This is a genomic window from Micromonospora sp. NPDC047738, from assembly GCF_040642675.1.
Taxonomy (GTDB): Bacteria; Actinomycetota; Actinomycetes; order Mycobacteriales; family Micromonosporaceae; genus Micromonospora.
On sequence record NZ_JBEYSO010000002.1, the window covers coordinates 338,961 to 394,196 of the forward strand.

The window sequence follows — 55,236 nt, forward strand, 5'->3', positions numbered from 1 at the left end:
CCGGACCAGCCGGCGCAGCACGGCGCGCAACTGCCCGTCACTGGCCGTGGCGACCACCAGGCGGGTCTTGCCGTCCGGATCGGGCCAGGTGAGGCCGTCCGCCCGCGGCGGTCCGTCGAGCCGGGCCAGCACCTGGTCGATGTCGGCGTCCGAGCGGGCGGTGACCGTCTCCACCCGGGCACCCCGGGCGGTCAGCGCGTCCGCGCAGGCCAGCACCGGTACGCGCGGGGTCTCGCAGCGCTCCTCGGGCGTCGCGCCGCCGGCTTCGTCGGCGCCACCGCAGCAGGCCCCGCCGCTGCCGCAGCCGCCGCCGGGCGCGTCCCGCTCCGAGCCGAGGCTGAGCAGCACCACGTCGTACACGAAGGAGCCTCCTGCTTCTCGACGAACCCCTGCTGGTCCCGCCGTTACCTCTTGTTAGCCTGACACCCCGGGCTCGCTGACCGGTCGCCGCCTGGCACCCGAGCCTTCTGGAGGCGGAGAAGATGCCAGCGATCGTGCTCCTCGGCGCCCAGTGGGGCGACGAGGGTAAGGGCAAGGTTACCGACCTGCTGGGTGGGCGGGTTGACTACGTGGTGCGCTACTCCGGCGGCAACAACGCCGGGCACACGGTGATCACCCCGGACGGCCAGAAGTACGCGCTGCACCTCATGCCGTCCGGCGCGCTCTCGCCGAGCGCGATGATCGTGATCGGCAACGGCGTGGTGGTCGACCCGAAGGTGCTGCTGGAGGAGATCGACGGTCTCGCCGAGCGGGGCGTGGACGTCTCCCGGCTGCGCATCTCCGGCGACGCGCACCTGATCATGCCGCACCACCGGGCGCTGGACCGGGTGGTCGAGCGTTACCTCGGCTCGTCCCGGATCGGCACCACCGGCCGCGGCATCGGCCCCGCGTACGGGGACAAGGTCGCCCGGATGGGCATCCGGCTCCAGGACCTGCTCGACCCCGGCATCCTGCGCAAGAAGCTGGAGCTGGCGCTCCGCGAGAAGAACCAGGTGCTGTTCAAGGTCTACAACCGCAAGGCGATCGACGTCGACGCGACGATCGAGGAGTACCTCGGGTACGCCGAGCGGCTCAAGCCGTACATCGCCGAGACCCGGGCGATGCTCTGGGACGCGCTGGACCGGGGCGAGACGGTCCTGCTGGAGGGTGCCCAGGCCACCATGCTCGACATGGATCACGGCACGTACCCCTTCGTGACCTCGTCGAACCCGACGGCCGGTGGGGCGTGCGTGGGCGCGGGCATCCCGCCCACCGCGATCACCAAGGTCATCGCGGTCAGCAAGGCGTACACCACCCGGGTGGGCGCGGGACCCTTCCCGACCGAGCTCTTCGACGACAACGGCCGGCACCTTGTCAAGATCGGCCACGAGTACGGCACCACCACCGGCCGGGAGCGCCGGGCCGGCTGGTTCGACGCGGTCGTGGCCCGGTACGCGTGCCGCCTCAACGGGGTCACCGATCTGGTCGTCACCAAGCTGGACGTGCTCACCGGCCTGCCCAAGGTGCCGATCTGCGTCGGCTACCAGATCAACGGCGAGCGGGTCGACGACATGCCGATGACGCAGACCGACTTCCACCACGCGACGCCGATCTACGAAGAGCTCGACGGCTGGTGGGAGGACATCACCAAGGCCCGCACCGAGGACGAACTCCCCGAGAACGCGCGCCGCTACATCGCGCGCATCGAGGAACTAACCGGCACCCGGGTCAGCGTCGTCGGCGTAGGCCCCGGCCGCGACGAAAACGTCCTCCGCCACCCCCTCCTCTAACCCACCCCCCATCCCGGATCGCTTCGTTGATCATGAGATTAGCGGCACGGTCAGAGATCCATCTCGCCGCTAACCTCATGATCAACGGGGTGGGGAGGCGGGGTCAGTAGGATGCGGGGTTGTGCGGGTTTTGCTTGTGGGTGGTGGGGGGCGGGAGCACGCGCTCGCGCTCGGGTTGGCCGGTGATCCGTCCGTCACGGCGCTGATCGCGGCGCCGGGGAATCCTGGGATCGCGGCGGTGGCTGAGCTGCGGGAGGTTGCTCCGACCGATCCGGCGGCGGTGGCGGCGCTCGCCGTCGAGGTGGGTGCCGACCTGGTGGTGATCGGGCCGGAGGCGCCGCTGGTGGCCGGCGTCGCCGACGCGGTACGCGCCAAGGGCATCGCCGTGTTCGGTCCGTCGGCGGAGGCGGCCCGGCTGGAGGGTTCCAAGACGTTCGCCAAGGACGTGATGACCGCCGCCAAGGTGCCGACCGCGCGGGCGTACACCTGCACGGAGCAGGAGAGCACCGGCAGGGCGCTGGACGAGTTCGGGCCGCCGTACGTGGTGAAGAACGACGGGCTGGCCGCCGGCAAGGGTGTCGTGGTGACCAGCGACCGGGCGGTCGCCGAAGAGCACGCACGGGACTGCGGCCGGGTGGTGGTCGAGGAGTACCTGGCCGGCCCCGAGGTCTCCCTCTTCGTGGTCACCGACGGGGAGGCGGCCCTGCCGCTGCTGCCCGCGCAGGACTTCAAGCGGGTCGGCGACGGCGACACCGGCCCGAACACCGGTGGCATGGGCGCGTACGCGCCGCTGCCCTGGGCGCCGCCCGGCCTGGTGGATGAGGTGATGCGCGACGTCGTGCACCCGACGCTGGCCGAGATGCGGCGCCGGGGCACCCCGTTCGCGGGCCTGCTCTACGTGGGTCTGGCGATCACCGCCGCCGGCCCTCGTGTGATCGAGTTCAACGCCCGTTTCGGCGACCCGGAGACCCAGGTCGTCCTCGCCCTGCTGGAGACGCCGCTCGCCGGGCTGCTGCACGCCGCCGCCACCGGCACGCTGGCCGCGCACCCGCCGCTGCGCTGGCGGGACGGGGCGGCGGTCACCGTCGTGGTGGCGGCCGAGGGATACCCGGCGGCGCCGCGTACCGGCGACGTGATCACCGGCGCGGACCGCCCCGGGGTCATCCACGCCGGCACCCGCCGGGACGCCGACGGCAAGCTGCGTTCCGCCGGGGGCCGGGTCGTCTGCGGTACGGCCACCGGCCCGGACCTGGCCGCCGCGCGGGATGCCGCCTACGCCCTGGTACGGGACATCGAGCTGGCCGGCTCGCACCACCGCACCGACATCGCTGCCGCGGCGGTGGCCGGCCAGGTGACCGTCCCCGCCTGACCCGGCGACCCGCGGAGCGGCCGAGGCGCCAGAAGGTGGTGCGCGGCCGACCGTATGCCCTCGGGCGACGGGACGGGCGGCGACGTCGACTGCCGGCTCGATGAGATCCGACCTGCACGATGATCAACCGCGGCGCCGATTGCGGCACGAACGGCCCGGCCCGGCGAGCCGGGCGGTCGGTCTCGCTATCCCGCAGCGGGCTCGGACGCCCGGGCCTCGGCCGCGGTTCGGGCGCGGCCGACGATCCGGTCGAGCAGGTTGGCGGTGGCCCGTTCGATCCGCTCGTCGCGGTGCCCGGGGCGGTTCAGCGCCATGGTCCAGCAGAGCGTGCCGGTGGCGAAGACGAGACCGCCCTGCGGCGTCTCGTACAGGTGCGTGTTCTGCACCCGCCGCCCGCCCTCCCGGGTCCGGTACGGCGACCGGCTCAGCACGGTGGCGGTGACGGCGGCCGGGCGGGGCGTCCTGGGGTTGAGGCCGTCGGCCTCGCCGCCGACCACCCCGGGGATCCGGTCGCCGTCGGCCACCCCCGTGCCGGCCCAGAACCAGTGGCTCGCCGAGTTGACGATCAGCGGTTGCGGCGCGCCGACGATGCCGTTGTATTGCACGCCGATCAGCGCCTGTTCGGGCTGGCGGATGCTGCGCCACCGGAGAGTGGGGCCGGCGCCGTCCTGACCAGGATCGGGCATGGTCTTGGCGCAGGCGACCACGCGCTCGGCGCGCCCGTCGGCGGCCGGCCGGACCCGGACGTGCCAGTAGACGCTGTTGGCGCCGAGGAAGGCCAGGCTCCGGCCGGCCGCGACCGCCCGTTCCGCGGCCCGCCGCATCTCCGCCGACCAGTACTCGTCGTGCCCGGCGAACACGATGCCCTGGTGCCGCGTCGGGTCGAGCCGACCGGAGTGCAGGTCGAAGCTGGTCGCGTAGCTGACGTCGTACCGGTTGCGTTCCAGCCACTGGATGACGTCGTGGTCCCGGCTGAGGTGGATCGGGATGCCCTCGTCGGAGTACGGCCGGTCGAACGAGACCTCCCGGGCCCGGACCAGCGGGTCCCGCCGGCCGGCTGTGTAGCCGTTGTAGAGGCTCTTGCCGATCAACCGGTCCGTCGGCCACTGGTTGTACGCCTGCCAGGTGGTCACCGGCAGCACCACGCAGAGCGCGGCGGCGCGCCGGTCGTCGCGCACCACGAACGGCGTGCCGGCGCGCCAGCCCGCGGCCGAGGTGAACACCGCCTGGTAGAGGCCGGAGGTCCAGTGGTCGGGGATCCGCAGGGTCCAGGACACCGGCCAGCGGCACGCGATGGTGCCGGTCGCCGGGTCGGCCGGCGGGACGGGTTGCGGCACCCCGGCCAGCTCGGGACTGGTCAGCATGGTGCGGGCGCCGGCGCCGTCGTACCAGCCGAGCCGGTGGACGGTGATCCGGAACGGGCCGGCCGGGTTGACGGCGACGTGGAAGTCGACGGTCTGCCCGGGGGCGACGCTGGTCGCCGAGGCGTACCCCTGGATCTGGCGCTGCCGGTCGTCGGCGGCGCGGGGGCCGTCCTGCGGCCACCAGGGTTCCCCGGCCGCGTGGTTCTCCACCTCGACGGGCGGGGGCTGGCGGCGGACGAGGGTGCCGGCGCGGCGCCGGCCGAGGACGGGTTCGGTGGCGCCGAGTGCGGTGGCGGAGGCGCCGCCGAGGAGGAGGCCGAGTGCCCAGCGTCGGCGGAGTCGGACCATGGAGGCAGCTCCCGGACGAGTGAACGGACCTGCCGGGGACCGCCGGCGGATGGAACGTACCATCCCGCCCTCCCAGGGCAGTAGGTCCCTTTTGGCCCCTTGACTCAGCCGTAGTAGCGGCGTAGCTCGCGGGCGAGCACCTTGCCGGTGGCGTTGCGCGGCAGGTATTTCACGAAGACCACGTCCCGGGGCACCGAGTAGCGGGCCAGGTAGTGCCGCACGTACTCGCGGACCGCCTCCGGGTCGAGGGTTTCGCCGGGGTACAGGGCCAGGAACGCGGCGAGCCGCTGGCCGTACTCGGCGTCCGGTACGCCGATCACCGCGACCTCGCGGACCTGCGGCAGCCGGGCGATCAGGTCCTCGACCTCGGCGGGGAAGACGTTCTCGCCCCCGGAGACGATCATGTCGTCGGCCCGCCCGTCGACGAAGAGCAGCCCGTCGTCGAGCCGGCCCAGGTCGCCGGTGTCCAGCAGGCCGTCGCGGCGCTCCCGGCTGGCCCCCGAGGTATAGCCCTCGAAGAGCATCTCGTTGCCCACGAAGATCCGCCCGACCTGCCCCTCCCCGACCGGCTCGCCGGCGTCGTCGAGGATCGCCAGCCGGGTGCCGTGCGGCGGGCGGCCGGCACTGTTGGGCGCCGCACGCAGGTCGGCCGGGCCGGCGATGGACGCCCAGGAGACCTCGGTCGAGCCGTAGAGGTTGTGCAGGACATCGCCGTAGCGGTCCATGAACGCGGTGGCCAGCCCGCCGGGGAGGGCGGAGCCGCTGACCGCGACCACCTTCAGCGGCGGCCGGGGGTCCGGCGCCGGCACCTCCATCAGTCGTTGCAGCATCACCGGTACGGCGAACAGTGCGTCGCAGGACTGCGCCACCAGGGCAGCCAGCGTGGCTGCCGGGTCGAAGCGGCGGTGCAGCACGATGGTGGCGCGCATGGCGAACGCCACCTGGAGGGCGGCGTACCCCCAGGTGTGGAAGAGCGGCGCGGCGATCATCACGGTGTCCCGGGCGTGCAGCGGGATCCGGTCGATGATGGAGACCAGGGGGCCGAAGCCGTTCGGCGTGGGCCGGCGGGCGCCCTTGGGCGCGCCGGTGGTGCCGGAGGTGAGGACGATGGTCCGCCCGTCCCGCTCCGGCGGCTGGAGCTGTTCCCCGGGCAGGGCCCCGGCGATCAGTTCGTCCCGGGCGCGTTCGTCGACCCGGTGCACGTCGGCGGGGAGGCCGAGGATGCGCTCGCCGAACTCGGCGTCGTGCACCAGCACCCGCAGCGCCTGCTCCTCCGCCACGGTGGCGAGCTGCGCCGCGGAGAGTCCGGTGTTCACCAGTACGGCGTCCGCGCCGAGCAGCATCGCCGCGACGACCGTCTCGACCAGCCCGTGGTGGTTGCGGCAGAGCACGCCGATCCGGTCGCCGGCCCGTACGCCGAACCCGGCCCGCATCGACCGGGCCAGCCGTTCCGTCCGGTCCAGCAGCTCCTGGTACGTCAGCGTGGCGCCGTGCTCGTCGACGATCGCGGTGCGCCCGGGGTCGCGGGCGGCGGCCTGGCGCAGCTCACCGGCGAGGCTCCAGCCCCATTTCCGCAGCGCGCCTAGTTGGGTGGCGACCCGGATCGGCCGGCCCGGGTTGAGCAGCCCGCGTCGGGTCAGCGTGGCGACGACGAACGGCAGGTCCACGCGGCAACCCTCCTCTCGATCAGGTACCCGTGGCGGCGCGGCGCCCAGCCGGGGTGATCACCGCCGGAGCGCCTGGGCCGCCTGTGCCGGAGACCGGCGGCCCGACCCGCGACGGCGTGCCGCTCGGCACAGCGGTCGGTCGTCGCGGGCCGGCGCCGGCGATCAGCGGAGCTGCATCCCGGAGATGGCCCGGGAGATGACCAGGCGCTGGATCTCGGAGGTTCCTTCGAAGATGGTGTAGATCTTGGCGTCCCGGTACCACCGCTCCACCGGGTGGTCCCGCAGGAAGCCGGCCCCGCCGAGGAGCTGGACCGCCTTCTCGGTGACCGAGACGGCCACCTCGCCGGCCTTGAGCTTGGACATCGAGCCCTCGCCCGCGGTGAACGGCCGGTTGTTGCGGCCCATCCAGGAGGCCCGCCAGACCAGCAGCCGCGCTGCGTCGATCTCCATCTTCATGTCGGCGAGCGCGAACGCGACCGCCTGGTTCTCGATGATCGGGCGGCCGAACTGGACCCGGTTCTTGGCGTAGTCGAGGGCGTACTCGTACGCGGCGCGGGCCACGCCGAGCGCCTGCGCGCCGACGGTCGGGCGGGACAGTTCGAAGGTGCGCATCGCCGCCTGGCCGGAGGCGCGCTGCCCGGAGCGGGCCCGGGCCAACCGCTCGTCGAGCGCCTCCTTGCCGCCGAGCAGGCAGCGCCCCGGCACCCGGACGTCGTCGAGGAAGACGTCGGCGGTGTGGGACGCGCGCAGCCCGAGCTTGCGCAGCTTGCGGGTGGCGTTGAGCCCCGGCGTGCCCGGCGGTACGACGAATGCGGCCTGCCCCCGCGAGCCCAGCTCGGGGTCGACCGAGGCGGTGACCACGTGCACCCCGGCGATCCCGCCGTTGGTGGCGTACGCCTTCTGCCCGCTCAGCACCCACTCGTCGGTGGCCTCCTGGTAGACGGCCCGGGTGCGCATCGACCCGACGTCGGAGCCGGCCTCCGGCTCGGTGGTGCAGAACGCGGCGACCGCGGGCTGGTCGACGTCACCGAAGCACTGCGGCACCCATTCGACGAGCTGGTCGGGTGTGCCCGCGCCATAGATGGCGGCGACGGCCAGCGAGGTGCCGAAGATGCCCAGCCCGATGCCGGCGTCGCCCCAGAACAGTTCCTCGCTGGCGATCGGCAGCGAGAGCCCGGTGGGGTCGGCCCAGCAGGTGGCGAGGAACTCGAAGCCGTACAGGCCGACCTTCGCCGCCTCCTGGATGATCGGCCAGGGCGTCTCCTCGCGGGCGTCCCACTCGGCCGCGGCCGGGCGCACAACCTCGGCCGCGAAGCCGTGCACCCAGTCGCGGAGGTCCCGCTGTTCCTCGTTCAGGTCGAGCGAGAACTCCACCACTTCAGGCCTTCGGGATGTCGAACAGGTTGGCGATGTTGGCGGCGAGGCCCAGGTCGCCCTTGGCCTTCAGCTTGCCGGTCATGAACATCATGACCGGGTTGCCGCCACCGGAGACGATCTTCAGGAACTCGACCGGGCCCATGGTGAGGCTGAGCTTCGGGTCCCGCTGCGGGGTGTCGGAGACGGCGCAGGTGCCGTTCTCGATGACGATCTCGTAGGTGTCGGTGCCGCCGTCAGGGCGCCCGGTGACGTTCCAGTGGATGACCGCGTTGGTGGAGCCGGCACGGTCGGCCCGGAACAGGCTCGGCATCCGCTCGAAGACCGCGCTGAGGATCTTGCCGCGCAGGTCGCCGGACATGACCTCGGCGATCTTGTCGTCAGGGGTGGACTTGACCAGCTGCGCGAACTCCTTCGGGCCGACGTTCGCGAAATTGGCCGGGTCGAAGTCAGTCATGGGGGTTTGCACCTTCCGGAGCGGGCCGACTTTGGTTACTCAGCCGTAACCCTACGCACGAGTAGGTATGCTCGCAAGAGTGTCCAGCCCGACCTTCAAGCGCCTGCCCCGGGCCGTACGCGAACAGCAGATGCTGGACGCGGCGGTCAAGGTGTTCTCACGCAGGGGTTTTCACGCGGCCAGCATGGACGAGATCGCCGAAGACGCCGGCATCTCCAAGCCGATGGTGTACGCGTATCTCGGCACGAAGGAAGAACTCTTCGTCGCCTGCCTGCATCGGGAGGGCACCCGGTTGATGGAGGCCATCGCCGGGGCCGCCGCCCCCGACCTGCCCGCCGACGAACGGCTCTGGCGCGGGCTGCGCGCCTTCTTCGGCTTCGTCGGCGCGCACCGCGACGGCTGGGCGGTGCTCTACCGGCAGGCCCGCGGCGAGCGGCCGTTCGCCGCCGAGGTGGCCACCATGCGCGGCCGGCTGGTCGAGGTGGTCGCCGGCATGCTCGACCACGCGCTGCGCGCGAAGGGGCGCGAGGTGCGCGGCACCGACCTGGAGGTGGTCGCGTACGCCCTGGTCGGGGCGAGCGAGTCGCTGGCCGACTGGCTCGCCGACCACCCGGAGGCGGACCCGGAGAAGACCGCCACCCGGATGATGAACGTCGCCTGGCTCGGCGCCGACCGCCTGCTGCGCGGCGTCACCTGGCACCCGCCGGCCGACTGACCGGCGCGTCGGCGGGCACTCGCCCGCGGCCACGTACCCAACGCACCGTCTCCACGACCAGGGTCACGGCCAGTGCGATCCCCAGCCCGAGCAGCAGGCCGCGTACGGGATCCCGCTCGAAGGCGAGCCCGCCCAGGTAGCCGACGAGCGCCGAGTAGACGCCCCAGGAGGCGGCGGCTAGCGCGTCGAAGGCGAGGAACCGCCGCCGGGAGAACCGGGTCGCCCCCATGGTGAGGGTGACGGCGGTGCGTCCACCGGGGATGTAACGGGCCACGATCAGGAGCAGGCCGCCGCGGACCGCGATGGCGCGCCGGGCCCACTCCAGCGCTGCCCGCCGGCGACCCCGCCTACGACGGTGCGGCGCGTCGGATGCGGTGTCGCGGCCCGGCACGGTCGCCAGCAACCGCCCACCGGCGTGGCGGCCGATGGCGTACGAGATGTGATCCCCGACGAGCGCGCCGCAGCCGGCCACCACGATCACCAGCGGCAGGTCGGGCTGGCCGGTCGCGGCGAAGACCCCGGCGGTGATCACCGCGGTTTCACTCGGCACCGCCGGGAAGAAGCCGTCGACCACCGCGATCGCGAAGAGCGCCAGGTAGACCCAGGGTGAGGACATCGTCTGGTGGAGCAGATCGAGCACCGAATCCATGGCTCCGATGCTGGTCGCGCCGCCCGTGCGGGCCATCTGCCGTCGGTCGGCCGGCGGGGGTCACTTTCGTCGCGTCATACCCCGAGGCGTTCTCAGGGTCGGCACCCAGCCCTCCCCGGAGCTGCCCCGCGGAACTCCACCACAGCCCGCCGCCCGCCTAGGCTTGCGAGGTGACCTCCCGCGCCGCCCTGCTCCGGCGGGCCGAGCGGTACGCGCCCCTCCTGCTCGCCGTGCTGGTGGCTGCCGGCACCTGGGCCTCGGCGACCGGGGCGCTTGGCCTCCGCTCGCCGCTGCCCCAGGTGCTCACTCTCGGCATCGCGCTGGCCTCGGGCGCCGCCGTCCTCGGGTCCCGCCGGTGGCCGCTGGTCACCATGGCGGCCGTCGGCTGGCTCGTGCTGGCCGCGTGGCCGGCCGCGGTCGTCGCATCCTGGCGGGCCGGCGTGCGCCTGCGCGGTCGCCGGCTCGCCGGCTACGTGCTCGGCGCCGCGCTCGTCCTCTTGGCGGGGGCGGTGATCGGCGCGGCGATTGGCGGGGAACGCCGGCTGAGCACCGGTACCCCGGCGAACGCGCTGGCGCTCTTCGCCTGGCTGGTGATCTTCCCGCTGGTCGCCGGGCTGTGGATCCAGGCGCGGCGGGACACCCTGGCCGCCCTGCGGGACCGCGCCGAGCGGCTGGAACGCGAGCAGGAGGCGCGAGCCGACCGGGCCCGGGCCGAGGAGCGGGCCCGGATCGCCCGGGAGATGCACGACGTGGTGGCGCACCGGGTCTCACTGATGGTGGTGCACGCCGGCGCGCTGGAGGTGACCGCAGCCGAGCCCGCCACGATCGAGGCGGCCGCCCTGATCCGGTCCACCGGCCGTTCGGCGTTGGCCGACCTGCGGGACGTGCTCGGCGTGCTGCGTCAGCCGCCGCCGGCCGCTGACGGCGCGCCGCTCAGCGTAACCTCCACGCCCCCGCCCGCCGGTCTGGACGCGATCGACGAATTGGTCGGGGAGTCGCGTGAAGCTGGCCTCGAGGTACATCGCCAGGACGAGGGGACGCCGCGGCCGGTGCCGGGTGCCGTCGCGCGGACCGCGTACCGGGTGGTGCAGGAAGGGCTGACCAACGCCCGCAAGCACGCCCCGAATGCCGAGGTCACTGTCCGCCTGTGCCACCTGCCCGACGGGGTCGAGGTCAGCGTCCGTAACGGCCCTTCAGCCCGGCGCGGTCCCGCCCTGCCCGGCGCGGGGCTCGGTCTGGTCGGGCTGCGGGAGCGGGTCGAACTGGTCGGCGGGCGGTTGGCGGCCGGCCCTGGGGCGGACGGAGGATTTGTGCTTCGGGCGCTCATCCCGACGGAGGTGGGGCCTTGATCCGTACCCTGATCGCTGACGACGAGCAACTGGTCCGTGCAGGCCTGCGGCTGATCCTCGATGCGGCGCCGGACATCGCGGTGGTCGGCGAGGCCGCCGACGGCGACGAGGCGCTGGCCGCAGCCATCCGGCTGCGACCCGACGTGGTGCTGCTGGACGTCCGCATGCCCGGCACCGACGGGCTGGCGGCTGCGCCGCGGATCGTCGCGAAGGGCCCCAAGGTCGTCATGCTGACCACCTTCGACCTGGACGAGTACGTGCACGAGGCGCTGCGTGCCGGGGCGGTCGGCTTTCTGCTGAAGGACACGCCGCCGGGGGAACTCGCCGCAGCCGTGCGGACCGTCGCCGCCGGCAACGCCATGCTCGCCCCGGCGGTGACCCGGCGGCTGATCAACTCCTTCGCCGAACGTGGCCCGGGCCGGCGGGAGGCCGCCCGGCAGCGGCTCGCCCGGCTGACCGACCGGGAGGCGGCGGTCGTCCGGGAGGTGGCTCGGGGAGACGCGAACGCCGACGTGGCCCGACGACTCGGGATGAGCGAGGGCACCGTCAAGGCGTACGTCAGCCGGGCCCTGGCCAAGCTCGGGGCGAGCAACCGGGTGCAGCTCGCCATCCTGGTCCACGATGCCGATCTGCTGTGAGGCCGGGGCGGGCTCAGCGGCGGGTGGCGGCGCGGGACCGGGACCGGCGGCGGGCCCAGCGGACAGCTTCGAACACTCCGGTGGCCACGAGCGACAGACCCACCCCGAGCAGCAGGCCCTCGATCGGGTTCTGCTTGAAGGTCAGCCCGCCGAAGTAGCCGAGCAGCCCGCAGTAGAGCGCCCAGGCGGCGCAGGCGAGCAGGTCGTACATCAGGAAACAGCGGAGCGGGTAGCGGACCGCGCCCATGGTCAGGGTGACCGCCGTCCGGCCGCCCGGGACGTAGCGGGCGGTGGTCAGGATGAGCCCGCCGCGCCGGTCGACCGCCCGGCGGGCCCACTCGGAGCTCGCCCGTCGCCGGCTGTCGGCGGGCAGCCGGGCCAGCCGGTGCGCGCCGCCGCCGCGCCCGATGGCGTACGAGAGGTGGTCGCCGGCGAGCGCGCCGAGCGCGGCGGCCACGATCAGCGCGACCAGGGCCGGTTCCCCGTCCGCCGCGAAGACCGCGGCGGTGATCACCACCGTCTCGCCGGGCAGCAGCGGGAAGAACGCGTCGATCGCGGTGACCACGAAGATCACCAGGTACGCCCACGGCGAGGTCGCCGTCTGGCGCAGCAGGTCGAGCACGTCCCCCATGCCCTCATGCTGGTGCCGCCGGACGGGCCGGCGGGCCGAGTCACCGGATCACGTCCCCGCGCCCGCTGCCCTGCCGGCCCCGCACCCACCGGTGAGAAGGCCCTTCCTTACCGGTCACCTTGTCCGCTGCGGTCGGGCCGTCCGGTTTGGGGTCAGCGGACGGTGCCCACCAGCTGCGGCCCGCCGGACCGCGCGTCGTGCAGGGCGAAATCCCAGGTCCCGCCGGTCGCGGTGGCGCTGAAGGCCACCGTGGACGGCAGCGGCACCGGCAGCTTGAACGCCACGTTCACCGAGTACGCCTCCGGCAGCCGGCTCTCCAGCGCGGCCAGGCAGTGGGCCTTGCTCCACATGCCGTGCGCGATCGGGCGGGGGAAACCGAACAGGCGTGCCCCGAGCACCGAGGTGTGGATCGGGTTGTGGTCGCCGGAGACCCGGGCGTAGTCGCTGCCCACCCGGGGGGTCACCCGCCAGTGCGCCGCGGTGGCCGGCAGGTCCGGGCGGTCACCCCGGTCGCGTCGCGGGCCGCCGCCCGCCTTCCGCTCCTTCCCGAGGTACGTCGAGACGCCCCGCCAGACCTCCGTGCCGTCGACCGAGCCGACCAGCACCACGTCGAGCTGCCGGCCCCGCTCGTGCGGGCGCAGGTTCTCGGCGTACGTGTGGAAGTCCAGGGTCTCGCCGGCCTCGATCGGCCGGTGCACGGTGATCCGGTTCGCCACGTGCACCACCCCGGTCAGCGGGATCGGGAACTCCGCCGCGGTCATCAGCCGCAGCGCCAGCGGGAAGCCCAGCACGTGCACGTACGTCGCCGGCAGCCGGTCGGTGAGCCGGAAGCCGCAGACCCGGTCGTAGTCGGCCAGGTGCGCCCGGTCCACGGTCACCCCGCCCACGCCGAGTTCCACCTCGGGCAGCTCCTGGCCGCGCCGGCCGCCCATCCCGGGCAGGGCGCCGAGCAGGGCCCGCCGGTAGAGCACGCCAGCCGCCGGCATCCGAGGCAGGTCGATGCGGACGCGCCCCGCGGTGCCGACGGTCGCTGGCGCGACCGCCGCCCCGGCGACGGCCGACAGGTCCCGGGTGACCTCGGCGGCCGCGCCGGAGAGGTCCTGCGTCTCGTCGGCGGACGGGCGCGGCTCGCCGGCCGCCCCCGCCACGGCGGCCCGGGCCGCGGTGAGGTCCTGGGTCGGGCCCTCGATCAACTCGTGTACCGACAGCTCCTCGACCGGCTCCTCCGGCCGCCGCTGCTTGCGCCGCGCCATCACGCCCCCAGCAGGCTCTGGCCGCAGACGCGGACCACGTTGCCGCTGACCGCGCCGGTCGCCGGCCACGCGAGCCAGCCGATCGTCTCGGCCACGTCCACCGGCAGTCCGCCCTGGGCCATGCTGTTCATCCGGCGGCCCGCTTCCCGGATCAGCAACGGGATCCGAGCGGTCAGCCGGGTCTCGATGAACCCGGGCGCGACCGCGTTGAGGCTGATCCCGCGTTCGCGCAGCACCGGGGCGAGCGAGTCGACCAGGCCGATCACGCCGGCCTTGCTGGTCGCGTAGTTGGTCTGCCCCCGGTTGCCGGCGATGCCGGCGATCGAGGAGACCGAGACGATCCGGCCGCCGGCCGGGATCAGGTCGCGCTCCAGCAGCAGGTCGTTGATCCGCTCCTGGCTGGACAGGTTCACGTCGATCACCGAGTCCCAGCGGTCGGCGTCCATCCGGCCGAGCGTCCGGTCCCGGGTGATGCCGGCGTTGTGCACCACCACGTCGACCCGGCCGTGCCGACTCGCCAGGTGCTCGGCCAGCCGGGTCGGCGCGTCCGCCGCGGTCAGGTCGAGCTGCACCGCGCTGCCGCCGACCTCGTTGGCGACGGTGGCCAGCTCGTCCCCGGCAGCGGGGATGTCCAGCGCCACTACCCGGGCGCCGTCCCGGGCGAGCACCCGCGCCAGTGCCGCGCCGATGCCCCGGGCCGCCCCGGTGACCAGGACCACCTGGCCGTCCAGCGGCCGGTCCCAGTCGGCCGGCGGGGTGGCCGCGCCAGCGCCGACCCGGATCACCTGCCCGGAGACGTACGCGGAGCGGCCCGACAGCAGGAAGCGCAGCGTGGACTCCAGGCTGACCGGGGTGCCGGCGTCACCGTGCCTCGTGACGTACGCGAGCTGCGCGGTGACGCCCCGGCCGAACTCCTTGCCGATGCTGCGGGTCAGCCCCTCCAGGGCGCGCTGGGCGGTCGCCTCGCGGGGCGAGTCGCACTCGGCCGGCGGGGTGCCCAGCACGATCACCCGGCCGCAGGGAAGCAGGGCCCGGGCGTGCGGGTGGAAGAAGTCGTAGAGCTGGCGCAGTTCGGACGAGTCGGTGAGACCGGTCGCGTCGTACACCAGGGCGGCGAAGCGCGAGGTGGCGTCGGTGGCGGCGGCTGGGTCGGGCAGCTCGACCCCGGCGGCGGCCAGGATCTTGCCGATCGGTTCGGCGAGCCGGCCACCGGTCGACGAGCCGAGCAGGACCGGCCCAGGAACGAGCGGGTCGCCCGGAGTGTGCCGGCGCAGTCGGGGCGGGTCGGGCAGCCCGAGGCGCTTGACCAGGGTGCGGCCGGCCCCCGTGTGGACGAAGCTCGCGTAGCGGTCGCTCATGCCCGTAGCCTACTGGCGAGTAGGTTGGACGCAACCCCTGCCATGCCGGCGCTGGTCGTCCGCCTGGAACCGGGCCGGCGGCCCAGGACTCGCGCCGTGGCCGCCGCGCGGCGTAGCCTACTGGCGAGTAGGGTACGGGCAACCGAATCGAGGAGGCCGATCATGCAGAGTGTCCGGCGGGTCGCGGTGATCGGCGGCAACCGCATCCCCTTCGCCCGGTCCAACTCGCGCTACGCGCACGCGTCCAACGCCGATCTGCTCGGCGCGGCGCTCGACGGCCTGGTCGCCCGCTTCGGCCTGGCCGGGCAGCGGGTCGGCGAGGTGGTCGCCGGCGCGGTGCTCAAGCACTCCCGCGACTTCAACCTCACCCGCGAGGTGGTGCTCGGCTCCCGGCTCGACCCGCACACCCCGGCGTACGACATCCAGCAGGCCTGCGGCACCGGACTCGAAGCCGCCATCCTGGTCGCCAACAAGATCGCCCTGGGGCAGCTCGAGGTCGGCATCGCCGGTGGTGTCGACACCACCTCGGACGCGCCGCTGGCCCTCAACGAGGACCTGCGCCGTACGCTGCTCGCGCTCAACTCCGCCCGGACCGTCGGCGAGCGGCTGAAGGTCGCCGCGAAGCTCCGCCCGCACCAGCCGTTCAAGCCGGAGATCCCGCGCAACGCGGAGCCGCGCACCGGGCTGTCCATGGGGGAGCACGCGGCGCGGACGGCGCTGCGCTGGAACATCGACCGGCAGGCCCAGGACGAGCTGGCGCTCCGCTCGCACCGGCGGCTCGCCGCCGCGTACGACAAGGGGTTCTTCGACGATCTGATGACCCCCTACCTCGGGCTCACCCGGGACCAGAACCTCCGCCCGGACACCAGCCTGGAGAAGCTCGGCTCGCTGAAGCCGGTCTTCGGCACGAAGGGCCCGGACGCCGAGCGGGCCACCATGACCGCCGGCAACTCCTCCCCGCTCACCGACGGCGCGTCGACGGTGCTGCTGGCCTCCGAGGAGTGGGCGCGCGAGCACCACCTGCCGGTGCTGGCCTGGTTCTCCTGGTCCGAGACCGCCGCGGTCGACTTCGTGCACGGCGACGAGGGGCTGCTGATGGCCCCCGTGTACGCGGTGCCCCGGATGCTGGCCCGGGCCGGCCTCACCCTGCAGGATTTCGACTTCTACGAGATCCACGAGGCGTTCGCCGCGCAGGTGCTGGCCACCCTGGCCGCCTGGGAGTCGCCCGAGTTCGGCAAGGAGCGGCTGGGCCTGGACGCGCCGCTCGGGTCGATCGACCGGGACAAGCTCAACGTCAACGGCTCCTCGCTGGCCGCCGGGCACCCGTTCGCGGCCACCGGCGGCCGGATCGTGGCCACCCTGGCCAAGCTCCTCGACCAGAAGGGGAGCGGCCGGGGCCTGATCTCCATCTGCGCCGCCGGCGGGCAGGGCGTGACGGCGATCCTGGAGCGTTGAGCCCGCCCCGTCCTGATCGAATCCCGGGCAACCCGCGCCCACCATCCCTCCGTCACCTGGGCATGAGGCGAACTAGGGGCCCCGGATCGTGAACCGGGCCGACGAGGACGAATACCGGCAGTTCGTGGTTGCCCGGCTGGAGGCGTTGCGCCGCACGGCGTACCTGCTCTGCCGCGACTGGCACACCGCCGACGACCTGGTCTCCATCACCATCGGCAAGCTCTACCGGCACTGGCGCCGGGTCCGCGCGGCGGACAACGTCGACGCGTACGTGCGGGGCGTGCTGACCAACGCCTGGCTGGACGAGCGGCGCCGGCCCTGGCGGCGCGAGCAGGCGACGTACGAGGTGCCGGACCAGGTCGATCTGGCGTTGCCGCAGACGGCCCTGGTCGACCGGCAGGCCCTGCTCGAACTGCTGGGGGAGCTGCCGCCGCGGCGGCGGGCGGTGATCGTGCTGCGCTTCTACTGCGACCTGTCCGTAGAGGAGACCGCCGAGGCGTTGGGGATCAGCGCCGGCACGGTGAAGAGCCAGGCGGCCCGCGGCCTCGAGATGCTCCGCGTCCTCGCCACCAACGCGTCGGGCCGATCCGTGGAGGAGTGGGCATGAGCTACCGGCAGTTTCTGGACGAGGCGATCGGCGACTCGCCGGTCTCGACGATCGACGTCGATCAGGTGATCATGCGGCAGCGCCGCAACCGCAGGCTGCGCCGCTGGGGGGTGTGCGGTGGCGCGGCGGCAGCGGTGCTGGGGGTGACCGCCACGGCGGCCCTCGGGCTGCCGTCGGTCGGGCGGCAGCCGGCCCCCGCCGAGCGGCCCCGGATCACCACCGTGGCGGGCACCCCGGAAGACGTGGCACGCCTGGACGGCGCGGTGAAGGCGGCGGTGGAGCGGGCGGTGCCTGGCGTGACCTGGGGCATCAACGCCACCGAGGGGTCGCCCTTGCGCCACGCCGGCGATCCGCGGAACGGCGGTGAAGACCCGTCGAACGGTGTCGCCTCCTACCGCGGGTACGGCACCATCACGGTGAACGGAGTCAAGGCGCACCTCTCGATCTTTATCAACCGCCAGCAGGGCGACCGGTCCCGCGAGGCGCCCTGTGTCGAGCGGCCCGAGGTGAACCAGACCTGCCGGGAGAGCGTTGGCCCGAACGGCGAGCGGATCACACTGATGAACATGTCGCGGGTGGAGCAGGCATCGAGTGGTCGGCGACACATCCGAGACAATCGCTACCTGCTCGTCCACCGGCCGGACGACAGCCTCGTATCGGTGTTGCTGGAAAGTGCGGCGTCGACGGGCGGATTTGCGCTTACCGCCGAGCAGTTGACCGCCGTCGGTCTCGACCCCGGCCTCGTGTTGGCCCCGCTCCCGCCCGGTGTGCGTCTGACCCCACCGGCGTCGCCATCGGCGTCCCCGCGGCAGCCTTCCCCGCAGCAGAAGCGGATCGACAACGCGATATTCGCCGCGCTGCGCAAGCAGGCACCCGGGGTCAAGGGCGCGGGCGGTGCCTCCGATACCCCGACCGACCTGGCCTCGGTCTGGACGGACGGCGGCGGGAAGAACACCGCCGACGAGTACTGGGGACAGGGGCGGCTCCGGGCCGACAAGGCGACCGGGCTCTTCTCGGTGCAGATCTGGCGGACCGACCCGGGCCTGGGCAGCCTGACCTGCGGGAAGAACACCAAGATGTACACCTGCAAGGCCGGAACCGGGCCGCACGGCGAGAAGTACCGCACTGTCACCATCGGGGGCAGCTCGGCCGAGCGGACGGTCGACGTCCGGCGCGCGGACGGCTCCTGGCTCTGGGTGAACCTCATCGGCGACAGGGGGAACTTCCCGCTGACCCCGGCGCAGCAGCAGGCCATCGCGTTCGACCCGGCGATCGCCCTGGCGCAGTGAAGTAGTGAGCAGACCGGGGCGGGCCGATCCGCCGCCCGCCCCGGCTCCTCGTCCGGCCCGGCGACTCCTGCCCGCGGCGCCGGGCCGGATCTGCAACCGGATCAGGCGGTGCCGCCGCCGTCGATGGCGATCGACGCGCCGGTGATGTGCCGCCCGCCGTCGCCCACCAGGTGGCTGACCGTCGCCGCCACGTCGGCGGGCGTCCCGTACCGGCCGAGGGCGATGTGTTCCCGCTGTGCGTCGGCGCCGGCGCTGTCCGCCGGGTTCATGTCGGTGTCGGTGGAACCGGGCAGGAGCACGTTGACGGTGATCCCGCGCGGGCCGAGTTCCCGGGCGAGGGCCCGGGTGAGGCCGTTGACCGCGCTCTTGGTCATGGCGTAGACGCTCACCCCGGGGGCCGGGACGCGGCTGGCGAAGCTGCTGCCGATGTTGACGATCCGCCCGCCGGTGCCCATGTGGCGTACCGCCGCCTGGGTGGCCAGGAACACCCCGCGAACGTGCACGGCAATAGCCCGGTCGAGGTCGTCGAGGCCGACCTCCTCGATCGGTCCGTACGAGAACACCCCGGCGTTGTTCACCAGGATGTCCAGCCGGCCCAGCTCGGCGACGGTCTGCTCGACCGCCCCGACCACCGCCGTCGCGTCTGTGCTGTCGGCCTGGGTCGCCAGGCCGGTGCGGCCGTACGCCTCGACGTCGGCGACCACGAGCTTCGCGCTGTCCCCCGCCTCGCGGTAGGTGAACGCGACGTGGGCGCCGTCCTCGGCCAGGCGGCGCACGACGGCGGCACCGATACCACGGCTCCCGCCGGTGACCAGGGCGACCTTGCCGGTAAGTCTGGACACGCTTCCCCAATCCTGTTTGTCGACTCAGGAGTGTGATCACCCTATCCGGCTTGCCGGCCGTCCCTACCGTGGACGCCAGCCCGCCCGGACGTCACCGGCGGCGGCACCCGCGAGGGAGTGGTCATGCCCGGTCAAGCCCTGCTCCGTACCACCGTCGTCGCCCTGGCTGCCGTGCTGGCCGCCGGATGTGCGGCCACCGGCACCAACGCCACGGAGTCCACCGCCACGACCTCGGTGACCGAGGCCCCCGGCGACCCGGCGGCGTCCACCGCGCCCGCGAGCGGCGCCCCGACAACCTCCGCGGAGCCCACGGGAGACGGTACGACCGGCAGCGGGTCGACGGGCGGCGGCACCAAGAGCAACGGCGGGCAGCCCGGCAGCAGGCCGACGACGAGCGCCCCGAAGCCGGCCGGCCCGACGATTACCTACTTCCGGGTCGCCCAGAAGCCCTCCTGCCCGGCGGGCACCAACGCCGATCCGGTCGCGGGCACCCCGGTCGTCGTGGAGTGGAAGACCAGCAACGTCGATTCGGTCGCCCTCTCCGTCGACGGCCCCGGCGTGTACGCCGACAACTACCCGCCCACGGGCAGCGAGACCCTGAACTTCCCCTGCTCCGGCGCCGAGGGCGACGTGCAGAAGCACACCTACCTGCTGACGGTCCGCAACGCCCACGGCACGCAGAAGAAGACCCTCGTGGTGACCGCCACCGTGCACGAGATCACCCAGGTGTGACGTAACCCGCGTTCCGGCGGCCACAGGGCATCGCGATTTCCAGCTTGGCGAGCAACCCCGTCGCCACTTCGTACCGTTCCCCAGGCATGAAACGGACGAGAGGTCGGGCGCGGTGAACCGCGCTGACGAAGACGAGTACCGGCAGTTCGTGACCGCCCGCCTGGAGTCGCTACGGATCACGGCGTACCTGCTCTGCCGTGACTGGCACACCGCCGACGACCTGGTGTCCATCACGATCGGCAAGCTCTACCGGCACTGGCGCCGCGTCCGCCCGATGGAGAACGTCGACGCGTACGTCCGGGGGATGCTCACCAACGCGTGGTTGGACGAGCGGCGCCGGCCGTGGCGGCGGGAACGCAGCACCGACGACGTGCCCGATCGGGCGGACGTGGCGTTCCCCGAAGCCGCGCTGGCCGACCGGGAACATCTGCTCGACCTGCTGGCCCAGTTGCCGCCGCGCCGGCGGGCGGTGGTCGTCCTGCGGTTCTGGTGCGACTTCTCGGTCGAGGAGACGGCGCGGACCTTGGGCGTCAGCACCGGCACGGTGAAGAGCCAGGCGGCCCGCGGGCTGGAGAGCCTGCGTCTGCTGGCGACGTTGGATTCCGCGGTGAAGGGAGAGGGCGCATGAGCTACCGGACGATGTTCCGTGAGGCGGTCGGCGAGATCCCGCCCACCTCCATCGACATGGACCGGGTCATCGCCCGGCAGCGCCGCGCCCGGCGGCTCCGGCGCGTCGGCGTGGCGGCCCTGGCCGCGGCGGCCGTCGGTGTCGTCCTCGTCGGCACGACCGCCGTCACCGGTCGGCCCCGAGCCGGCGTGCCGGCGGTGCCGAGTCCGACGAACCCGCCGGTACGCACCCCGGCACCGTCGTCGGGTGCCTCGTTCACCGCGATGGACCTGGCCATCTTCGAAGCGGTGGGCCGGGTGGCACCGGACCTGGACTGGGCACCCAGGCGTGGCGCGCCGGAGGGTGAGGGAGCGGTCTGGTTCTCCGGCCCGAGCCTCAGTGGTTACACCCCGGACGGCTACCACGGGCACGGGAGGGTCCGGTCGGGCAACCGGATGGGCGTGCTGTCCGTGCAGATCACCGACGACTGGGGGCCGCTCGGGGCGTGCACCGCCGAGGCGCTCAGGACGAGCGGGTGTGCCGTCACGACCGGACCGGCCGGCGAGAAGATCATGACCCTGTCGGCCCGCAACCCGGCGCTCGGACCGGATCTGAAGCCGTCCGGGATTGCCGTGTCGAGCAGCGTGCAGGTGCAGCGGTCCGACGGGGTGACGATCGTCGTGCGCATTCGGGGTGAGGACGAGGATCCCCCGCTCTCCATCGCGCAGTTGGCCCCGTTGGCGCTGGATCCGGCGGTCGCCGGGCAGGCCGCGCAGCCGCTGCAGGGCAACACAGAGGCCCGCCGGAGGTGGGTCGACAGCGTGGTACTCGCCTCGTTGCAGCGACACGTGCCCGGTGTCACGGGGGCCCAGGGGAGGGGAGCCGCCATGACCCCGGGCGACCTGGGCGCTTTCTGGGGCAGCGAGAGCACCACGGACAGCTACGCGGGCCAGGGGCGGGTCCTGGTGGACGGCGTGTCCGGGACCCTCTCGGTGCGGATCCACCGGCGGGATCCGGGCACCGCCGGTGACCTGACCTGCGACGCGAGCACCAGGACCCACACGTGCGAGGCAGGTACCGGTCCCGCCGGGGAGCGGTACCGCATCACCACCGACGGTTCTGGGGTGAAGGCGGAGCGGACCGTCCATGTATTGCGCCGGGACGGCGTCTGGCTAGCGGTGAGCCTCACCGCCGGCGAGAAGGGGAAGCTTCCCCTGACCGCCGCGCAGCAGCAGGCCGTCGCGTTGGATCCGGCAGTCAACCTCACCGACCGTTTCGGTTAGCCGGCCGGGAGGTCGCCGGTGGGTGGTGGGCACGCCGCCGGCCGGCGACCTCCGGCCGTCCGGCGTCTGAGCGGCCGACTTCCTCCGCAGGGCCGCCTCAGCGGTCATGGGAGACTGAGGTACGTGACGACGATCCCGAACGTGCTCGCCAACCGGTACGCCTCGCCCGAGCTGGTCGCCCTCTGGTCGCCCGAGGAGAAGGTCCGCATGGAGCGGCGGCTCTGGCTCGCCGTACTCAAGGCCCAGCGGGACCTCGGCGTGCCGGTGCCGGACGGGGTGGTCGAGGCGTACGAGCGGGTCATTGACGACGTCGACCTGGCCTCGATCGCGGAGCGGGAGCGGGTCACCCGGCACGACGTGAAGGCCCGGATCGAGGAGTTCAGCGCGCTCGCCGGGCACGAGCACGTGCACAAGGGGATGACCTCCCGGGATCTCACCGAGAACGTCGAGCAGCTCCAGATCCGCGCCTCGCTCGAGCTGATCCGGGACCGGGTGGTCGCCACCCTGGTCCGGCTCGCCTGGCACGCCCACGAGTACTCCGGCCTGGTGATGACCGGCCGGTCGCACAACGTCGCCGCGCAGGCCACCACGCTGGGCAAGCGCTTCGCCTCGGCCGCCGAGGAGCTGTTGATCGCGTACGAGCGGCTGGATGACCTGATCGGTCGGTACCCGCTGCGCGGCATCAAGGGGCCGGTGGGCACGGCCGCCGACCAGCTCGACCTCTTCGACGGCGACGCCGACAAGGTGGCCGAGCTGGAGCGCCGGGTCGCCGAGCACCTCGGGTTCAGCCGGGTGCTGGACAGCGTCGGCCAGGTCTACCCGCGTTCGCTGGACTTCGACGTGCTCTCCGCACTGGCCCAGGTGGCCGCCGCGCCGTCGTCGCTGGCCACCACGATCCGGCTGATGGTCGGCCAGGAGTTGGTTACCGAGGGCTTCAAGCCCGGCCAGGTGGGGTCCAGCGCGATGCCGCACAAGATGAACACCCGCTCGTCGGAGCGGGTGAACGGCTTCGCCGTGATCATCCGCGGTTACCTGTCGATGGTTGGCGAGCTGGCCGGCGACCAGTGGAACGAGGGGGACGTCTCCTGCTCGGTGGTCCGCCGGGTGGCCCTGCCGGACGCGTTCTTCGCCGCCGACGGGCTGTTCCAGACCTTCCTCACCGTGCTGGACGAGTTCGGCCCGTACCCGGCGGTGATCAACCGGGAGCTGGAGCGCTTCCTGCCGTTCCTGGCCACCACCAAGATCCTGGTCGCGGCGGTCCGGCGCGGCGTCGGCCGGGAGGTCGCGCACGAGGTGATCAAGGAGCACGCGGTCGCGGTGGCGCTGGCCATGCGGGAGAAGGGTGCGGCCGAGAACGACCTCTTCGACCGTCTCGCCGCGGACGGGCGCCTCGGCCTGACCCGCGCCGAGATCGACGCCCTGGTCGCCGACCGCAACGCCTTCGTCGGCGCCGCGGGCGCCCAGGTCGACCGGATCACCGCCCGCATCGCCAAGATCGTCCAGTCCCACCCCGACGCGGCCGCCTATTCCCCACCCCCCATCCTCTGACCCCACCCCACCCCACCCCACCCGAGCCTGGTTGATCATGAGGTTGGCGGCGAAGTGGATCTCTGGCACCGCCGCTAACCTCATGATCGACGCCGGCATGCCTGGCAGGCCCGGCGGGGGCGGGGGTTAGGGGGATTTGGGGGTGGGGGTTTCGGCGGCGGAGGAGAGGTTGGGGGCGCTCGCCGGTTCGGCGATGCCGCCGGGGGCCGAGGCGATCTCCGGCTCGTGGGCGGTGTCGGCCGCGACCATGGGCTGGTCGGGCGGCATGACGTCCGGCATCTTGGGTACGACGATCACCGCCGTGCCGTACGCGCAGATCTCCATCCACATCTCGCCGCAGTCCCGGCTGTCGAAGCGCATGCCGATCACCGCGTTCGCGCCGAGCCGGCGGGCCTCCTCGCCGAGCCGGGCCACCGAGTCGGTACGCCAGCGGGTGAGGTTGTCCGGCGCCATCGGGTCGTAGGCGCCACCGCGCAGGTTCTTGACCCCCTCGCGGTACGGGTTCCGGGTCCTCGCCATGGAGGAGACCACTTCGCCGAGGATCTGGCGGATCTCGTAGCCGGGCAGTTGATCCGTCGTCACGACCAGCACGTTTCCGATGCTGTCAGCCGGTCGGCGGCCCGAACGTGTGCCTTGTTCACCTGATCGGATGCTGCGAAACGAGGCGGCGCGGACGGTCGGCGCGTCACCGACCATCCGCGCCGCGACCGGCGCTAAGTGTCAGACACCGGCCACCGAGGTGATCCAGGACCGGTTGTACGCGACGCTGCCGTAATTCTGGATGCTCACGCCGTCGGCGGTGGAGGCCACGCCGACCTGCTGGCCGTTGTAGAACTGCGGGCCGCCCGAGTCGCCCCGCCAGGCGTTCCCGTTGATCCGGGAGCTGCGGATGGCCTGCCCGCCGTACGCGTCGGAGGCGCTGTTGCTGGTCACCTGGACGGTGGCGGTCTTGAGCTGGCTGGACGGGTTGCAGCCGCTGTAGCAGGTCATGCCCCAGCCGTAGATCGAGTTGGTCGACCCGATGGGCGGGTTGCTGCTGGCCAGCGACACGGTGGAGGTGGTCACCGGGCTGGAGAGCCGCATCAGCGCGAGGTCGTAGCGGGTGTAGGTGGTGCTCACGGTGCGGGTGGTGCCGCCCGAGGCGTAGTAGACGCTGCCGACCCGGACGGACATGCTGCCGCTGATGCAGTGCCGGGCGGTGAGCACCCACTGGGACGCGATGACGCTGCCGGAGCAGGTGAACGAGCCGTTGCTGAACACCGCGGCGGCCCAGGGCGCGGAGGAGACGGTGCCACCTCCGATGATGTACGGGCCGACGGGGGCGGCGGCTGCGCCGGACGCGGCGCCGAGGACGCCGACCATGGCGACGCCGATGGTGGCGAGCAGGGAGCGGATGCGCATCGGGAACTCCTTCACGTCCGGGGCACCCGGGGTCGCCGGGCGACGGGGAGCGGGCGACGGGTGGTCGCCAGGGCTGTGCATCGACTTACATCGATGTACGGTAGGGCCCCGGCGCGGCACTGACAAGGAGTCGATAGAGATTAACCGATGTAACGATTTGGCCACCTGGCGGCGCTGTCGTTGCTGGTAAGGGTGCGTTCCGTGCAGGCCGGGACATCCGGTGCGGCCCCCTCGACGGGGTCACGTCGATCACTGCCCGGACGCGCCGGCCGGTTCGGCCGAGGCGGTATCTGCCAGGTAGGCTGGCTGCGCTCGCCCGTAGTGGGCCGGCACCCAACTGCGTACACAGTCAGGAGTGCCCCGTGCCTCGCGTCGTCGTCGACGTCATGCTCAAGCCCGAGATCCTCGATCCGCAGGGCCAGGCCGTCGCAAACGCGCTGCCCCGGCTCGGCGTCAGCGACGTCGCCTCGGTCCGGATCGGCAGGCGGATCGAGATCGAGTTCACCGGTGAACCGGACCTGGACCGGGCCCGGGAGATCGCCGACAAGCTGCTGGCCAACCCGGTCATCGAGGACTTCACGGTCCGCGTGGTGGAGACCGACGAGCCCGTGGACGCGCGCCAGTGACCGCCCGGGTCGGTGTGGTGACCTTCCCCGGTTCGCTCGACGACGGGGACGCGGCCCGCGCCGTCCGCATCGCCGGCGCCGAGCCGGTCCGGCTGTGGCACGGCGACCCGCAGCTGCACGGCGTGGACGCCGTGGTCCTGCCCGGTGGCTTCTCCTACGGTGACTACCTGCGGTGCGGCGCCATCGCCCGGTTCGCCCCGGTCATGGAGACGATCGTGGACGCCGCCCGGGGCGGCCTGCCCGTGCTCGGCATCTGCAACGGCTTCCAGATCCTCTGCGAGGCCCACCTGCTGCCGGGTGCGCTCACCCGCAACCAGCACCTGCACTTCCGTAACCGGGACCAGATCCTCCGCATCGAGGCCGCCGGCACCGCCTGGACCAACGCGTTCCAGCCGGGCCAGGAGGTGCTGATCCCGGTCAAGAACGGCGAGGGCTGCTACGTCGCCGACCCGGCGACGCTGGACCGCTTGGAGGCCGAGGGTCGGGTTGTCGCCCGCTACCTCGGCGGCAACCCCAACGGTTCGCAGCGCGACATCGCCGCGATCACCAACGAGGCCGGCAACGTGGTCGGCATCATGCCGCATCCCGAGCACGCGGTGGAGGCGCTCACCGGCCCCTCCCTGGACGGCCTCGGCTTCTTCACCTCGGTGCTCAAGCACCTGGTGGGGACGCCGGCGTGACCGTGCGCGGCGGGATCATCGGTCAGCTCACCCGCCGCCCCGGCGGCGAGCGCAGCGAGGAGAGGTCATGACCACCCATCCGGACCCGGACCTGCGGGAGGCACCGGGCGCCCACCCGGCCGACCCGGCGGAGCCGCGTACGGCCACCGTGGTGCCGCAGGCCGGCCCGGCCGACGACTGGACCGCGGCCGTGGACACCGTGCCCCGGGCCACCGGCACGCCGGAGGAGCTCCAGCCGTACGCCGAGCTGGGCCTCCGCGACGACGAGTACGACCGGATCCGGCACATCCTCGGCCGCCGGCCCACCCAGGCCGAGCTGGCCATGTACTCGATCATGTGGAGCGAGCACTGCTCCTACAAGTCGAGCAAGGTGCACCTGCGCCAGTTCGGCGAGAAGGCCCCGCCGAGCGACCGGCTGCTGGCCGGTATCGGTGAGAACGCCGGTGTGGTCCGGGTCTCCGACGAGCTGGCGGTGACCTTCAAGGTCGAGTCGCACAACCACCCGAGCTTCGTCGAGCCGTACCAGGGCGCGGCGACCGGCGTCGGCGGGATCGTCCGCGACATCCTCGCCATGGGTGCGCGTCCGGTCGCGGTGATGGACCCGCTGCGCTTCGGCGCGGCCGACCACCCGGACACCGCCCGGGTGCTGCCCGGCGTGGTCGCCGGCGTCGGCGGTTACGGCAACTGCCTCGGCCTGCCGAATATCGGCGGCGAGGTGGTCTTCGACCCCTGCTACCAGGGCAATCCCCTGGTCAACGCGCTCTGCCTCGGCGTGCTGCCGGTCGACCGGCTGCAGAAGAAGGAGGCCGCCGGCCCCGGCAACATCGTGGTGCTGATGGGCGCCAAGACCGGCCGGGACGGCATCGGCGGCGTGTCGGTGCTGGCCAGTGCCACCTTCGACGAGGGCAGCGAGCAGCGCCGCCCGTCGGTCCAGGTGGGCGACCCGTTCACCGAGAAGCTGCTGATCGAGGCGTGCCTGGAGCTGTACGACGCCGAGCTGGTCGTCGGCATCCAGGATCTCGGCGGCGCCGGCCTGACCTGCGCGCTCACCGAGACCGCCGCGGCGGCGGGCACCGGCATGCGGGTCTGGCTGGAGCGGGTGCCGCTGCGGGAGCCCTCGATGGAGCCGCACGAGATCCTGGCCAGCGAGTCCCAGGAGCGGATGCTGCTGGTCGTCGCCCCTGACAAGCTGGAGGCGGTGCTCAAGACCGCCGAGAAGTGGGGCGTGCTCGCCACCGCGATCGGTGAGGTCACCCCGCCCGCGCCGGACGGCCAGCCGGGCCGCCTGGTGGTCTCCTGGCGCGACCACGTCGTGGTGGACGTGCCGCCGGGCTCCCTGGTCGACGACGGTCCGGTGTACGCCCGCCCGATGCGGGAGCCGGCCGACCTGATCCTGCTCCAGGCCGACCGCGCGGAGACGCTGCCCCGGCCGAGCAACCCGGAGGCGCTGCGGGAGACCGTGCTGCGCATGATCGCGTCGCCGAACCTGGCCGACAAGACCTGGGTCACCGAGCAGTACGACCGGTACGTGCTGGGCAACACCGTGCTCGCCCAGCCGGAGGACTCCGGCGTGATCCGGATCGACGAGCGGACCGGCCTCGGGGTCGCCCTCTCCGTCGACGGCAACGGCCGGTACGCGCGCCTCGACCCGTACCACGGGACGAAGCTGGCGCTGGCCGAGGCGTACCGGAACGTTGCGGTGACCGGCGCGAAGCCGATCGCCGTGACCAACTGCCTCAACTTCGGCTCGCCGGAGGACCCGGGCGTGATGTGGCAGTTCGCCGAGGCCGTCCGCGGCCTGGCGGACGGCTGCCTGGAGCTCGGCATCCCGGTGACCGGCGGCAACGTCAGCTTCTACAACCAGACCGGCCCGGCACCCATCCACCCGACCCCGGTGGTCGGCGTGCTGGGCGTGCTGGACAACGTCGCCGACCGGGTGCCGATGGGCTTCGTGCCGCGTCCTGGCGGCGACCACGACCAGCTCTTCCTGCTGGGTGAGACGCACGTCGAGCTCTCCGGCTCGGAGTGGGCGTGGGTGACCCACGAGCACCTCGGCGGCATTCCGCCGCAGGTCGACCTGGCCCGCGAGCGGCAGCTCGCCGAGCTGCTGGCCGCCGCCGCCCGGGTGGGGCACCTCAGTTCCGCGCACGACCTCTCCGACGGTGGCCTCGCCCAGAGCCTGGTCGAGTCCTGCCTGCGGCGTGGCGTCGGGGCCCGGGTCGCCGTGCCCGAGCACTTCGCTGGCGGGTCGATGCCGTTCGTCTTCCTGTTCAGCGAGTCGGCCGGCCGCGCGCTGGTGTCGGTGCCGCGTGGGCACGAGAAGGCGTTCACCGCGCTCTGCGCCGAGCACGGGGTGCCGTGGGAGTTCATCGGCGTCACCGACCCGGCCGGCGGCGCGCTGGAGGTGCACGACCAGTTCCGGATCGGTCTCGACGAGCTGCGCGCCGCGCACACGGCGACCCTGCCGCGCCTCTTCGGCGGCGTGGAGGCGGGCCAGGTGGCGGCGCTCGGTACGGGCGTCGTCCCGGCCGTCGGCGAGCAGCCGGCGGGCGACCCGGCGACCGCCCCGGCCCCCGACCCGGCCGGCCAGGCCGACGGCGGGTCGCCGGCGGAGGCGGCGGACGCTCCCGCGGCGGAGACCCCGGTGGCGGCGGACGCTGCCGCGGCGGAGACCGCGGTGGCGGCGGACGCTGCCGCGGCGGAGACCGCGGTGGCGGCGGACGCTGCCGCGACGACGGCCCCGGACACCGTAGTGACGGCAGACGCTCCTGTGGCGGCCCAGGACGCCGCCGTGGAGGCGTCGGAGGCTCCGGACGTTCCCGTGGCCGCTACGGACGCGGCTGCGGAGGCGAGTGACGCCCCGGCGGAGGCCGGGGACGCCGCGCCGGGCACCGACGGGCCCGATGTCCCGGTCGACGCCCCCGAGGCGACGTCCGACCCGGCGACGGCCGGGCCGGCGGGCTCCGCGACGGCTGCCGGTGACCCGGACGACCAGGCCCCCGCGCCGGATCAGCGCTGAGGCCCTGGCCTTGGCCGTCTACGCCCAACCCGGCTCCGGCGCCCGGTTCGACTGGGGGCTGACCGGGGCGGCGGAACTCGGCCGGGTCTGCGCGGCCCTGGTGGTGGTGGACGTGCTCTCGTTCACCACCGCCGTCGAGGTGGCGGTCGGTCGCGGCATGCGGGTGCACCCGTTCCCCTGGGGGGAGCAGGCCGCCGAGTACGCCCGCCGGGTGGGGGCGATCGCCGCGGTCGGCCGCCGGCAGATGACCCTGGAGCATCCATGGTCGCTCTCGCCGGCGGCGTTGCGGACCGCACCGGCCGTCGCCGACCTGGTCCTGCCCTCGCCGAACGGCTCGGCGATCAGCGCCGCCGCGAGCGCCACCGGTCTGCCGGTGGTGGCGGCGTGCCTGCGTAACGCGCCCGCCGTCGGGCGATGGCTGCGCGCCCAGGGGTACGGCTCGAACGACGCGCCGGTGGGTGTGGTGGCGGCCGGTGAGCGCTGGCCGGACGGTTCACTGCGCCCCTGCGTGGCGGATCAGCTCGGGGCGGCCAGCGTGCTGGACGCCCTGTCCGGGGTGCCGGGCGGGCTCTCGGTGGAGGCGGCGATGGCCCTGGCCGCGCTGGCCAGCACGCCCGACGTGCCGGCCGCCGTCCGGGGGTGCGTCTCCGGGCGGGAACTCGCCGAGGGCGGCTTCGCTGGGGACGTGGAGGTCGCCGTCCAGGTGGGTGTCTCCGACGTGGTGCCGGTTCTGCGCCAGGGTTACTTCGCCGCCGCCTGATCCGGCTCTGCCGGCTGGCCCGGCTCTTTGGTCCGGTCCGTGGGTCCGCCGCCTGAACTGGCTCTTTGGTTCGGTCCGTGGGTCCGCCGCCTGGTCCGGCGCTGTCTGCTGGTTCGGCTCTGCCGGTTGGTCCGGCCCCGCCGGTTGGTCCGGCTCGGGCCGGTGTTTCGGCGCGCTGGCTGCTTGCGTCTCGGTGACTACCGACCTGATGACGTAAACGACTCACGCGTTCGCGAACGATCACAGCGACTTCGGGTGCAGTTGTTGTCGCCCCAGCGACAACAACTGCACCCGAAACCGGCAGCCACTCTGTCCGGCGGCCGGACGCGCCGGACCGGCGAGCCGAGCAGGGCGAGCCACCCAGGTCCAGCAGGTCGGCCACTTCGGACTGCCGTACCGATCATGCGAAGTGGCCGCCCGGATCGCCCGGGCGGCCACTGTCGATATCGGTGCGGGGCACGTGGCCCCGGCGGTCAGTCGTCCAGCCAGTCGAGGCGGCGGCCGCCGCGCTCCTGCGGGCCGTCAGGTCGGCCCCGGCCGGCCTGGGCCGGATCGCCGTAGTGTCCGCCCTGGTCGTAGCCCTGGTTGTCGTAGCCGCCGGTCCGCTGCTGCGGCGGCTGCTCGTGGCCGTAGCCGCCCTGCTGCGGCTGGCCGTAACCGGCGCCGCCGCGGTAGCCGCCCCGCTGGTCGTGGCCGTCGTAGCCCTGCTGCGGGCCGTTGTCGTAGCCGCCACGCTGGTCGTAGCCGTCGTAGCCCTGCTGGCCGCCGTCGTAGCCGCCCGACGGCCCGTTGTCATAGCCACCGGAGGGGCCGCCGTAGCCGCCTCCCTGGCCGTAGCCGGTGCCGGGCTCCGGGCCGCGGCCGTACTGTCCCTGGCCCGGCTGGTCGTAGCCGCGACCCTGGTCGGGTTGGTCATAGCCGCGACCCTGGTCGGGCTGGTCGTAACCGCGGCCCTGGTCCGGCTGGTAGGTGCTGGTCGGGTACGGGTCGGCCGGCGGCGCGTACTGGGTGGTGTCGCCGGTGTAGCGGCCAGTCGGCTCGTCGTACCGCTCGCCGCCGTAACCGCCGCCCTGGGCGGGCGGGTAGCCACCGGCACCGGCGCCGTAGTCCCGGCTGCCGTAGCCGCCACCCGAGGACGGCGCGTTGCCGTAGCCACCACCCGAGGACGGCGCGTTGCCGTAGCCACCACCCGAGGAGGGCGCGTTGCCGTAGCCGCCTCCCTGGCCGTAGCCACCCTGGCCGGCCGGCTCGTCGCCGTAACCACCGCCGCCCCAGCCGTCCTGCCCGCCGCCGACGCCGTAGGCGGGCCCGGGCGGGGCGCCGTACGGGTCCGGCGGGACGTCGTCCACGACCGGGCGGTGCATCATGGTCGGCGCGTCGCTGAGCGAGGGACCGCCGACCATCGTCGGCGCCGCTCCGGCGCCCATGCCGCTGACCACCCGGGTCTGGTCGTCGGCACCCCGGTAGGCGCCCCGGGCGGCCGGCACGGCACCCGCGCCCGCCGGGCCACCCGGACCCATCGGACCACCCGGGCCGTCACCGTCGATGTCGTCGTCGCCCTCGTTCTTGCGCTTCATGTAGAGCAGCACGATGGTGCCGACGCCCACGGCCACGAAGAGACCGCCGAGCAGGATCAGCAGCCAGTTGCCGAAGCCGCCGGAGTCCTGCTGGGCGGCGGGCTGCTGCCCCGCGGCCGCCTCGGTGGCCGGCGTGTCGGTGGCCTCGTCGGTCGGCTCCTCGGTCGGCACCGGCTCCGCGCTGGCGGACGGCGACGGGCTCGGACTCTTCTCGACCTTGATCGGCACGCTGATCCGCACGCCGGTCACGGCCTGGCCGGCCGACGCGTTGACCGTCTTGTAGCCGGTCTTGCCGTCCTTGCCAGAGGCCAGGTCGACCCGGCCGGGCGCGATCGGATCCGAGGACGAGCCGGTGAACCGGAAGTTGCCGCTGCCGTCGGTGTTGGTCTGGCGGGTGATGCCCTTGCTGTCCCGGAGCATGACCACGACGCCCTCGAGCGGCTCGCTGTTGTCCGCGATGATCACCTTGCCGGAGATCGACTTGACCGTCTGCGCCTCCGGCGGCGCAGCCGCCTTGACGGTGACGCTGAGCGGCTGGGCGTCCGACCCTCCGTTGCCGTTGCCTTCGACCCGAATTGTCGCCCGGGTTCCGTTGGCCGCAGGTGCGTTAGCTGCCGCCGACAGAGTCAGGGTCACCGGCTGCGGGGTCGGCAGGCCCCCAGGGAAGTCGACCTTTTTCCCGCATCCCCCGCAGTTGACTCCGTCGGGCAGACCGGTGATGTTGATCGTCGCTGAGTTCTCGCCAGGTTCCGGTGTGACGCTGATGTTGACGGAACTGCTCTTGCCGGCATCAATCGTCACCGAGTCGTCCGCTGAGGTGATCCTGGCGGCGAAGGCGGGTGTGGCGGGGACGGCGAGCAGCGCGCCGACAACCAGCGCCACCACCACACCGGCCCGCTGCTTCCAGGCACGTCGGTGTGTTGACACGTCCACCGCCTTCCGGGTCTGATCTCTCCCCGCCGGCCGGCGCCGGGCCGGGGACGATCACTCACGGTACGAATACGCCGTCGGCAACTATGCCTTGTCTGGCCGGATCATCTCTACCCAGGGCCAGCGTCGACCGTGATGCTGTCGAATCGTATCGTCCCGTCGTGTCCTCTCCGCACACTAAGTCCGCCGCGGTCGCGGCCGCGTTGACAGCGCTGGATGAGGGGCGTACGCCCGAACGGCCGGTGTTCCGGGAGGCGGTCCGTACCCTGCTGGCCGTCCTCGCCGAGCGCGCCCCCGGCCGATCGGTGGAGGTGCGGGTTCCACCATACGGTGCCGTGCAGTGCGTGGCCGGACCGCGACACACCCGTGGTACGCCGCCGAATGTGGTGGAAATGGACCCGGAGACCTGGCTCGCGCTGGCCAGCGGCCGCCTCGGCTGGGCGGAGGCGGTCACCGAGGGTCGCGTACGGGTCAGCGGGATCCGCGCCGACCTCGCCGACTACCTCCCGCTCTAGCTGGGGGTACGCCTGCCGGCCATCACGATCAGCAGGCGATCTGTGACTGTCAGTGTCGACTGCTATTCGCGTACACTGTCAGGCGACGACGGCCCCGGCCGGTCCGCGCGGAGCTGGCCCCCGACTCCGCCAGGCCGGGTCCAGACCAGCATGAGGGAGCGGCAGGTGCCCCGAGGCGATGGCCGGCTGAGCCACGACCTTGACCCCCAGCGACCCGGCCCCCAGGACGCGTGTGGCGTCTTCGGTGTCTGGGCCCCGGGGGAGGAGGTCGCCAACCTGACCTACTTCGGGCTGTACGCCCTGCAGCACCGTGGCCAGGAGGCCGCGGGCATCGCGGTGAGCGACGGCTCCGGGGTGGTGGTCTACAAGGATCTTGGCCTGGTGGCCCAGGTGTTCGACGAGCCGACTCTGGCCAGCCTGCGTGGGCACGTCGCCATCGGCCACGCGCGCTACTCGACCACGGGTGGCTCGACCTGGGAAAATGCCCAGCCGACCATCCGGGCGACCAGTTCCGGCACCACGATCGCGCTGGCCCACAACGGCAATCTGGTCAACACCGCCGAGCTCCAGCGCGAGGCGGCCACGCGGGGCATGGACTCCGACGGCTCGACCAACGACACCTCGCTGGTCACCATGCTGCTGGCCAGCCGTCCTGATCTCTCCGTGGAGGCGGCCGCGCTGGAGGTGCTGCCCCAGCTGCGCGGCGCGTTCAGCTTCGTGTTCATGGACGAGTCGACCCTCTACGCGGCCCGCGACCCGCACGGGGTGCGCCCCCTGGTGCTCGGCCGGCTGGAGCGCGGCTGGGTGGTCGCCAGCGAGACCGCCGCGCTGGACATCGTCGGCGCCAGCGTGGTCCGCGAGGTCGAGCCCGGCGAGCTGATCGCCATCGACGAGGACGGGCTGCGATCCACGCGGTTCGCCGCCCCGGAGCCGAAGGGCTGCCTCTTCGAGTACGTGTACATCGCCCGCCCGGACGCCACCATCGCCGGGCGCAACGTGCACGCCGCGCGGGTGCAGATCGGCCGCCAGCTCGCCCGGGAGCACCCGGTCGAGGCCGACCTGGTGATCCCGGTGCCGGAGTCCGGCACCCCGGCCGCGATCGGCTACGCCGAGGAGTCCGGGATCACCTACGGCCAGGGCCTGATGAAGAACCCGTACGTCGGGCGCACCTTCATCCAGCCGTCGCAGACCCTGCGCCAGCTCGGCATCCGGCTCAAGCTGAACCCGCTGCGGGAGAACGTCCGGGGCAAGCGCCTGATCGTGGTGGACGACTCGATCGTCCGCGGCAACACCCAGCGGGCCATCGTGCGGATGCTGCGCGAGGCGGGCGCCCTGGAGGTCCACGTGCGGATCTCCTCCCCGCCGGTCAGCTGGCCCTGCTTCTACGGGATCGACTTCGCCACCCGGGCCGAGCTGCTGGCCAACGGGCTGGACAACGAGGGCATCCGGCGGTCGATCGGGGCGGACACGCTGGGTTACGTATCGCTGCCCGGCCTCATCGCCGCGACCGAGCAGCCGAAGACGCGGCTCTGCCGGGCGTGTTTCGATGGGGAGTACCCGATCGAACTGCCGGCCGGGCACCTGATCGGCAAGCACGTGCTCGAAGGCGTGGGCCGGCGGGTCACCGCCGAGGCGGCCCAGGCCACCGCTGACATCACCACTGCCGCACTCGGCGACAACCGCAAGCCGTCGGCCGCTACCCACCGCCCATAGCACCTCCGACGCGGTCCGCTCACCGCAACAGCGGCCCGCGAGAACCACAAAGGGGAGAACCGTGACGCACGTGTCCGAGCGCAGCGGCGCAGGAACCAGCCCGACGGGCGCCGGCGGCGACCGCCAGCCCTGGACGGCCGGCACGAGCCGTACGCCGCGCAAACGTTCGGTCTCCTACGCCGACGCCGGGGTGTCGATCGAGGCGGGCGACCGCGCGGTCGAGCTGCTGAAGTCCAAGGTCAAGCAGACCCGGCGCCCGGAGGTGCTGGGTGACCTGGGCGGCTTCGCCGGCCTGTTCCGGCTGGACACCAAGAAGTACAAGAACCCGATCCTCGCCTCCTCCACGGACGGGGTCGGCACCAAACTGGTGATCGCCCAGCAGCTCGACATCCACGACACGGTCGGCATCGACCTGGTCGCCATGGTGGTCGACGACCTGGTCGCCTGCGGCGCCGAGCCACTGTTCCTGCTCGACTACATCGCCACCGGTGAGGTCGTGCCGGACAAGGTCGCCGAGATCGGCGCGGGCATCGCCGACGGTTGCCGGTACGCGGGCTGCGCCCTGCTCGGCGGCGAGACCGCAGAGCACCCGGGCGTGCTGCGTCCCGACGAGTACGACATCTCCGCCACGGGTGTCGGCGTGGTGGAGGAGAGCGAGATCCTCAGCTCCGAGCGGGTCGAGGTGGGCGACGTCGTGATCGCGATGCGCTCCTCCGGCCTGCACTCCAACGGCTACTCGCTGGTCCGGCACGTGTTGCTCGGTGCCGGCCGGATGCGGCTGGACGTGGTGATCGAGGACTTCGGCCGGCAGCGCACCCTCGGCGAGGAGTTGCTCACCCCCACCAAGATCTACGCCCAGGACTGCCTCAAGCTGATCGCCGAGGCCGAGGTGCGGGCGTTCGCCCACGTCACCGGCGGCGGCATCCCGGGCAACCTGGTCCGGATCCTGCCGGAGCACGTCGACGCGGTGGTCAACCGCTCCACCTGGAAGCCCCAGCCGGTCTTCGACCTGATCCAGTCCAAGGGCCGGATCGAGGACCCGGAGATGGAGGCGACGTTCAACATGGGCGTCGGCATGTTCGCCATCGTCTCCGCCGAGGACGCCGACCGCGCGCTGGCCACCCTGACCGGCCGGGGCGTCGACGCCTGGCAGGCCGGCGAGATCATCGAGGGCTCCGGCAACGTGCAGATGATCGGGCAGCACACGCGCGGATGATCACGCTCTGGTGATCATCCGGGCACCTGATCGGGGGTTCACCCGAGTAGCCACCGCCGCCTAGCCTGAAGGGCACTTCGGGCTGACGGGGGAGGGTTGATGGCTGCTCGTACGCATCCCGGGATGCGCGGCATCGCCGCCGTCCCCTCGTACGTGGTGATGCAGCCGACCACGCTCTGCAATCTCGACTGCGCCTACTGCTACCTGCCGATGCGGGCGGCGGACCGGCGGATGCCGGTCGCGGTCGCCGAGGCGGTGGCGGCCGCGGTGAACCCGTGGGCGGCCGTCGGCCGCTTCTCCGTCGTCTGGCACGGCGGGGAGCCCCTCGCGGCCGGCCGGGAGCATCTGGCGGCCCTGCTGGCCCCGTTCCACCCGGAGGTGGAGCACCACGTCCAGACCAACGCCACGCTGATCGACGACGCCTGGTGCGCGTTCTTCGCCGAGCACGGCATCCGGGTCAGCGTGAGCGTGGACGGGCCGCGGGAGCGCAACGCCGAGCGGGTCACCCGGGGCGGCCGGCCGGCGTACGACCGGATCCTGGCCGGCGTGGCCGCGCTGCGCCGGCACGGGTTGCCCTTCTCGGCCCTCGCCGTGGTGTCCCGGCCCGCGCCGGGCCTGGCCACCGAGCTGTACGACTACTTCCTTGACCTCGGCTGCGACGTGCTGGGCGTCAACATCGAGGAGACCGAGGGGGTCAACACCCGGAGCAACGCCCGGGACGCCGTCGCGGTGACCGGATTCTGGGCGGAACTGGTCGGCGCCTGGCGCCGGGATCCCCGGATCCACCTGCGCGAGGTGGAGTGGACCCTGCGGTACGCCGGGGCCGTCCTGGCCGGCACGGCGGACGACCTGCTGCCCCGCCAGCTCGACCCGATCCCCACCGTCGCCCACGACGGTACGGTGGTGGTGCTCTCCCCCGAGCTGGCCGGCTTCACCGATGCTCGGTACGGGGACTTCAGCAGCGGCAACGTGCTGAGTACCCCGCTGGCCGAGATCCTCTCCGGTGCGGGGCGTACGCCCTGGGTCGGTGAGTTCCTCGCCGGCGTCGAGGCGTGCCGGTCGTCCTGCCCCTACTTCGGGTTCTGTGGCGGCGGCCACGCCGCCAACCGCTATTTCGAGCTGGGCCGTTTCGACGGTACGGAGACCGAGCACTGCCGCAACAGCAAGATCCGCCTACTGGAGGGAGTGTTGGAGCATGCCCGAGACCGCGAGTCGCCGGCAGCCTGAGCGCGTCGGGGAAGCCGCACCGGACCCGGTGGCGGACCGCGTGCGGGAAGCCGCCGTGGGATTGACCGCTCTGCTCCACGAGGCCGAGGCCGCGCGGCTGCTGCGAGCGGAGGTGTCGGGCGGTGACGGGGCCAGTGCGGTGTGCGCCTGGAACCACTTCGAGAACATCCCGACGTTCTACAACTGGAACAACCGGCCGCGCTGACGCCAGCCGTCCGCGATCAAGGACCTGCCGGTGCGCCCGGGCGCGGCCCGGTGCGGCAGGTCCCTGATCGTCGGTCGGTACGCCGGCTTCCGCTGAGCACATGCGTGAGCACGCGGGGGCTACCGCGTGCTCAGATGTGACCGGAGGTCAGCGGGTCGGACGGGCCCAGGTGTCCGGGTCGTCGTCCGCGTGGTCCTCGTCATCGTCGTCGACATACTCTTTGTAGTCGTCGTCGAAGTCGTGGTCCGACTTGCCGCTGCCGCCGAGTTCTCGCTGCAAGGCGGCGAGGTCGGTGTTCGGGGAGTGGTACTTCAACTCCCGGGCCACCTTTGTCTGCTTGGCCTTAGCACGGCCGCGCCCCATGGCTCGACCCCCTCGCACAGAATGCGGGGCAGCCCGAAGGCGGGCCCCGATGACGTCAGGCATCTCTCGTGGCTCTTACGGTACATGGGGATGCCACCGTTCGGCACCTCGGGTTACCGCCAGCCGGCCCTGCGCGTCGCAGTGTTCCGGCCGTCACAAATTGTACCCGGTAAGGAGCGGGCACCGTGACTGGCCGTGACACTGGACAAACCGTCGCGAAGCTGCCTAATTTCCAGCTTAACGCCGGCAAGGTCAGCGCCGCACGCCGGGGGACGGAGCGGTGCCCCGCCCCCGGCGTGATGTTCACCGCAGGTGGATCGTCCGCAGCCGGCCGACCTCGGCCATCCGCCGCTCGGCGAGCCGGTCCGCAGCCACCGCCGGCGGGACGCCCTCGTCGTCGGCGAGCCGCAGGATCTCCCGGGTGGTGTCGTAGATCCGGGTCGCCCGCAGCTTCGCCCGCTCGAAGTTGAAGCCCTCGATCTCGTCGGCGACCTGGATCACTCCGCCGGCGTTTACCACGTAGTCGGGGGTGTAAAGGATGCCACGGTCGGCGAGGACCTTCTCGATGCCCGAGTGGGCGAGCTGGTTGTTCGCCGCGCCGGTGACCACCTTGGCCCGCAGCACCGACACTGTGTCGTCGTTCAGGGCGCCGCCCAGCGCGCACGGGGCGTACACGTCGATGTCGGAGGCGATCAGCGCGGCGGTGTCGTCGACCAGCTCGACCTGCGGGTGGGTGGTGCGCACCCACTCGAGGGCCTTCGGGTTGACGTCGGTCGCCACGACCTCGGCCCCGTCGCCCAGCAGGTGCCCGGTCAGGTACTTGCCGACCTTGCCCAGGCCGGCCACGCCGACCCGGCGCCCGGCCAGCGTCGGGGCACCCCAGACGTGCTCGGCGGCGGCCCGCATGCCCTGGAAGACACCCCAGGCGGTCAGGATGGAGGAGTCGCCGGCACCGCCGTGCTCCACGCTGCGTCCGGTGACGTACCGGGTCTCCCGGGCGATCACGTCCATGTCGGCGACGTAGGTGCCGACATCGCAGGCGGTGTAGTAGCGCCCGCCGAGGGACTCCACGAAGCGGCCGTACGCGCGCAGCAGCGCCTCGCTCTTGATCTGCTCCGGGTCGCCCCAGATGACGGCCTTGCCGCCACCGAGGTCGAGGCCGGCCAGGGCGTTCTTGTAGGCCATGCCGCGGGAGAGGTCGAGCACGTCGGCGAGGGCCTCCTCCTCGCTGGCGTACGGGTAGAACCGCGTGCCGCCGAGCGCGGGGCCGAGCGCGGTGGAGTAGATCCCGATGATCGCCTTGAGGCCGGACTGCGTGTCCTGGCAGAACACGACCTGTTCGTGGCCGGTGGATCCGGGGTCGTCGGTGCTGGCGAATACGCCCATTGCTGGCTCCTGTGTCGGTGTGCGTCCTTGTGGGGCGCGGACCTGGTGGCGTGCCGGCGGGATGCTGCCGGTGCTGCAGAGCCTAATATCGGCCGGAACCGTACTGTCGTGCACGTCACGGCCCCCCGTCACGCCGGCGACGCGGGGGTCCCGTCTCGTGGGAGGATCGCCCCGTGCCGTCGCTCTTCGCTTCTTACCTGCGGGTGTACGAGCCGCTGACCGCTTTCGACCGGGACCGCCAGTCGTTCTGGCGCCGGTACGTCAGCGAGGGCCGGGCGGTCGCTCCGTTGGAGGGCCCGGTCCGGCAGCGCACCGCGGTGATCGAGGCGCTCGGCGCGGGCTGGACCCGGCTGCCCGACCTGCCGGACGAGGCGTACGTGCTGGAGACCGACGACACGCTGCTGGTCTGCCCGTGGAACCTGCGGATCCGGGTGGCGGAGGCGGCGCTGAGCGCCCGGGACGGGGTGCCGTCGGTGCTGGCCGACGCGTTCGTCCCGCCCACCCTGGCCGGGCAGGCCAAGGCGGTGGTGGAGGACTGGCGCAGCGGGGCGCGGGTGCTGGAGCACGGGGTGCCCCGGGTGCACGAGCAGATCGCCACCTGGGGGGTGCCACTGCGCTGGTTCGTGCTCTTCGACCGGCAGGAACGGCAGTTGGTGACCGAGCCGGACCGGCGCGCGCTGCGCTACCGGACGGAGATCTCCAAGGCGCGCCGCCGGTCGTCCCGGGCGCTGTCGGTGCTGCGCAAGTCGGTCGGGGACGCCCCGATCACCGAGGCGGTCGAGGAGGCCGCCCGCTGGCTGGAGGAGTTCCACCCGCGCTCGGTGGTGGAGCTGGACTATGGGGGCCTGGTGCAGCTGCTGCCGGACGAGACACTGGCCGCCGACGACTCGACCGAGCTGGTCGCGACCGGGCTGGCCGGGCTCTCCCGGGGCGAGGCGGAGGAGGCGTCGGCGGCGTACGACAAGCTGGTCGCCCGGTGGCGGGCGGTGCAGCTGCTGGAGCGCTGCAACTAGCCCGAATTGCCCGATAGAGACCTCTCGATGCGAGAGTGTCTCGTAGTTGACGCATCACGAACCGTGATCATGAGTCCTAATAAGGTACTGTCTGCGGCGTAAAAGTCGTAAAAATCGGGCATGGTTCATCCGTCCGTCTAGGGACCTTCAGCCGTTCGGCCCATGTCGGACATCGGGGACTAGCCGGACCATGGGAGACGCGTCGGCCGGCGGGACCCCGGCCGATGTCTATACATGTGGAGGAGTGACCCCGATGGCATCGCGAACGCATGAACCAGAGCCGCTACTCACACCGGCCGAGGTGGCGTCGATGTTCCGTGTCGACCCGAAGACGGTGACCCGGTGGGCCAAGGCTGGCAAGCTTAGCGCGATCCGGACCCTGGGCGGCCACCGCCGCTACCGCGAATCGGAGGTCCGGGCCCTGCTGCAGGGGCAGATTCCCCAGCAGCGCCAGGGGGACTGACCACCGGACTTTCTCAGGCGTTCCGATCAGGGGCGGCCGGACGTACGCGCGAGCGGCGATCCGCCGCCCTTAATCGTGTCCGGGGTTCACTCGTCCAGCACGACGCGCAGCCCCACCGTGCCGCGCTCGCCACGGCGCAGCCGGCTGCCCAGCAGGCTGAGCCGCCCGATCATGCGGTACTTGTGCTTCAGCAGTCCGCGGATCCGTTGGGTGCCGACCAGATCGCAGATCGCCGCGTGCCCCGGTAGCGCCTCGCCGTGCGGCCGGCCGCGGACGTCGCACGGTGCCACGGTCACCCGGCTGTCCCGGCGGATCCGCTTGACCTTGCCGGAGTCCGACGCCGTCCACACCGCCAGCGCGTCCCCGTCCCGCACCGCCCAGACCGGCGTCGCCACTCCCCGGCCGTCCTTGCGGAACGTCGTGAGCAGCACGTACTTCTCCGCCGCCAGGCGGTCCAGGTCGGTCACGCCGCCCAGGATACGGCCGCGACAGCCCGGCCGAGCCCGGATAGCGTGATCGCCGTGAGCGCGAGGAGCGAGCCGGGTCTGCGAGCCCCGCAGTCGCGAACAGAGACAGCGCCCGTGACCGGGGAACCCACGATCGGCGACGTGTTCGGCGAGATGATCCGCGACGCGTACGCGGTCGCCACCGGGGTCGGACCCCGGCCACTTGTCGGCGGGCGGCTGCCCCGACCGGTCATCGAGATCATCGAGCGGGACGACGGCCTGGTCAACGGCGCTCCCGCCGGGCACTACCTGGACCCGCCAGAGGCGTGGCAGCCGTACGACCACCGGGCCGTGGAGCGGGTGCGCGGGCACGCGCTGGACGTGGGCGTCGGTGGCGGCCGGATCGCCCTGCACCTGCAGCAGCGCGGGGTCCCGGTCACCGGGCTGGACACCTCGGCCGGAGCGTTGCGGGTCTGCCGCCACCGGGGCGTACGCGACCTGGTGCACGGCACGATCGACGAGCACGTCGCCGACGGCCGCCGGTATGACACATTCCTGCTGCTCGGGAACAACCTCGGGCTGATCGAGGGACGGGAGCGGGCACCCGGGTTCCTGGCCGCGCTCGCCGCGCTGGCCCGGCCCGGCGCCCAGGTCATCGCCCACGGCACCGACCCGTACGGCACCACCGACCCGGTGCACACGAGCTACCACGAGCGCAACCGGCGGCGGGGCCGGTTCGGCGGCCAGCTCCGGCTGCGGCTGCGCTACCGGCTGCTCGGCACCGAGTGGTTCGACTATCTGGTGTGCTCGGTCGACGAGCTGGCCGAGCTGGTCCACGGCTCGCCGTGGCGACTGGTCGACGTGGACGACCGGGACCATCCGTACTATCTGGCCACGCTGAAGCTGGCCTGAGCACAGGCCCCGAGGCCGGGAAGGGCCCCTGCGTCGCCGCCGCCGAGGCGTTGGCCAGGGGCCCCTCCGTCTCGCTCACACCTGGACGGTCGGGGAATGCTGCTCCGGCGGGAGGCCACCGTCCCCGTCGACCACCTCGTCGGGGGTGCCGTCCTCGTCGAGGTCGACCATGGTGATGTCCACCTCGCCGTCACCGTCGGTGTCGAACTGGAACAGGTCGGCCTTCCCGTCGCCGTCGGTGTCCACCACCCACACGTCGGTCCGGCCGTCGTTGTTGGTGTCCGCGCGGAGCAGGTCCACCCGCTCGTCGCCGCGGGTCTCCACGGTCTCCGGGTTCTCCGCGTTCTCCGGTGCCTGGCTCATGTCGGTCCTTCCGTGTCGGCTTCGACGGCCGTCGTACCCGATCCGGCGCGCCCCCACGCACGTCGCCCGGGCCGGCCCTGCATAGGGTCGCACCCAGGAACGAGCGGAGCATGCGGGCCGGCGCGGCGGAGACCCCGCGCGCCGCCGCCCGCGGCGAGGGGACGTCATGAGTGGTCGTTTTGTGGTCGTCGGGGCCGGCACCATGGGCCTCGGCATCGCGTACGTGGCGGCCGGCGCCGGTTACGCGGTGGAGCTGGTCGAGGTGGATCCACCCCGCGGGGCGGCCGCCGTGCAGCGCCTCGGCGAGCTGTGGGAGCGCGGGGTGCAGCGCGGCAAGCTGACCGCCGAGGAGGCGACGGCGAACCGGGCGCGGGTCACCCTGCGGGCCGGGTTGGCCGAGGTCGCCGAGGGGCCCGACGTGATCGTCGAGGCGGTCCCGGAGCGGCTCGACCTCAAGCGGTCGGTGCTGCGGGAGGCCGAGGCGCGGCGTCCCGCCCTGCTCGGCAGCAACACGTCCAGCATCCCGATCGCCGACCTGGCCGACGGGCTGGACCGGCCGGCGAACTTCGTCGGGTTGCACTTCTTCAACCCGGTCTGGGCGATGGCGCTGCTGGAGATCGTGGTCGGCCCGGCCACCGCGCCGGGGACCACCGAGGCGGCCGTCGCGCTCGCCGGGCGGCTGGGCAAGGACCCCGTCGTCGTACGCGACATGCCCGGCTTCGCCACCTCCCGGCTCGGCGTCACCCTCGGGCTGGAGGCGATCCGGATGGTCGCGGACGGGGTGGCCAGCCCCGCGGACATCGACAAGGCGATGGTGCTCGGCTACCGGCACCCGGTCGGCCCGCTGGAGCTGACCGACCTGGTCGGGCTGGACGTCCGCCTCGATATCGCCCGCACCCTCCAGGCCGCGTACGGGGACCGGTTCGCGCCGCCGCCGCTGCTGGTGGAGATGGTGGCCGCCAGGAAGCTGGGCAAGAAGTCCGGCCAGGGCTTCTACACGTGGGAAGGCGGGGTCAAGCGGTGAGCGCGAGGAGTGAGCTTGCGAGCCCCGCAGTCGCGAAAGGAAGGTTGGCACCGTGAGCGCGAGGAGTGAGCTTGCGAGCCCCGCAGCCGCGAACGAAGGGTTGGCAGAGTGAGCGGGCTGCGGATCGAGGAGCTGCCGGACCGGCTGGTGGTGACGCTGGACCGGCCGGAGAAGCGCAACGCCATCGACGCCGACCTGATCGCCGAGTTGCACGCGGTCTGCGCCGAGCTGGAGGCGCGGCCCCGGCTGCTGCTGCTCACCGGCGGGGCGGAGGGCATCTTCGCCGGCGGGGCGGACATCGGCCAGCTCCGCGAGCGCGGCCGGCTGGACGCCCTGGCCGCCATCAACCAGGCCGCCTTCGCCCGGATCCGGGCGCTCCCGATGCCGACCGTGGCGGCCGTGGACGGCCCCGCGCTGGGTGGGGGCGCCGAGCTGGCGTACGCCTGCGACCTGCGGGTGTGCACGGCGCGCGCGGTGTTCGGCCAGCCCGAGGTGCGGTTGGGCATCCTGGCCGGCGCCGGCGCGACCTACCGCCTGCCGGCGCTGGTCGGGGAGGCCCGGGCCAAGGAGTTGCTCTTCACCGGCCGCCGGATGGACGCCGACGAGGCCCTGCGGATCGGGCTGGTCAACCGGGTGGTGGCCGAGCCGGCGGAGCTGCTGCCCACCGCGCACGGCCTGCTCGACGAGATCGCGAAGGGTTCGGCGCTGGCGCTGCGGCTCACCAAGCTGGCCGTGGACGCCCCGCCCGCCGCCCACCCGCAGCTCGACCTGCTCAGCCAGGCGGTGCTCTTCGAGGACGAGGAGAAGCACCGGCGGATGACCGAGTTCCTGGAGCGGCGCCGGTCCCGCTGACCGGTCCGGACATGCGACGAGGGCCGCACCGGGCGAACCGGTGCGGCCCTCGTCGTCGCGTTCAGTGCTGGATCGGTACTCCGGCATCGGCCAGCGAGGTGATCACGTGCAACGACTCGCCGAAGCCGATGATCAGCACGGCGTCCGCCCCGTAGTCCTTTATCTCCCTGGCGCCGGCCGAGAAGTCCACCTTCTGCCCGTCGGCCGGCAGCGGGTACGTGAGCAGCTTGACCTGGTCGCCGCCCAGACCGGCCCGCTCCAGCTCGGCGCGGACGTTCTCCTGCAGGCCCTCGCCGTAGGAGTCCTTGCGGGCCACGATGGCGACCTTGTGCGAGCCGTCCCGCATGATCACGTCGGCCAGGGCCCGGCCCTGGAGGATGTCCGACGGGGCGGTGCGGAAGTAGAGCCCCTTGTCGTCGATCGTGGTGAGCCCGGCGTCGGTGTTCGACGAGGAGAAGAGGATCCGGCCGGCGGCCACCACGTCGGGCAGCACGGCCCGGGAGATGCCGGACGCGGCCGCACCGATGATGACCTGGACGCCCTTCTGCACGTGCGACGCCACCGCCGCCTTCGCGACCTCGGGGTTGGTGCCGTCGTCGCCGTCGATCCACATCACCGGCTGGCCCAGCACGCCCTCGGCGGCGTTGATGTCCTTGATGGCGAGCGCCGCGCCGGCGGCCAGCGGCGGGTACGCCAGGGCCAGGTCACCGGTCTTCGGCAGCAGACCGCCGATGATCAGCGGCGTGTCCCCCTTGCCCGGCTTGCCGCGCTGCTTCTTCCCCGGCGGCGGGGCCTTGGTGCTCGCCCCGGACTCGTCACCGGCGCCCACGAACTCGGTCTTGCCGTCGTTGATCCGCTCGTGGTCGAAGTGCAGGGTGGCGTAGCTGGCGGTGGCCGGCTCGCCGGCGTCGGTGAACCCGGCCCGGGTCAGCGACACCCCGCGGTACTCGATGTCCTGGCCGGCGCGGGCGAGCCGCAGGCAGGTCGCCGGGTCCTCGCAGCGCTGGCCGCCATTGGTCACCCCGACGATCTGCTTGGCGATCTCCTCCGGCTGGGTGGTGCCGGCGAGCTGGGCGGCCAGCGCGCTGATCACCACCGCGTCGTACGTCTCGGCCGAGTAGAGGTAGTCGGTCAGCTTCGGGTCTACGGTCCGTAGTCGTTCCTTGAAGCTTTCCGGCAGTTGGGTGAGCGGAATTGTGCCCTTCATGCCGTTCAGAAGGCTCGCCCGGTCCTTCAGTTCGGCCGCGTACGAGTTCTGCATGTTGCCGTCGGTCCCGTAGAGGCGCACCTGGGTGGTGGTGTTCGCCTCCTCGGGCTGGTCGCTCCCGCAGGCGCTGGTGGCGAGCAGGAGCGCCGCGCAGGCCACGGAAATGGCCGCGCGCGACGCGCGTGATACGAGCATTGTCGTCCTTCCTCCGGCGAAGGTCCGCTGCGCACATTAGCGTGCCGGGGCGGCCGGCGGGACCGTGGAGGTGGCTCCGTCGGCAGCCCGACTGCGGATATCACGGACCGTGATGGCTGGGCCGTTTCGGGGTCACGGCTTGACCGTCGGTCCTACTGTTCGGCAGGTGACCGACGAAGCACAGCAGACGCTGGACGACGCGACCGCGGTGCTCCGCTCGGCACTGGCCGGTGACGGCGACGCGGTGGTGGGCACCTTCGATGCCGTGGTGGACCGCTCCGGGCTGGCCGGGGCGTACGGGGTGGCGTGGTGCCTGGCCGCCACGATGGTCGGTGACGACGCCCCGGCGGGCGGCTGCGCGCTCGACTTCCCCGGGATCGACCAGGCCGGCTACGACACCCGGTGGGTGGCCCGCTTCGTCAGCGCGTACGCCAACGACGACGCCGACACCGGCGAGGCCCTCTTCGGCGCCGCGGTCGCCGACGGGCTGCTGCCGGACTGCCTGCTCACCCTGGCGGGGTCGACGGTCGCCACGCTGCGCAGCCGGGCGGGCTGACCGCCGGGTCCACGGCTCAGGGCCGGCGCTGCGGGTCGGCCCGGCACGGCCAGCGCGTCGGGCCCGGCGCATCCCGACCGGTCCCGCCACTGTGGTAGCTCTGGGGGCATGTCCGAGGCGATGCTGAGCAAGGTCCGCAAGCTGCTCGCCCAGGCCGAGGACCCGGCCTGCACGCCGGCCGAGGCGGCGGCGTTCATGGCCAAGGCGACCGAACTGATCGCCCGCTACGGCGTGGACCGCGCCCTGCTCGCCGCCCGGGAACCGGCCACCGACCCGGTCGGCGACCGGGTCGTCGAGGTCGTCGCCCCGTACGCCCGGGACAAGGCCGGCCTGCTCGCGGCGGTCGCCGATCCGCTGCGCTGCCGCTGCGTAAGACGCCGGCAGGGCAGCGGCTTCGCGATGCACCTGTTCGGCTTCGCGAGCGACCTGGAACGGGTCGAGCTGCTCTTCACCTCGCTGCTGGTGCAGGCCGCGCACGGGTTGGCCGGTGCCGCCGTACCGGCCGGGGAGCATCCGGCCGCGTTCCGGCGTACCTGGCTGGCCGGCTTCGCCCACGTGGTGACCGAGCGGCTGCGCGCGGCCGAAGCCGACGCGGTGGCTGAGTCCGGCGCGCCCTCGGCGGCGCTGGTGCTGGCCGACCGCTCCGATCGGGTTCAGCGCCGGCTCGCCGAGGTCTACCCCCGGCTGCGTACCGCGCCGGTCCGTCGGCTGGCCGGCACCGGGTTCGGCTCGGGTGCGGCGGCGGGACGCCGGGCCGACCTGGGGGGAACCGGCGTGGCCGGCCGGGGCGCCGCGACGCGGGGCATCGGGGGGTGAGCCCGACCGGTGCGGGTGGGCCGGTCAGGCCGGGTTGCGGGCGACCGTGGCCAGGTAGCGGCTTAGCAGTTCGTGCCAGCCGGCGGTGAGCGCCTCGCGGTAGCCCTCGGCGGCCGCACCGTGCCGGTCGAAGTAGCGGTGCTCGACGTCGACCCGAGTCAGCTCCGGCCCTTCCGGCTGGAAGAGGACCTCGACCTCGCTCGCCCGCGCCGGGTCCGGCACCGCCACCCGGTCCGGCCCGATCTGCCAGGTGAAGACCAGCCGGCGGGGTGGATCCCAGGTCAGCACCCGGCCCCAGTCGCTGCGGAAGCCGTACGGGCCGATCTCGTAGAGCATGCCGCCGGCCCGGGGCTCCATCCCCAGTTCGGCCAGGGCCTCCGGCCCGGACCAGGTGTATTCGCGTACCCACCAGTCGGCCAGCGACCCGCTGAAGACCGCGAACGCCCGTTCGGCGGAGGCTGGGGCGAAAAGGCTGCTGCGGAGAGTGAACCGGTCGAATTCCTGACGAACCTCATCCGGATCGGCCATCTCCTGTCCCATAGGCCCGGACCATACCGGCTGATGCCTCGCCGTGCAGCTTCACAGTGCGCCCGCTTCCCGACACTGGGAGCGAGATTTCCCGAAAGGGAACTGTCAGGCCAACTACGTGCGATCAGTGACGGTGATCACGGGGGAAAAGCGGTCAACCACGGCCAGATGGACGGTTGGGAGTGGTGTGAGATGTTTGCTTAACCACCATGTGCCCAGCTCGCCGGGCCGCTCAATTTGATCTCATAATCCCTCGGTCGCGGGTTCGAGTCCGGCCCGCCTCGTCAGACCCCTGCTCAAACAGGGTGACGGAGGGCAGCAGAAGCGGCAGGCGGTCAGGCCCACCACTTCGGGTACCACCTCAGAACCTCTTCCGCAGACTTGGGCGGCTTGGACTCCCTTTCCCGCCAAGCGGCAATGGCAGTCGGACCATGAGCCACCAGTGCCCCGGCGATGAGAAGTAGCGACGTGACCTTTTCAGGCCAGCCATGCCACACCCCGGCACCCGACGCAAGCAGGAGCAGGAGCCCTACGAGCTGCGTCATCCGGAGACGCGGACGCTTCATGCATGCAAACCTACTTTGATCGACGACGAGGCCGAATGCCCGAAGCCGGCAGCGGGATGGCGGCAGAAGCGGGGCGGCGTGCGATCTGCGTGCGATAAATGGCGGTGATCACGAGCCAGGAGCGGTCAACCACGGGCAGCGGCGACCGATGCAGCCGGGATACCAACAGCAAGATCCCCACCGACGTTTCCGCAGGTGGGGACCTCTGTAGCCCGGCGAAAGGCTATGTGGCCAGGGGCGGGGTCGAACCGCCGACCTTCCGATTTTCAGTCGGACGCTCGTACCAACTGAGCTACCTGGCCGTGCCGCTCGGCTCATGCTACCGCATGGGCCGATACGCAGAACGCCGCGCAGATGAGCGCGGCGTCAGCGCTGGCGGTCCTGACGGGACTTGAACCCGCGACCTCCGCCTTGACAGGGCGGCGAGCACTCCGACTGCTCCACAGGACCTGGCTGGTGTTGCATCCGGCCTGAGCCGGACCGTGCCCCCAACGGGATTCGAACCCGTGCTACCGCCTTGAAAGGGCGGCGTCCTGGGCCGCTAGACGATGAGGGCGGCCCCGCCATCATTGCACACTCGCAACTTCAAGCGGACTTGCTCCCATCCGGCCCCGCCGGAGGCATGAGAAGCATATGCCATGCCCCGGCGGTCGACCAAACCGGTATGCCCCTGGCCGTGACGACGGGTGGAAGCACAGGTCAGCGGGGTGGGGCGAGACCGTACCGGCGCTCGAGGTCGGGAATCAGCTGCCGGCAGGCCGCCATGGTCTGGCGCCGGTCGCCGCCTCCGTCGTGCATCAGCACGATCGAGCCAGGGCGCGCCGCCGCCGCCACCCGCTTGATGATCGTCTTGGCCGGCGGGTGGTCCCAGTCCTGCGGGTCGACGGTCCAGTGCAGCGGGCGCATGCCGAGCTGGCGGGCGACCGTCACCTCCTCCGGCGTCCACCGGCCGCCGGGCTGGCGGAACCAACTGATCTTGGCGTCCGGCACGGCGGCCCGGATGGCCTGGTTGGTGCGCACCAGGTCCGCCCGGATCTGCGCGACCGGCCGCCGGCCGAGGTTCAGGTCGTGCCGCCAGCTGTGGTTGCAGAGCTGGTGGCCCTCCCGGACGATCCGTGCCACCAGCGCCGGGTGGCGGCGGGCCTGCGTGCCGATCAGGCAGAAGGTCGCCGTGACGTGGGCCGCCCGCAACTGGTCCAGGATCTGCGGCGTCCACCGGGGGTCCGGCCCGTCGTCGAAGGTCAGGGCGACCTCCCGGGTGCCGCTCCGGCGCTGCAGCCCGGCGGGCAGGGTCTTGGGCAGCGGACGCAGCTTCGGCTTCGGCGGGGTGGTGCGCTTGGGCTTCGGGGTGGGGCTCGGCTCCGGCGCTGGGGTGGCCGAGGCCGTCGGCGGGCTGCCCGCCTGGGCGGGGGGCTTGCCGGGCTTGCCGCAGCCGGTCACCAGCAGGACCAGGCCGAGGGTGAGCGCCAGCACGGCGCGTGAACGCATCGTCGCTCCCGAAGAGGGGTCGGGGTATGACTTACCGACGGTAGTGGACGTCGCGCCGAACCGGGAGGGGTGTCAGCCCGCCGTCGGCTGCTCCAGCGAGTCCCGTACGGCCACCGCCAGCGAGACCGCCTCGGTCAGGTCCACCGGCCGCACCACGCCGGCCGGCAGCGTGTCGGCCTGCCACCCCGGCCCGGCGGCGAGCACCAGCAGCGGCCGGCGAGGGGCGGCGAGCAGCGCGGAGAGCTGGTGCGGACCGGCGGTGGCCCGGGTGTGCGACCAGAGCGCCACGGCGGCCGGCCCGGTCCGGTCGACCGCCTCGAGCAGGGCCGCCACCGGCACCCGTGCCCCCAGCATCCGGTAGCCCACGCCCGTCTCGGCGAGCGCGGCGCCCAACGCCTCGAGCGGCAGCGTGTGCTGTTCCTCGTCGGCGCAGGAGAGCAGGATCGGGGGTGGGCCGGCGGCCGGGTGCGACCGGGCCGCCGCGGCGAGCGCCTCGGAGACGCACCGGGACATCAGGTGTTCCACCTCGATCAGCGCGGCAGTGGCGGCGTGCCGTTCGCCGATCCCGGCAAGCACCGGCCGGAGCAGCCCGTCCCAGGTCGCCACCACGCCGTCGGTGGCGAGGGCGTGCGCGATCGTCTCGCCGATCGCCACCGAGTCCAGCCGCATGGCGGCGCGGGCCAGCCCGCGGGCGACCGGACCGGCCCGGCCGACCGGGATGGTCGTCCCGCCGCCGTCCCGGGCGGCCCGCGGGGCGATGGCCCCGGGTCGCCGCGCGGCGGCAGACCCGCCGGGCTGGCGTTGTCGCCGGAGCCGCGCGCCGACGTCGGGCGGGACCGCCGCAGGCGCCTGCCGGGCCCAGCGGGCCGCCTCGGCCGGGGCCACCCCTTCGACGGTGAGCCGCCGCATGATCTCCAGGCGGGCGAGGTCGGCCGCCGTGTAGCGCCGGTGGTGTCCCGGTAGGTGCGCACTGGGACCGAGGCCGTAGCGCTGGTGCCAGGTGCGCAGGGTGGTGACCGCGACCCCCAGGCGGCGGGCGACCGCCCCCGCGCTCAGCGCCTCATCGGCCACCCGGCCGCTCCGCTGCCTGATCGGCTGGCGCCGGACGGGACGGGGCGGCGACGGGAGCCGCCGGCCGCAGCAGCCGGCTCACCACCCCGCCCAGCCACGGCGCGTACGCGCGGGGGTCGACGTCGAGGTCGGCCGTCAGCTCGCCCGGGTCGACCCAGCGCAGACCGGCCACCTCTTCGGGGTCGGGTCGGGTGGGCAGAGCGGTGGGCACCTCGGCGCGCAGCACGTGGTCGTACTCGAACTCGACGCGGCCGGTGGCCGGGTCCTCGGCGTAGTAGACGTACACCCCGACCTCGGTGAGGTCGACCGGGTCGACGCCCAGTTCCTCGGCCAGCCGCCGGTTGGCGGCCTCGGCCAGCGACTGGCCGGGCAGCGGGTGACCGCAGCAGGAGTTGGCCCAGCGCAGCGGGAACCGCGTCTTCACGGCGGCCCGCTGCTGGAGCAGGATCCGCCCGTCCGGGTCGACCAGCAGCACCGAGAACGCCCGGTGCAGCCGACCGGGCGGCTGGTGGGCGGCGGCCACGGTGGCCTCGCCGAGCGCGTGCCCGGCGTCGTCGACCAACTCGACCAGGTGTTCTTCGCGGGACGTCACGGGACCGGCCTTTCGTTCGGGGCCGCGTCGCGCCACGCGCTCACCGACCGGCTCCGGTGATACGCGCGGCGGCGAGCTTGCCGCTGATCAGGACCATGGGCACCCCCACCCCGGGCTGGGTGCCGGAGCCGACGAAGACCACGTTGCCGAGCGTCCGGTGCAGGTTGGTCGGGCGGAACGGCCCGGTCTGGAATAGGTTGTGCGCGGCGGCGAACGGGGTGCCGGCGGCCATGCCCTGCTCCGCCCACTCGGCCGGGGTGATGGTGCGCAGCACTTCGATCCCGGCCCCGAAGCCGACGTAGCCCCGCTGCTCCAGGGTCTCGACGAGCTGGTCGGCGTACCGGCGGGTCAGGTCGCCGCGCCAGTCGAGGGGCGCCCGGTCGAGGTTCGGCACCGGGGCGAGCACGTAGTAGGTGTGCCGCCCGGCCGGGGCCACCGACGGGTCGGTCCGGCTCGGGTTCGTCACCAGCAGCGACGGGTCGGTCATCAGCTCGCCTCGCCGGATCACCTCGTCGAACGTACCCTTCCAGGATCGTCCGAAGTGGATGTTGTGGTGGGCGATCTTCGCATAGCCCTGCCTCGAACCGACGTGCAGCACCACGCAGGAGGGCGAGTAGGTGAGCCGCCGCTGCCGGCCGGCGGGCAGCAGGTCCCGATAGGCGACCGGCAGGTCGGGGTTGAGCACCACGACGTCCGCGGGGACGAACTCGCCGTCGGTGGTCACCACCCCGGTGGCCCGGCCGCCGGCGGTCTCCACCCGGCTCACCGTGGTCGCGTACCGGATCTGCACGCCGTGCTTCTCCGCCGCCCCGGCCATCGCCCGGGAGACCGCGTGGATGCCGCCGCGCGGGAAGGACACCCCGGCCACCGAGTCGAGGTACGCGATGACCGCGTAGATGGCCAGCGCGTCGTGCGGCGCGAGGCCGGCGTACATCGCCTGGAAAGAGAAGATCCGCTGGGTGCGCGGGTCGCGGAAGAACTGGTTGATCTTCGTCTGAAGTCGGCGGAACGCCCCGTTGGCCAGCAGCTTCACCAGGTTGACGGTGAGCAGGTCGGAGGGCGCGTCCAGATTGCGCTCGATGAAGTCGGCCCGCTCCCACTGCCACAGGTTCCGGGCGTAGTCGACGAACCGCAGGTAGCCGTCGGCCTCGCGGGGGCCGCAGACCCGGGCGATCTCGGCGGCCATCCGGGTGGTGTCGCTGATCACGTCGAGCGTCGACCCGTCCGGGTAGTACGCCCGGTACGCCGGGTCCAGCGGGGTCAGGTCGAGCCAGTCGGTCAGTTCCTCGCCGACCGCGCCGAGCGCCTCGGCGATCAGGTCCGGCATGGTGAGCACGGTCGGGCCGGTGTCGAACTCGTACCCGTCGACGGCGAGCCGCCCGGCGCGCCCGCCCGGCACCGCCTCGCGTTCCAGGACGGTCACCTCCCGGCCGTGGCCGGCCAGGTGCAGCGCGCAGGCCAGGCCGCCCAGGCCGGCGCCGACGACCACCACCCGGTCGGTCCGTCCGGTCACGCTCCGCATGTGCCCACCTCCCTCACCGCTGCGTCGGTCTCGCCGCCACCGCGTCGTTGGCCATGTCGGCGAGCGTACCTTAGGCTACGAGTTGCGTCGATTGATGCGTCGATATGAGGAGGGCCGGTGGACGCCGATCTCGCCGCGGCCTACGACCGTTGTCGTGAGCTGCACCGACGTCACGGTCGGACCTACTATCTCGCCACCCGACTGCTGCCCGCTTGGAAACGGCGGCACGTGCACGCCCTCTACGGATTCACCCGGTACGCCGACGAGATCGTCGACTCGACCGAGGACCTGACGCCGGCCGAGCGCGCCGCCCGGCTCGCCGCCTGGTCCGACCGCTTCGCCGCCGGACTGCGCGGGGAGCCGGTCGACGACCCGCTGCTCCCCGCGGTGCTGCACACCATCGCCATCTTCGAGCTGGACCCCGCCGACTTCGCGTCGTTCCTGCACAGCATGGCGATGGACCTGACGGTCACCGGGTACCCGACCTATGCCGACCTGCTCGACTACATGGAGGGCTCGGCCGCCGTCATCGGCACCATGATGCTGCCGATTCTGGGCAGCTCCGACCCGGCCGCCGCCCGGGAACCGGCCCGCCAGCTCGGCCTGGCGTTCCAGCTCACCAACTTCATCCGGGACGTCGCGGAGGACCTGGACCGGGGCCGGACCTACCTCCCCGACGAGCACCTGGCGATGTTCGACGTCACCCACGCCGACCTGCTCGCCGCCCGGGCGGTCGGGCACAGCACGCCGCAGATCCGCGAGCTGATCAAGTACGCGGTGACCTGCGCCCAGGCCCACTACGCGGCAGCCGCGCCGGGCATCCCCCTGCTCACCGCCGCCTCGCAGGCCTGCATGCGCACCGCGTACGAGCTCTACGGCGGGATCCTGGACGAGGTGGCCGCCCAGGGCTACGACGTCTTCGCGCGGCGGGCCCGGGTACCCGTGCCGCGACGGCTGGCGGTGGCCGCGCGGGCACTGCTCACCCCGGCCGGCACGCCGGTGGCCGTCCCCGGGCCGGCGATCCAGCCGGCGCTGGCCGTGTGAAGGGGCCCGTCACAGGCAGGAGTGCAGGGCCTCGACCAGCTCTTCCGCCCGGTCGTGCTCGGCGAGGCGGGAGGTCGCGTACGCGAACGTGTAGCCGCGCTCCGGGTCGGCCCAGGCGCTGCTCCCGCCGATCCCGCCCATGCCCCAGCTCCCGTCCGGCTCCCACTGCATGCCCAAGGTCCAGTACGCCCGCCGGTCCAGCACCAGGTCCGGGCCGTCGTACTGCGCCCGGGTCGCCTCGGTGACCAGCTCCGGGCTGACCAGGCGTACCCCGTCGAGAGTGCCGCCGGCGAGCAGGCCCGCGTAGAGGCGGGCCAGGCCGGACGCGGTGGCGTGCAGGTTCACCGCCGGGACCTCGGCGGACCGCCACAGCGGGTGGTTCACCACCGCCAGGTCGAGGCCGCCGGCCGGGTTGCCGATCGCCCGGGCCCGCAGCGATCCGGGCTCGCCCAGCATGCGGGTCGGCCAGCCCGGATCGGCGTACGTCAGGTCGGCGCAGCGCCGCTGGTCGGCCGGGCGCAGGCCGAAGCCCAGGTCGAGGCGCCACGGTCCGGCGATCTCCTCGGCCAGGAACCGGCCCAGCGACCGCCCGTCCACCCGGCGCACCAACTCGCCCACCAGGTGCCCGTACGTCCAGGCGTGCTCGCCCGCGACGCTGCCCGGCGCCCACTCCGGCTCGGCGGCGGCCAGGTCGGCGCAGAGCAGCGCCCAGTCGGCGACCGCCCCGGCCGGGCGAGGCACCGGAAACGCCGGCAGCCCGGCGGTGTGGCTGAGCACCTGGCGCACGCTCGCCGGGGTGCGGAACTCCGGCCAGTACGCGGACACCGGCCGGTCCAGCTCGACCCGGCCCCGGTCGACCAGCATGAGCAGGCAGAGCGCGGCCACCGGCTTGCCGACCGAGTAGACGTTGACCAGCGTGTCCGGCCGCCACGGGTTACCGGCCGCGGCGCGGTCGGCGGTGGCCGGGCCGGATGGAACGCCCGCGCAGTGCCCGCCTGTCAGGTCGACCACCGGCTGCCCGTCATACCAGATGGTCAGGCCGGCGCCCGTCTCTCGCCCGGTGGCGAGCAGGTCGTGGAAGCAGTCCCGGACCGGGGCGAAGCGCGCGTGCATCCGGCTACGGTAGGCCGTCCACGTCGGACCGGACGCGCGAATTCCGCCCGCTGCGGTGGCTCACCGCCCACGCGTACGGGATGCTGGCGGGATGGCGGAGCCGGAACTGGTGGACGTGGTCGTGGTCGGGCTCGGGGTCGGCGGCGAGGAGGTGGCCGGGCGGCTCGCCGAGGCCGGCCTCACCGTCGTCGGGATCGAGCGGAACCTGGTCGGCGGCGAGTGCCCCTACTGGGGCTGCATCCCCAGCAAGATCATGATCCGGGCGGCCAACGCGCTGGCCGAGGCGCACCGGGTCAACGAGCTGGCCGGCTCGGCGCAGGTCCGGCCGGACTGGGCGCCGGTCGCCAAGCGCATCCGCGAGGAGGCCACCGACACCTGGGACGACAGGGTGGCGGTCGAGCGCTTCACCGGCAAGGGCGGCCGGTTCGTCCGGGGCAGCGGCCGGCTCGACGGCCCCAACCGGGTACGCGTGGGCGACCAGGTCTTCGAGGCCCGGTACGGGATCGTGCTGGGCACCGGCACCCGCCCCTCGATCCCGCCGAT

General features: G+C 73.0%; 53 protein-coding genes, 3 tRNA genes and 1 pseudogene (2 of these 57 running past the window's edge). 30 read left to right on the forward strand and 27 right to left on the reverse strand.

Annotated features, from left to right (window positions below; all coding sequences use genetic code 11):
• Window positions 1–360, reverse strand: the 5' portion of a protein-coding gene (locus ABZ783_RS04920; RefSeq protein WP_357434568.1) for a diacylglycerol kinase family protein. It extends 639 nt beyond the left edge of the window; 360 of the gene's 999 nt are visible here — the first part of the coding sequence; the start codon lies at window positions 358–360; its stop codon lies beyond the left edge, outside the window.
• Window positions 361–482: 122 nt separating this feature from the next.
• On the opposite strand from ABZ783_RS04920, the gene ABZ783_RS04925 reads away from it, so the two are divergent.
• Window positions 483–1,769 carry an adenylosuccinate synthase gene (locus ABZ783_RS04925; protein WP_073835025.1) on the forward strand — a complete coding sequence of 429 codons (1,287 nt, stop codon included), beginning with the start codon at window positions 483–485 and terminating at the stop codon, window positions 1,767–1,769.
• A gap of 121 nt (window positions 1,770–1,890) precedes the next feature.
• On the forward strand, window positions 1,891–3,138 hold the full coding sequence (purD, locus tag ABZ783_RS04930) for a phosphoribosylamine--glycine ligase (protein ID WP_357434569.1): 1,248 nt from the start codon (window positions 1,891–1,893) through the stop codon (window positions 3,136–3,138).
• Between the two features lie 185 nt (window positions 3,139–3,323).
• On the opposite strand, the gene ABZ783_RS04935 is transcribed toward purD, so the two are convergent.
• The 4 genes from ABZ783_RS04935 to ABZ783_RS04950 all read right to left on the reverse strand — a co-directional run bounded on the left by ABZ783_RS04935 (window position 3,324) and on the right by ABZ783_RS04950 (window position 8,348).
• Window positions 3,324–4,850, reverse strand: a complete 1,527-nt coding sequence (locus tag ABZ783_RS04935; protein ID WP_357434570.1) for a N,N-dimethylformamidase beta subunit family domain-containing protein — start codon at window positions 4,848–4,850, stop codon at window positions 3,324–3,326.
• A gap of 104 nt (window positions 4,851–4,954) precedes the next feature.
• Complete coding sequence (locus tag ABZ783_RS04940; protein WP_357434571.1) at window positions 4,955–6,517, reverse strand: AMP-binding protein; 1,563 nt, start codon at window positions 6,515–6,517, stop codon at window positions 4,955–4,957.
• Between the two features lie 162 nt (window positions 6,518–6,679).
• On the reverse strand, window positions 6,680–7,894 hold the full coding sequence (locus ABZ783_RS04945) for an acyl-CoA dehydrogenase family protein (protein WP_357434572.1): 1,215 nt from the start codon (window positions 7,892–7,894) through the stop codon (window positions 6,680–6,682).
• 1 nt (window position 7,895) lies between these two features.
• On the reverse strand, window positions 7,896–8,348 hold the full coding sequence (locus ABZ783_RS04950) for an SCP2 sterol-binding domain-containing protein (RefSeq protein WP_357434573.1): 453 nt from the start codon (window positions 8,346–8,348) through the stop codon (window positions 7,896–7,898).
• Between the two features lie 67 nt (window positions 8,349–8,415).
• Here ABZ783_RS04950 and ABZ783_RS04955 point away from each other — a divergent pair, with 67 nt between their 5' ends.
• Window positions 8,416–9,063, forward strand: a complete 648-nt coding sequence (locus ABZ783_RS04955) for a TetR/AcrR family transcriptional regulator (RefSeq protein ID WP_357434574.1) — start codon at window positions 8,416–8,418, stop codon at window positions 9,061–9,063.
• Here the strand turns inward: ABZ783_RS04955 and ABZ783_RS04960 are convergent.
• Window positions 9,038–9,712: a DedA family protein gene (locus tag ABZ783_RS04960; RefSeq protein WP_357434575.1), complete on the reverse strand. Its 675-nt coding sequence runs from the start codon at window positions 9,710–9,712 to the stop codon at window positions 9,038–9,040. The genes ABZ783_RS04955 and ABZ783_RS04960 overlap by 26 nt on opposite strands.
• 170 nt (window positions 9,713–9,882) lie before the next feature.
• On the opposite strand from ABZ783_RS04960, the gene ABZ783_RS04965 reads away from it, so the two are divergent.
• Together ABZ783_RS04965 and ABZ783_RS04970 are read left to right on the forward strand one after the other, a co-directional pair.
• Window positions 9,883–11,061 (forward strand): histidine kinase, encoded by a 1,179-nt coding sequence (locus tag ABZ783_RS04965; protein ID WP_357434576.1) that lies wholly within the window; start codon window positions 9,883–9,885, stop codon window positions 11,059–11,061.
• On the forward strand, window positions 11,058–11,699 hold the full coding sequence (locus tag ABZ783_RS04970; RefSeq protein ID WP_357434577.1) for a response regulator transcription factor: 642 nt from the start codon (window positions 11,058–11,060) through the stop codon (window positions 11,697–11,699). Before ABZ783_RS04965 ends, ABZ783_RS04970 begins: the two co-directional genes overlap by 4 nt.
• A gap of 13 nt (window positions 11,700–11,712) precedes the next feature.
• On the opposite strand, the gene ABZ783_RS04975 is transcribed toward ABZ783_RS04970, so the two are convergent.
• The 3 genes from ABZ783_RS04975 to ABZ783_RS04985 form a co-directional block, all read right to left on the reverse strand.
• Entirely contained in the window at window positions 11,713–12,330 is a 618-nt protein-coding gene (locus tag ABZ783_RS04975; protein ID WP_357434578.1) for a DedA family protein, read from the reverse strand.
• Window positions 12,331–12,482: 152 nt separating this feature from the next.
• Complete coding sequence (locus ABZ783_RS04980; protein WP_357434776.1) at window positions 12,483–13,316, reverse strand: MaoC/PaaZ C-terminal domain-containing protein; 834 nt, start codon at window positions 13,314–13,316, stop codon at window positions 12,483–12,485.
• A gap of 266 nt (window positions 13,317–13,582) precedes the next feature.
• Complete coding sequence (locus ABZ783_RS04985) at window positions 13,583–14,941, reverse strand: 3-oxoacyl-ACP reductase (RefSeq protein WP_357434579.1); 1,359 nt, start codon at window positions 14,939–14,941, stop codon at window positions 13,583–13,585.
• Window positions 14,942–15,103: 162 nt separating this feature from the next.
• Here ABZ783_RS04985 and ABZ783_RS04990 point away from each other — a divergent pair, with 162 nt between their 5' ends.
• The 3 genes from ABZ783_RS04990 to ABZ783_RS05000 all read left to right on the forward strand — a co-directional run bounded on the left by ABZ783_RS04990 (window position 15,104) and on the right by ABZ783_RS05000 (window position 18,292).
• Complete coding sequence (locus ABZ783_RS04990) at window positions 15,104–16,396, forward strand: acetyl-CoA C-acetyltransferase (protein ID WP_357434580.1); 1,293 nt, start codon at window positions 15,104–15,106, stop codon at window positions 16,394–16,396.
• An 88-nt stretch (window positions 16,397–16,484) separates the two neighbouring features.
• Window positions 16,485–17,003 (forward strand): SigE family RNA polymerase sigma factor, encoded by a 519-nt coding sequence (locus ABZ783_RS04995; protein WP_357434581.1) that lies wholly within the window; start codon window positions 16,485–16,487, stop codon window positions 17,001–17,003.
• Entirely contained in the window at window positions 17,000–18,292 is a 1,293-nt protein-coding gene (locus ABZ783_RS05000) for a hypothetical protein (RefSeq protein WP_357434582.1), read from the forward strand. Before ABZ783_RS04995 ends, ABZ783_RS05000 begins: the two co-directional genes overlap by 4 nt.
• A 101-nt stretch (window positions 18,293–18,393) precedes the next feature.
• Here ABZ783_RS05000 and ABZ783_RS05005 read toward each other — a convergent pair whose 3' ends face one another.
• Entirely contained in the window at window positions 18,394–19,134 is a 741-nt protein-coding gene (locus tag ABZ783_RS05005; RefSeq protein WP_357434583.1) for a 3-oxoacyl-ACP reductase family protein, read from the reverse strand.
• Window positions 19,135–19,257: 123 nt separating this feature from the next.
• On the opposite strand from ABZ783_RS05005, the gene ABZ783_RS05010 reads away from it, so the two are divergent.
• The 4 genes from ABZ783_RS05010 (at window position 19,258) to purB (ending at window position 23,304) form a co-directional block, all read left to right on the forward strand.
• Entirely contained in the window at window positions 19,258–19,866 is a 609-nt protein-coding gene (locus ABZ783_RS05010; RefSeq protein ID WP_357434584.1) for a hypothetical protein, read from the forward strand.
• Between the two features lie 112 nt (window positions 19,867–19,978).
• Entirely contained in the window at window positions 19,979–20,494 is a 516-nt protein-coding gene (locus tag ABZ783_RS05015; RefSeq protein WP_357434585.1) for a SigE family RNA polymerase sigma factor, read from the forward strand.
• On the forward strand, window positions 20,491–21,756 hold the full coding sequence (locus ABZ783_RS05020; protein ID WP_357434586.1) for a hypothetical protein: 1,266 nt from the start codon (window positions 20,491–20,493) through the stop codon (window positions 21,754–21,756). The genes ABZ783_RS05015 and ABZ783_RS05020 overlap by 4 nt, the downstream gene beginning before the upstream one ends.
• Window positions 21,757–21,879: 123 nt before the next feature.
• Entirely contained in the window at window positions 21,880–23,304 is a 1,425-nt protein-coding gene (gene purB, locus ABZ783_RS05025; protein ID WP_357434587.1) for an adenylosuccinate lyase, read from the forward strand.
• A 126-nt stretch (window positions 23,305–23,430) separates the two neighbouring features.
• Here purB and ABZ783_RS05030 read toward each other — a convergent pair whose 3' ends face one another.
• Together ABZ783_RS05030 and ABZ783_RS05035 are read right to left on the reverse strand one after the other, a co-directional pair.
• Entirely contained in the window at window positions 23,431–24,000 is a 570-nt protein-coding gene (locus tag ABZ783_RS05030; protein ID WP_357434588.1) for a YbjQ family protein, read from the reverse strand.
• A 24-nt stretch (window positions 24,001–24,024) separates the two neighbouring features.
• A complete protein-coding gene (locus tag ABZ783_RS05035) occupies window positions 24,025–24,705 on the reverse strand; it encodes a DUF1986 domain-containing protein (protein ID WP_357434589.1) in 681 nt (226 codons plus the stop codon).
• 362 nt (window positions 24,706–25,067) lie between these two features.
• Between ABZ783_RS05035 and purS the strand changes: the two genes are divergently transcribed.
• From purS to ABZ783_RS05055, 4 genes and pseudogenes are all read left to right on the forward strand, one after another.
• The gene (purS, locus tag ABZ783_RS05040; protein ID WP_073835003.1) at window positions 25,068–25,331 is read left to right on the forward strand and encodes a phosphoribosylformylglycinamidine synthase subunit PurS; all 264 of its coding nucleotides are present in this window, start codon (window positions 25,068–25,070) and stop codon (window positions 25,329–25,331) included.
• A complete protein-coding gene (gene purQ / locus ABZ783_RS05045; RefSeq protein ID WP_357434590.1) occupies window positions 25,328–26,011 on the forward strand; it encodes a phosphoribosylformylglycinamidine synthase subunit PurQ in 684 nt (227 codons plus the stop codon). Before purS ends, purQ begins: the two co-directional genes overlap by 4 nt.
• Window positions 26,012–26,078: 67 nt before the next feature.
• Window positions 26,079–28,583 (forward strand): annotated as a pseudogene (purL, locus tag ABZ783_RS05050) (phosphoribosylformylglycinamidine synthase subunit PurL); the annotation flags it as partial.
• A 451-nt stretch (window positions 28,584–29,034) separates the two neighbouring features.
• Window positions 29,035–29,790: a 2-phosphosulfolactate phosphatase gene (locus tag ABZ783_RS05055; protein WP_357434777.1), complete on the forward strand. Its 756-nt coding sequence runs from the start codon at window positions 29,035–29,037 to the stop codon at window positions 29,788–29,790.
• A gap of 473 nt (window positions 29,791–30,263) precedes the next feature.
• Here ABZ783_RS05055 and ABZ783_RS05060 read toward each other — a convergent pair whose 3' ends face one another.
• Entirely contained in the window at window positions 30,264–32,294 is a 2,031-nt protein-coding gene (locus ABZ783_RS05060; RefSeq protein WP_357434591.1) for a carboxypeptidase regulatory-like domain-containing protein, read from the reverse strand.
• A gap of 164 nt (window positions 32,295–32,458) precedes the next feature.
• Between ABZ783_RS05060 and ABZ783_RS05065 the strand changes: the two genes are divergently transcribed.
• The 5 genes from ABZ783_RS05065 to amcA all read left to right on the forward strand — a co-directional run bounded on the left by ABZ783_RS05065 (window position 32,459) and on the right by amcA (window position 37,173).
• Window positions 32,459–32,812: a sterol carrier family protein gene (locus ABZ783_RS05065; protein WP_357434592.1), complete on the forward strand. Its 354-nt coding sequence runs from the start codon at window positions 32,459–32,461 to the stop codon at window positions 32,810–32,812.
• Between the two features lie 165 nt (window positions 32,813–32,977).
• Window positions 32,978–34,525 carry an amidophosphoribosyltransferase gene (purF, locus tag ABZ783_RS05070; protein ID WP_357434593.1) on the forward strand — a complete coding sequence of 516 codons (1,548 nt, stop codon included), beginning with the start codon at window positions 32,978–32,980 and terminating at the stop codon, window positions 34,523–34,525.
• Window positions 34,526–34,586: 61 nt separating this feature from the next.
• Window positions 34,587–35,741 carry a phosphoribosylformylglycinamidine cyclo-ligase gene (gene purM / locus ABZ783_RS05075; protein ID WP_357434594.1) on the forward strand — a complete coding sequence of 385 codons (1,155 nt, stop codon included), beginning with the start codon at window positions 34,587–34,589 and terminating at the stop codon, window positions 35,739–35,741.
• 123 nt (window positions 35,742–35,864) lie between these two features.
• Complete coding sequence (amcB, locus tag ABZ783_RS05080; protein ID WP_357434778.1) at window positions 35,865–36,968, forward strand: cyclophane-forming radical SAM peptide maturase AmcB; 1,104 nt, start codon at window positions 35,865–35,867, stop codon at window positions 36,966–36,968.
• Window positions 36,937–37,173, forward strand: a complete 237-nt coding sequence (gene amcA, locus ABZ783_RS05085) for a multiple cyclophane-containing RiPP AmcA (RefSeq protein WP_073834996.1) — start codon at window positions 36,937–36,939, stop codon at window positions 37,171–37,173. Before amcB ends, amcA begins: the two co-directional genes overlap by 32 nt.
• Window positions 37,174–37,320: 147 nt before the next feature.
• Here amcA and ABZ783_RS05090 read toward each other — a convergent pair whose 3' ends face one another.
• Window positions 37,321–37,536: a DUF3073 domain-containing protein gene (locus ABZ783_RS05090; RefSeq protein ID WP_073834995.1), complete on the reverse strand. Its 216-nt coding sequence runs from the start codon at window positions 37,534–37,536 to the stop codon at window positions 37,321–37,323.
• A gap of 303 nt (window positions 37,537–37,839) precedes the next feature.
• Window positions 37,840–38,922, reverse strand: a complete 1,083-nt coding sequence (locus ABZ783_RS05095; RefSeq protein ID WP_357434595.1) for a Glu/Leu/Phe/Val dehydrogenase dimerization domain-containing protein — start codon at window positions 38,920–38,922, stop codon at window positions 37,840–37,842.
• A 173-nt stretch (window positions 38,923–39,095) separates the two neighbouring features.
• On the opposite strand from ABZ783_RS05095, the gene ABZ783_RS05100 reads away from it, so the two are divergent.
• Both ABZ783_RS05100 and ABZ783_RS05105 read left to right on the forward strand, forming a co-directional pair.
• Window positions 39,096–39,935, forward strand: a complete 840-nt coding sequence (locus tag ABZ783_RS05100) for a hypothetical protein (protein WP_357434596.1) — start codon at window positions 39,096–39,098, stop codon at window positions 39,933–39,935.
• A 253-nt stretch (window positions 39,936–40,188) separates the two neighbouring features.
• Window positions 40,189–40,398, forward strand: coding sequence for a BldC family transcriptional regulator (locus tag ABZ783_RS05105; RefSeq protein WP_007073996.1), 210 nt, complete (start codon window positions 40,189–40,191; stop codon window positions 40,396–40,398).
• An 86-nt stretch (window positions 40,399–40,484) separates the two neighbouring features.
• Here the strand turns inward: ABZ783_RS05105 and ABZ783_RS05110 are convergent, their stop codons facing one another.
• Window positions 40,485–40,865: a PPOX class F420-dependent oxidoreductase gene (locus ABZ783_RS05110; protein ID WP_357434597.1), complete on the reverse strand. Its 381-nt coding sequence runs from the start codon at window positions 40,863–40,865 to the stop codon at window positions 40,485–40,487.
• A 114-nt stretch (window positions 40,866–40,979) separates the two neighbouring features.
• Between ABZ783_RS05110 and ABZ783_RS05115 the strand changes: the two genes are divergently transcribed.
• Window positions 40,980–41,756: a methyltransferase domain-containing protein gene (locus ABZ783_RS05115; RefSeq protein WP_357434598.1), complete on the forward strand. Its 777-nt coding sequence runs from the start codon at window positions 40,980–40,982 to the stop codon at window positions 41,754–41,756.
• A gap of 75 nt (window positions 41,757–41,831) precedes the next feature.
• On the opposite strand, the gene ABZ783_RS05120 is transcribed toward ABZ783_RS05115, so the two are convergent.
• Window positions 41,832–42,119, reverse strand: coding sequence for a hypothetical protein (locus ABZ783_RS05120; protein ID WP_357434599.1), 288 nt, complete (start codon window positions 42,117–42,119; stop codon window positions 41,832–41,834).
• A 166-nt stretch (window positions 42,120–42,285) separates the two neighbouring features.
• Here ABZ783_RS05120 and ABZ783_RS05125 point away from each other — a divergent pair, with 166 nt between their 5' ends.
• Together ABZ783_RS05125 and ABZ783_RS05130 are read left to right on the forward strand one after the other, a co-directional pair.
• Window positions 42,286–43,143, forward strand: a complete 858-nt coding sequence (locus ABZ783_RS05125; protein WP_357434600.1) for a 3-hydroxyacyl-CoA dehydrogenase family protein — start codon at window positions 42,286–42,288, stop codon at window positions 43,141–43,143.
• Between the two features lie 108 nt (window positions 43,144–43,251).
• Window positions 43,252–43,995: an enoyl-CoA hydratase/isomerase family protein gene (locus tag ABZ783_RS05130; protein WP_357434601.1), complete on the forward strand. Its 744-nt coding sequence runs from the start codon at window positions 43,252–43,254 to the stop codon at window positions 43,993–43,995.
• Window positions 43,996–44,056: 61 nt separating this feature from the next.
• On the opposite strand, the gene ABZ783_RS05135 is transcribed toward ABZ783_RS05130, so the two are convergent.
• Entirely contained in the window at window positions 44,057–45,397 is a 1,341-nt protein-coding gene (locus ABZ783_RS05135) for an ABC transporter substrate-binding protein (protein WP_357434602.1), read from the reverse strand.
• Window positions 45,398–45,563: 166 nt separating this feature from the next.
• Between ABZ783_RS05135 and ABZ783_RS05140 the strand changes: the two genes are divergently transcribed.
• On the forward strand, window positions 45,564–45,953 hold the full coding sequence (locus ABZ783_RS05140) for a hypothetical protein (protein WP_357434603.1): 390 nt from the start codon (window positions 45,564–45,566) through the stop codon (window positions 45,951–45,953).
• Between the two features lie 108 nt (window positions 45,954–46,061).
• Window positions 46,062–46,769 (forward strand): DUF2786 domain-containing protein, encoded by a 708-nt coding sequence (locus ABZ783_RS05145; RefSeq protein ID WP_357434604.1) that lies wholly within the window; start codon window positions 46,062–46,064, stop codon window positions 46,767–46,769.
• 24 nt (window positions 46,770–46,793) lie between these two features.
• Here ABZ783_RS05145 and ABZ783_RS05150 read toward each other — a convergent pair whose 3' ends face one another.
• From ABZ783_RS05150 to crtI, 8 genes are all read right to left on the reverse strand, one after another.
• Window positions 46,794–47,309 (reverse strand): SRPBCC family protein, encoded by a 516-nt coding sequence (locus tag ABZ783_RS05150; protein WP_357434605.1) that lies wholly within the window; start codon window positions 47,307–47,309, stop codon window positions 46,794–46,796.
• Window positions 47,310–48,091: 782 nt separating this feature from the next.
• Window positions 48,092–48,165 (reverse strand) — tRNA-Phe (locus ABZ783_RS05155).
• A 71-nt stretch (window positions 48,166–48,236) separates the two neighbouring features.
• Window positions 48,237–48,313, reverse strand: a tRNA-Asp gene (locus tag ABZ783_RS05160).
• 33 nt (window positions 48,314–48,346) lie between these two features.
• Window positions 48,347–48,419: transfer RNA gene (locus ABZ783_RS05165), tRNA-Glu, on the reverse strand.
• A gap of 143 nt (window positions 48,420–48,562) precedes the next feature.
• A complete protein-coding gene (locus ABZ783_RS05170) occupies window positions 48,563–49,351 on the reverse strand; it encodes a polysaccharide deacetylase family protein (RefSeq protein WP_357434606.1) in 789 nt (262 codons plus the stop codon).
• Window positions 49,352–49,423: 72 nt separating this feature from the next.
• Complete coding sequence (locus ABZ783_RS05175; protein ID WP_357434607.1) at window positions 49,424–50,422, reverse strand: MerR family transcriptional regulator; 999 nt, start codon at window positions 50,420–50,422, stop codon at window positions 49,424–49,426.
• Window positions 50,412–51,014 (reverse strand): isopentenyl-diphosphate Delta-isomerase, encoded by a 603-nt coding sequence (gene idi, locus ABZ783_RS05180; RefSeq protein ID WP_357434608.1) that lies wholly within the window; start codon window positions 51,012–51,014, stop codon window positions 50,412–50,414. Before idi ends, ABZ783_RS05175 begins: the two co-directional genes overlap by 11 nt.
• Before the next feature lie 40 nt (window positions 51,015–51,054).
• Window positions 51,055–52,536: a phytoene desaturase family protein gene (gene crtI / locus ABZ783_RS05185; RefSeq protein ID WP_357434609.1), complete on the reverse strand. Its 1,482-nt coding sequence runs from the start codon at window positions 52,534–52,536 to the stop codon at window positions 51,055–51,057.
• Window positions 52,537–52,653: 117 nt separating this feature from the next.
• Here crtI and ABZ783_RS05190 point away from each other — a divergent pair, with 117 nt between their 5' ends.
• Window positions 52,654–53,580 (forward strand): phytoene/squalene synthase family protein, encoded by a 927-nt coding sequence (locus tag ABZ783_RS05190; RefSeq protein ID WP_357434610.1) that lies wholly within the window; start codon window positions 52,654–52,656, stop codon window positions 53,578–53,580.
• Window positions 53,581–53,589: 9 nt separating this feature from the next.
• Here ABZ783_RS05190 and ABZ783_RS05195 read toward each other — a convergent pair whose 3' ends face one another.
• Entirely contained in the window at window positions 53,590–54,693 is a 1,104-nt protein-coding gene (locus ABZ783_RS05195; protein ID WP_357434611.1) for a serine hydrolase domain-containing protein, read from the reverse strand.
• A gap of 91 nt (window positions 54,694–54,784) precedes the next feature.
• On the opposite strand from ABZ783_RS05195, the gene ABZ783_RS05200 reads away from it, so the two are divergent.
• A protein-coding gene (locus tag ABZ783_RS05200) for an FAD-dependent oxidoreductase (RefSeq protein WP_357434612.1) crosses the window boundary here: on the forward strand, window positions 54,785–55,236 show its beginning. It continues 1,033 nt past the right edge of the window; the window shows 452 of its 1,485 coding nt (coding positions 1–452); its start codon is at window positions 54,785–54,787; its stop codon lies beyond the right edge, outside the window.

Excerpts from the sequence above, each read along its gene's own strand:
- ABZ783_RS05090 (WP_073834995.1), bottom strand. The coding sequence starts at position 37,536 with ATGGGGCGCGGCCGTGCTAAGGCCAAGCAGACAAAGGTGGCCCGGGAG.
- ABZ783_RS04955 (WP_357434574.1), top strand. The coding sequence starts at position 8,416 with ATGCTCGCAAGAGTGTCCAGCCCGACCTTCAAGCGCCTGCCCCGGGCC.
- amcB (WP_357434778.1), top strand. The coding sequence starts at position 35,865 with ATGCGCGGCATCGCCGCCGTCCCCTCGTACGTGGTGATGCAGCCGACC.
- ABZ783_RS04950 (WP_357434573.1), bottom strand. The coding sequence starts at position 8,348 with ATGACTGACTTCGACCCGGCCAATTTCGCGAACGTCGGCCCGAAGGAG.
- ABZ783_RS05170 (WP_357434606.1), bottom strand. The coding sequence starts at position 49,351 with ATGCGTTCACGCGCCGTGCTGGCGCTCACCCTCGGCCTGGTCCTGCTG.
- ABZ783_RS04985 (WP_357434579.1), bottom strand. The coding sequence starts at position 14,941 with ATGAGCGACCGCTACGCGAGCTTCGTCCACACGGGGGCCGGCCGCACC.
- ABZ783_RS05095 (WP_357434595.1), bottom strand. The coding sequence starts at position 38,922 with ATGGGCGTATTCGCCAGCACCGACGACCCCGGATCCACCGGCCACGAA.
- ABZ783_RS05035 (WP_357434589.1), bottom strand. The coding sequence starts at position 24,705 with ATGCGCATCCGCTCCCTGCTCGCCACCATCGGCGTCGCCATGGTCGGC.
- crtI (WP_357434609.1), bottom strand. The coding sequence starts at position 52,536 with ATGCGGAGCGTGACCGGACGGACCGACCGGGTGGTGGTCGTCGGCGCC.
- ABZ783_RS05150 (WP_357434605.1), bottom strand. The coding sequence starts at position 47,309 with ATGGGACAGGAGATGGCCGATCCGGATGAGGTTCGTCAGGAATTCGAC.
- ABZ783_RS04960 (WP_357434575.1), bottom strand. The coding sequence starts at position 9,712 with ATGGATTCGGTGCTCGATCTGCTCCACCAGACGATGTCCTCACCCTGG.
- ABZ783_RS05195 (WP_357434611.1), bottom strand. The coding sequence starts at position 54,693 with ATGCACGCGCGCTTCGCCCCGGTCCGGGACTGCTTCCACGACCTGCTC.
- ABZ783_RS05030 (WP_357434588.1), bottom strand. The coding sequence starts at position 24,000 with ATGGTCGGTGACGCGCCGACCGTCCGCGCCGCCTCGTTTCGCAGCATC.
- ABZ783_RS05120 (WP_357434599.1), bottom strand. The coding sequence starts at position 42,119 with ATGAGCCAGGCACCGGAGAACGCGGAGAACCCGGAGACCGTGGAGACC.
- ABZ783_RS04935 (WP_357434570.1), bottom strand. The coding sequence starts at position 4,850 with ATGGTCCGACTCCGCCGACGCTGGGCACTCGGCCTCCTCCTCGGCGGC.
- ABZ783_RS04925 (WP_073835025.1), top strand. The coding sequence starts at position 483 with ATGCCAGCGATCGTGCTCCTCGGCGCCCAGTGGGGCGACGAGGGTAAG.
- ABZ783_RS05000 (WP_357434582.1), top strand. The coding sequence starts at position 17,000 with ATGAGCTACCGGCAGTTTCTGGACGAGGCGATCGGCGACTCGCCGGTC.
- ABZ783_RS05125 (WP_357434600.1), top strand. The coding sequence starts at position 42,286 with ATGAGTGGTCGTTTTGTGGTCGTCGGGGCCGGCACCATGGGCCTCGGC.
- ABZ783_RS04990 (WP_357434580.1), top strand. The coding sequence starts at position 15,104 with ATGCAGAGTGTCCGGCGGGTCGCGGTGATCGGCGGCAACCGCATCCCC.
- ABZ783_RS05105 (WP_007073996.1), top strand. The coding sequence starts at position 40,189 with ATGGCATCGCGAACGCATGAACCAGAGCCGCTACTCACACCGGCCGAG.
- ABZ783_RS05010 (WP_357434584.1), top strand. The coding sequence starts at position 19,258 with ATGCCCGGTCAAGCCCTGCTCCGTACCACCGTCGTCGCCCTGGCTGCC.
- amcA (WP_073834996.1), top strand. The coding sequence starts at position 36,937 with ATGCCCGAGACCGCGAGTCGCCGGCAGCCTGAGCGCGTCGGGGAAGCC.
- ABZ783_RS04980 (WP_357434776.1), bottom strand. The coding sequence starts at position 13,316 with ATGCCGGCGGCTGGCGTGCTCTACCGGCGGGCCCTGCTCGGCGCCCTG.
- ABZ783_RS05145 (WP_357434604.1), top strand. The coding sequence starts at position 46,062 with ATGTCCGAGGCGATGCTGAGCAAGGTCCGCAAGCTGCTCGCCCAGGCC.
- ABZ783_RS04975 (WP_357434578.1), bottom strand. The coding sequence starts at position 12,330 with ATGGGGGACGTGCTCGACCTGCTGCGCCAGACGGCGACCTCGCCGTGG.
- ABZ783_RS05020 (WP_357434586.1), top strand. The coding sequence starts at position 20,491 with ATGAGCTACCGGACGATGTTCCGTGAGGCGGTCGGCGAGATCCCGCCC.
- ABZ783_RS05135 (WP_357434602.1), bottom strand. The coding sequence starts at position 45,397 with ATGCTCGTATCACGCGCGTCGCGCGCGGCCATTTCCGTGGCCTGCGCG.